Consider the following 57671-nt stretch of genomic DNA (forward strand, 5'->3'; position numbering starts at 1 on the left):
TCCGGTATGAAGTTCTTGCTTGGTCGCAGAACCAGATACCGGAGACCTCTTCAGTTATCGATCACCGCCACGCGTGACATCGATCAACCTAACCGAGTTCTAAAACACGCCTTAGAAGCCTATATTCCGGACTAATCAGGAGAACTTTCTGATTCATGACGAGTGGCCCCGCTGAGTGAGGATTCGCTCGCCTTCGGCGACTGCTTGGCTCAGCTGGTCGACGAGCTGGTGCAGGCTCGCGTCAAGGTCGGCGCGATCACTCGTCGCGGCGACGATCTCGTCGCGTAGGTCGTCGACGTAGGGCTGCCACGTGTCGAGTGCGTGCTGGGTGCATGCGTCGACGAGTTGCTGCCGTCGCTCGGCTGCCGCCCTGTCCTGGTTGACGCGGGCGCGATCCGCCCGGTAGTCGTCGAAAGTCTTCGCCGCGAACACGACGAGCGGAATCGCGGCCTCGACGGTGCCGACATGCCGTCCCAGTCCCGCGGCGGCCTTCGCCGTACGGGTCTTCTTGCCAGCGAGCGGTCCGGCCGCGTCGCTCATGGCCTTCAGCACACCGACCAGCATCGGTCCGACCGTCTCGACACGCCCGGCGAACCCTCCGGCCGAGGCGGTGGCGGTGGCGCCGGAGTCGAGTGTCGCCAGCAGGGAGGCGAAGTCGGCCCAGGCGGGGTGGGCGCGGTCGCGCTCGGTGGATTTGCGCAGCGACTGGCGCAACCGCTGGAGGCGTTGCTCGTGCTTCTCGAACCAGTCGGTCAGCGCGCGCTGGATCTCGGTCAGCTGATCGTCGGCGCCGGAGGCACGCAGCACCTCATCGATGAGGCCGTCGAGTCCGGCACGGGCGGCGCGGTCGATGGCGTCGAGTTCGCTCTCCGAGGCCCGCCGGCGATTGATGCCGCTGGTGGCGATCTCGGCACGGGCCGTGTAATCGGCCAGTTGTGTGCGCAGCTCGGTGACGGTCTCGTCGACGATCGCCGTCCAGTACCGTTGCCCGGCCGCGTGCCGCCATGCGGGCAGGTCCGACGGCGACACCGCGTCGAGGGCGTCCGCGAGGTCCCGCATACCGTCCCAGGCACGGTACGCGTCCCACGTCTCCGGGCCGAGATCGGTGTACGAGCCGGCCAGCCCGAACGGGTCCTGCGCGACGACGTACACCGGGGTCCGGTCGTTGATCGTGAGTTGTTGCCGCAGTTCGTCGATCTTGCGGGCGGTCAGTTCCCGGTACGGGGTGAGCCCGTACTCCGGGTTCACGCCCGCCTCGTCGAACCGGGAGATCACGATCCACAGCGTTCCGGCGGGCCATTCGCGGGTGATCAGCTGCTGTAGCCGGTCGTGATCGGCGGTCGCCAGCTGCGGGGTCATCACGAGGACGCCGACGTCGGTGAGATCGACCGCCGCCAGGGCCTCGCGGGTGTTGTTCTGCGCCCGGAGGTCGGACCCGCCGACCGAGAATCCGGGGGTGTCGCGGACGATGCATCCCCGGATCTCGACGCCGTTGACCTCGAAGGTCTCGTGACGGGCGCTGATGGTGAGCCAGGCGGGAGCCGTCCCGCCGGCGTCGGCGATCAACCGGCGCAGCAGCGAGCTCTTGCCGGTGTCGTAGGACCCGAAGAGCGTCACGACCGGCTTGTCCAGCTGCTGGAAGGCGTCCCAGGCCGCGCCGTACCGTCCGGCCAGCGATCCGCCCGGCAGCCGGTCCAGCCAGTCCCGCGCCGCGTCGATGTCGACCACTAGTCGTTCCTCCCCGTTGTTCCGGTCAGCTCGTCGGCGGCCGCGATCAGGGCCCCTGTCGCCCCGGCCCGCGTCGTCGCCGAGTCGATCTCCGCCCGGATCGCCGTCTCCCGATCGAGGTGCACGTCGAGCAGAGCCTCGAGTTCCTTGATCTGCTCTTCCAGGTATCCGACGGGCCCGTCGGCCTGGTCGCCCCGCATGATCTGCTCGACGAGCCCGGCGGCCCCCTCGTCGATGTCGCGGAGCACCGAGTTCTGCTGGTCCTTGTGTTTGCCGTCCTTACGTTTGTCGTTCGCCATCATCGCGGCGTCCGTCGCGGCGGCGACGGCCCCGAGCACGAATCCGGCGCGGGCGACCGTGGCAGCGCCGTTGACCGCACCCCACGGCTTGAAGTTGTGGCCGAAGAATTTACCGATGGCGTAGACGGCGTCCCGGCTACCCAGCGCTCCCGCCAGGGACGCCGCGGCTCCCGCCGCTTTGCCGGCGCCCGTGGTCGCGTTCTCGTACCAGGCGGTTCCCTTGGCTTCGAACTGTGCCGCCAGCTCGGGCGACACCTGGAGCTCGGCGGCGCGCATCTCGCGGCCGACCGCCGGCATGTGGTCGTTGTACCACTCGTCCAGCTGGTGTGCCGCGCCGGCGAGGTAGCGTTCGAGGTCCGCTTCGAACTCCGGGGCCTTCCACCAGGACTGGAGCAGGTCCTCCAGCTTCTTGGCGTCCTTGCGTTCGATCGTCACCACGGCGGACTTCGCCGCCACCAGGTGGCGGTCCACCATGCGCCGGGCGTCCTCGCGCAGCGAGCTCTCCAGAATCACGGCGTCCTTCACCGCGGCCCGGATGGTGGCGATCACCGGCTCCAAGCGGCGCAGTTCCGTCTCGCCGCCGGCCCGCACGCGGTCCAGGGCGTGCCGCCGCCGCTTGAGGCCGGTGACCGTCGCGTCGAACGCCGCCGTCGACGAGGCTTGAGACAGCTGACCGTCGGACAGCCCGGCCAACGTGCTCGTCAGCGCGGCGACACCGTCCCACATCCGGTTCTCGTCGAAGGCGGCAGCCCGCACCATGGGAACGGCCCCGACCAGGCCGAACGGATCACCGGACAGGCAGTGCATCCGGTCCATCCCGATCTCGACACCACGGGCGGCGAAAGCGGCGCGCAGTTCCTCACGTTTGCGGTTCTGCAGATTCCGGAACGCCTCGGGCTGGGCCAGCGGATCCATCCCCAGCTCGTCACACCGGTTGATGAGGAACACCATCCGGGCGCCCTTCGCGGCGACCATCCGTGCGCCGCGCGCGAGATCCTCCAGCATCGAGGTGTCACCGACCAGGAAATTGATCTGGACGACGACGAACACCAGCGCGGCCTCGACGATCGCCTCGTACGCGATGGTGTCGTGCTCGTCGTTCCCGCTCTGCAGGCCGGGGGTGTCCACCAGGTCGAACCCGGGAAGCGAGTACCGGGTCGTGGCCGCGGTCGCCGGGGTGGCCCGGATGTCGATCGCGGTGTGTGGTTCCCGGCCGCTGTCCACCAGGATCCGGCGGATCAGCGACGACTTGCCCGAGTTGTAGTCACCCAGAACGACGAAGGCCGGTCTCGCCCCGTCGACACGCCAGAAGGTCCGCAGGATGTCGAACAGGTCCGGGTCGTGGCGCGCGGTCTCCTCCAGGCCGGCCCGCCACGAGTCGACTGCCGCCGTCGACGGTGTGCTCCACGCGGTGGCCAGTGCGCCTGTGAGTCGTTGCTGGTCCTGTTCACGACGTTCGGCGTACCACGGCTGGAGGATGTGATCGTCCTGCGCCGGCCGGCGCAGATCCACGCCGGATTCCAGCCAGTCCTCGCCGAGGAACAGCCGGGTCACCTCGGCGGTGGATCCGCCCATGCGGCGCTGGGCCCGCTGCAGGATCCCGGCCACCGCCGGCGCGGGCTCGATCGCATCGGCGTGGGTCCGCAGGTCGTCGATCAGCCGGCCGGCCCTGGCGCGTGCCGTGCGAAGCTCCACCGCGGTGCGCAGCGAACCGGCGATTGCGGGAGCCAGCAGGGTCCACGCCGCTTTACGGCTCTCGGCCACGATGGAGTCCTCGTACCCGCCGAACGTCTCGTCCACCGCACGATGCGCGGTCACCGTGGCCTGCGATCGGGCCTCCCGCGCCCGCCCGGCCTCCTCGTCGCTCATCTTCTTGCCGAAGTACTGCTGAACCTGGCTCACGATCCCGACGCCCACGGCCGTCGCGCCGATCGCCCAGCCCACCGGGTTCGAGAGCAACATCGCGGCCAGTGGTACGGCGGCGGCGCCCGCCCCCAGCAGAATGCCCGACCCTTTGACGACGTCACCCAGCTTGCCGCTGCCCGCACCGCCGAGGATCGTCGCGGCGTGCGACACCGTCATCGCGTCTCCGGCGGACCCGGGATCCACCGCGACTTCGAGCTCACGCAGCAGAAACTCACCACGGTCCGCCCACACGGCAGCCACCGCGGCGCCGACGGCGTCCCGGTCGAACACCGCCTCGGCGAACTCCGACTCCTCGACCGCCCGTTTCTCCGCGAACGCCGTGCGGATCAGCTCGTCCGCGGCGGCCTTCGCCTTCCGGCGGCAGGCCCCCAGATGCGACGCGGCGAGATGCCTGACGAAGCGGTCCAGCGTCCCCTTGGGCGGTGAGGTGTACGGGACGCCCCGCGCCACCTCGGACACCTCGACCAGGTCCGCGCTGAGTGCCGCGTCGTGCAGCCACACGGCCCGTTCGGCGTCGTCCGGGTAGCCGAGCACGGCGAACAGCGACTCGGCGTGACGTTCGAGAGACTCCGCCTCCCGGTCGATCGTGGCCGCCAGGTCCTCGAGTTCGGCGATCCCCCGACGGCACCGTGACCGGACGTCCTGACGCAGCGCCGCCAGGCGTAGATCGGCGGCGCCCTCCTCGATCAGATGGGCGGTCAGCCGCTCCAGAGTCCCGAAATTCGACCAGCGTTCGAGATACTCGATGCCGAACGTGTGCCGTTCGAACTCCAGGCCGTCCGCGGCCACCCCTTGAAAGGGAGTCGTGGCGCGGGCGAACAGAGCCCGCTGACTGTGGATCGCGACGATCGGCGTGTCATGCAGCTTGATCAGCTCAAGATGGGTACGGATGTTGTCGGCGTGCTGGCGCACCTGCTCGGACAGGTTCCGGCGCAGAGCCGGGACAACCCGCGCCGGGTGGTGCCATTGCGCGTTCCGGGAGTTGAGGACCGCCACCACCGGCTTGCCGTATTCCTTGATCCAGTCGGCGATCTTCTCGAACTCCATCGCCTGCTGGGACTGCGAATCGAAGCACAGGAACACGACGTCGGCGATCTCGACCGCCCGCCGGGCCTTGGCCTCGAGACTCTCGCGGTTCTCGGTACGTCCCCAGCCGTTGATCCCCGGCGTGTCGTACAGGCGGCAGTCGCGCCACCCGACGGCGTGCACTTCCGTGGTGCAGTCGCTTTCACCCGGTGAGACGTACGATCCGTCGAGCCGGCCGAACACCGACAGCAGAGTGCTCTTACCGACGCCGGTACGCCCGAAGAACGCGATGTTGAACGATCCGAGCGACTCGCGCTCACGATCGAGGTGACGTCGCAGGCCCGCCGGGAACTCAGCCGCGAACTCGTCCAGCCGGGTGACCAGCGCCGACGACGACGGCTCACGCCGCTGTCCGCGCGCGAACGCCCGAACCAGCTCGCCGACCACCTCGTCCAGCCGGGCCAGCTCGGCACGCCCCTGCTCGACGGCCGATTCGACGGCTTCCTCGAACGGCACAACTTCCAAAGTCAACTCGCCATCACTCTCGTCGTCTTCGCCCGCTGATCCTAGGTCAGCGGCCGGCCGGCGAGGTCGGATGAACGGACGGTGTTCCGTGCGTGCGGTGCTACGGCCTGCTGAACAGCGATCGGGTGACGGCCCGCCCGGGGCCCTTCTGGTTGTCGTCGGCCTCGGTCAGGCCGTTACGGCGCCAGCCGTTCGTAGCGGGGTAGCACGGGTTCCGTGTGGAACCTTTCACAGACCAGCTTCGGCGGCATCGAGACGTCGACCTCGTAGGTGCGGAAATAGCAGGCGACCCGGAATGAGCCCTCGCCCGGGATGTTCCAGTCCGCGCCGGGCACCCACATCCACCGCTGGTTTCCTTCGGGATCCTTGTCGCGGCTGACCCGGACCGCACCCGACCACTCCAGATGTTGGGCCAGCCGTGGCCACCACTTGTTGACGGTCTCGTAGGCAGCGGTGGGAGGACGCGTACGATCCCGCCATCGTGATATTTCGACCTTGAATCGGTCCAGCTCCCAATCACCCCAGATGGCATATGTGTCCGGATCCTTGGGCACGCATCCCCCTTCACTGGTGGTCAGGACCTCCCGAGCGATGTGAGATTCGCTTCGGCAGCGGCACGTTCGGCCCGGTTGGGTCGTTCCGACTCGGAGTCGTCGGTCTCGTCGGGGCGGCGGAACCAGTCCGTCAGCCAGGCCCATTCGATTCGGCCGTCGTCGTCGCCCTTACGGGCGAGTTGCCACGGCAGCGACGCCTGCACCAACGTGCGCAGGTCGGCCGGCGACAAGGCGCCGTAGCGGACCACCACCTCGGTGATCGTGCCGAGTAGGGCGTTGTCGTCGATGGCAGGTGCGGGTTCGCCGGTGTCCGTGTCGGCGACGGTGACACTGCGGTCGGTGGCGTACAGCGGCTCGGCGTACAGGGGTTCGTCGGCCCATGCCAGGTGGTGGCCTTGGGCGAAGAACAGCAGCAGGTGCTTCTTGGCAACGGTCAGGCCGGGCCGGCGGAAGTCTATGGCGTTGATGACGGAGTTGACGCTTGTTGTCATCGGCGCAACGTAGGCCGGGCGAGAGATCGATGAAAGGCCCGCGGCGGGTGATGAACTCGGCACGAACCCCCGGCCGGTTGCCGGCACTCTGACGGAGGTGTCGGGGCCTGCCGTTGAACTCGCCACGTTACGAAAAGTATCGATGTCGCTACTCGTTTGGTGTCGGATCAGGGACTGATCGGGGTTGGTCGTCATTCCTCCATCTGCGAACTCGGTGGGGTTGTGATCAGGCAGGTTCCTCAGGGAGACGCCGACCGCAAGGCGAACGCCAACCCGGGCCATGTCGGTGACTTCTACCTAGGTGGTCCGGGGTAGGCGGAAGTAACCGATGTGGTGATCATGGCGGTGATGTCAGCCTGGGCGCCATCTGTGCGCCGGGAAAGGTCTGATGTGACGACAAGCCGAGCTGGTCAACTGAGGTCGCTGCTCGCGGCCCTGCTCGTGTTCCTCCTCTTCATAGTCGCCGGGGTGACGGCGGCGCCGGGCCGGGCCCACGCCGCGGACACCCGTGCCACACTCGTCTTCGACCTGGGGGAGGCGTCCACCGCCGGCGCCGTCCACACCCGGCTGACCACGCTCGCCACCCAGCACGGTGGGCTGGACCGGGCGGCGCGGGCCACCCTCGGCCACGGCTGGTACGCCGACATCGCCCCCGAGTTCCAGTACACCGATTTCGACACGGAGCTGTCGGTGTCCGGCAGCTTGTTGACGGTTGTCGTCAAGCAGCCGGAGGTGTCGGGCAATTGGAACTGGAACTGGTTGCTGGACTCGCTCATCACCATCACCGGGACGATCGTCGGTGAGCTGGCCACCACCGGATGCCTGGTCTACCTTCCCGGGCTGGTGCCGGTGTGCACGGGCTTGGGTGGTTTTCTCGGTGAGGCGGTCTCCGGGCTGCTGACCAAGTGGAAGGAGGGCGGGGACAGCGAGACGGGTTACCTCGACATCTTCGCCAAGAGTCTCACGATCGGCATCGCGACAGCGCTCGTCGGCTGGGCCGCCCCGGATCAGGCCGTGGCACTGCTCAAGGCGATCAACGCGAAGGCGGTGAAGGTCGTCCGGACGATCGGCTCGTACTTCTCCACCGGCGGGATCGCCGACAAGCTGGCCGCGGTTCTCGGCCGGTCCGTCGAGACGCTGCCTCAGCGGATGAACCAGTTGGGTTCCGCGTCGACCGCCTACTGTCGTGGGGCTTCCGAGCAGACCTGGACCGAGGTCGGCGCGGTCGCGAACCACCCGGCCGGGCTGCAGAGCCGATTCGTCTACCTGGACGACAACGGTGTCACCGATCGGGTGATCATCTCTGAGGGGCGGGTCTACGCGTGGCGGAACCTCGGCTGTGATCGCGGCAGCGGCGAGATGCTGTGGCAGCCCCTCGGCGATGTCGCGCCGTCGGCCGGCGTGGGTCTCACCACCACGCTCAGCGACGCCTATTTCGGTGACCTGGACGGCGACGACCGTGATGACTACATCCGGATCGCGTTCACGAACGGTGTCGCGTCGATGATGGTGTGGCGTAACGAGTCGTCCGGCGACCAGGTCCGCTGGGCGGCGCCGAAGACCGTGGCGAACAATCTGGGCTACGAGAACATCCAGTTCGCTGACCTCGACGGCGACGGTGACGACGACCTGATCACGCTGGACCGGATGAGCTTCGCGACGCTCTGGGAGAACAAGGCCGGCGCCCTGCCCTCACCGGGGGACTGGTCCAAGGTCGCCGGGTTCGGCTATCCGGCGAGCGGGCGGCAGGGGGTCACCTATTTCGCGGATGTGACCGGTGACAGGCGTGCCGACATCGTGCTCGTCGAATACCACACCGGTGACGTGGCCGCCTGGGAGAACACCGGCCGCCCGTGGACGCTGACCAAAGGCTGGAAGTCGCTGGGCACCATTCGTGAGGGTGAGGTGTTCCCCGGGTCGGCGGGCAGCTTCGCCGAGATCACCCCGAACACCGGAAGCATGTTCCTGGTCCTCGACGAGACCAGCGGGGTGGTTCGCGCCTGGGCCCTTCCCCGGTACGGTTCCGGCGATTCCGGCCCCGGTCAGGAGCACGGTGGTGGTGTTCCCGACCTGCCGGCCGGGACGCTGCCCGCCTATTCGGGTGGCCAGCCGTCTCCACAGGTGGACGGCCGGCTGCTGCAGAATTCGAACTTCACCGGGTCGTTCAAGCCGTGGTGGGTCAACGCCGGGATGGTGCCGTCGGTGAACGGCGGGGTGTTCTGTGTGACGGCTCCCGCGGCTGCGAACCCGTGGGACGTGATCGTCGGGCACAACAGCATCTATCTGCCGGGCAACAGCACGTTCACGCTGAAGTTCCGGGCCAGGACCTCGGTCGCCGCCAACCCGCTGGTGCAGCTCGCGCCGTTCGACAACCCCGGGAAGATCACCTATCTGAACAAGGGGCTCACGACCGGGACCGGCTGGAAGAACTTCTCCTACGAGATCAAGACCACCTATCCGGACAAGTACGTCTTGTCGCAGCTCCAGTTCCGTCTCGGTGGCGCCACCAAGGCCTACGAGTTCTGCATGGACGACGTCACGCTCAACGGCAACGAGTACGCCTACCAGGCCAGCCGTGGTCCGTCGATCAAGGTGAATCAGCACGGGTATCTGCCGCGGGGGCCGAAGCGGGCGACCGTGGTCACGTCGGCCACCAGCGGATTGTCCTGGCAGCTGCGGCCGGTCGGCGGTGCGGTGGCGATGTCCGGGACGACCAGGCCGGGCGGATTCGACGGCTCCGCCGGTGCGCCGGTGCACACTCTGGACTTCTCCGGGGTGACCACGCCCGGCACGTACTACCTGGTCGTCAACGGTGAATCCAGCAATACGTTCGCGATCAGCGCGTCCATCTACGACAGGTTGCAGACCGACTCGATGCGGTTCTTCTACACCAACCGCAGTGGTATCGCGATCAACGACGGCGCCTATTCGCGTCCGGCCGGGCACGTGGCGGGCACACCCGGGGAGGGTGACACCGCGGTGCCCTGCCAGTCGCCGAAGTCGTACGTCGACAACTGGACGTGTGACTACAAGCTGAATGTGACCGGCGGCTGGTATGACGCCGGCGACCACGGCAAGTATGTGGTCAACGGTGGTATCGCCACGTACCAGTTGCTGAATTCGTGGGAACGCGACAAGAAGCAGTGGGCCGACGGCACGCTGCGGATTCCGGAGAGCGGCAACGGGGTGCCGGACATTCTGGACGAGGCCCGCTGGAACCTCGAATTCATGCTGAAGATGCAGGTGCCGGACGGTAAACCGCTGGCCGGAATGGTGCACCACAAGGTGCACGACGAGTCGTGGACCGGCCCGCCGACCCTGCCCCACCAGGACAGGAAGCAGCGCGAACTGCACCGCCCGTCAACTGCGGCGACCCTCAACCTGGCGGCCGTCGCGGCCCAGGGCGCCCGGATCTTCCAGACGTACGACGCGGCGTTCGCGTCCCGGCTGCGGGCCACGGCGGTCAAGGCCTACAGTGCGGCAAAAGCCAACCCCGCGTTGTACGCGCCCCGAGCCGACCGTTCCGGTGGCGGCCCCTACAACGACGACGACGTCTCCGACGAGTTCTACTGGGCGGCCGTCGAATTGTTCCTGACGACCACGAGTACCGCGTACCGCAGTGATTTCCTCGCCAGCAGACACCACAGGGCGGGAGCCGCGTTCAGCCAGAACGGCTTCTACTGGGGTTCGGTGGCCGCGCTCGGCCAGATGGACCTGGCCCGGTTCAGCCCGGTGGCCGCCGACAGCCAGGTGCGCGCCTGGGTGACCGCCGCCGCCGACAAACTGATCTCCTTCCAGAAGGCGGAGAAGTTCGGGCAGACGTACACACCGTCGACCGGAAAGTACGACTGGGGTTCCAACGCGTCCATCCTCAACAACCAGGTGGTGCTGGCCACGGCTTATGACCTGACGGGTGCGGCCGGTTACGCCGATGCGGTGTTCGAGGGCTTCGACTACCTGCTGGGGCGTAACGCCCTGGGGCAGTCCTACATCACCGGTTACGGCACCAACCAGGCGAAGAACCAGCACAGCCGCTGGTACGCCAAGTCCCTCGACTCCACCCTGCCCAACCCGCCGGCCGGTTCGATCGCGGGCGGCCCCAACTCCAGCCTCCAGGACCCGCTGTCCGCGGCGTGGCTCAACGACTGCGCCCCGCAGCTCTGCTACGTCGACAACATCGAGGCCTGGTCGGTCAACGAGATCACCATCAACTGGAATTCGGCCCTGGCCTGGGTGACCGCCTTCGCCGCCGACGCCGCCACCAGGCGCTGACGTACGACAGTGTTCCCCTCGCGGTGAGAGCCGCGAGGGGAACGCACGTCCCCACGGCGGACCGTCAGGTCCGTTGGCTGGGGAGCCAGTCGGTCATGGCGGCGTCGAACTGTTCGGCAGTCAGGGCGGGCTGCGTGGGTGCGGGGGCGTCAGGGCTCAGGATCCCGGTGAGGACCAGCTCGAAGTAGCGTTCCCATGCGTCTGGGAAGCTCGTGCCGACCAGGTCACCGACCATTCCGATCATCATGAAGAGCATGGGTACGTCGGTGGGGGCCAGGCCGGGGCGCAGCGCTCCGGCGGTGTGGGCCCGTTCCACCAGGGCCGACATCGCGGGTTCGAGTGTGGCGCGGGTGCGCTGAATCGCCTCGGTGCCCTGTGAGAGCCCGATGACGACCTGCCGCAGGCCCCGGTCACCGGCCAGGTCGGCGCAGCTGGCCCGCAGGAACTCGATCAGGCCGAGGCGGGGGTCGGGGTTGTCCAGGCAGTCGTGAGCGACCTGGGCGATGTGCTCGATCCGTGTGGCGAACAGGGCTTCGACGATCGCGTCGCGGGTCCCGAAGCGCCGGTAGACCGTGCCGACACCGAGCCCGGCGTGCCGGGCGATCTCGTCCAGCGACACCGTGAGCCCGCGTTCGGCGAACAGTTGCGAGGCTGCTTCGAGGATGGCTCTCCGATTGCGCAGGGCATCGGCCCGCACCGGTTTCTCGTCATTCACAGCGCCCATCCTAACCAATAAACGGAGGTGTGGCCTCCGTTACATCCACTTGAAGCGGAGGCCATGTCTCCGCTTCACTATCGATGTGGAGGTCACGCCTCCACTTGGATGAAGGTGAGGAAGACATGACCGAGAACCGCTCCCGCCGGAAGGCCCTCGTCGTCGGCGCCGGGATCACCGGGCTGGCCACCGCGATCCGTCTGCGGCAGATCGGCTGGGAGCCCGTCCTGATCGAACGCGCACCCGAACGGCGTACCGGCGGCTACTTCATCATGCTCTTCGGCACCGGCGCGGCCGCCGCCCGCCGGCTGGGAGCCCTGGACGCGATCGGCACCCGCGGCGGCCCCGGCGTGACCACCTACGAGATCGATCGGCAGGGCCGGCGGCGTCCCGGGCTGAGCATCGTGGATCTGTCCGGCAGCCCTCGGCCCCTGCTGCGCGGTGACGTGGAGAACGGCCTGTTCCAGGCCCTGCCCGCGGACGTCGAGATCCGCTACTCGACGGTGCCTTCGGCCATCGAGCAGAACGACGACGAAGCACGCGTCGAACTGCACGACCTGGCCACCGGTACGCGTACCACCGAAAGCTTCGACCTGGTCGTCGGCGCGGACGGCCTGCGCTCCACCGTGCGCCGCCTGGCCTTCGGCGACGGCACCTTCGTCCACCCGCTGAACTACATGATCGCCGCGACCGTCCTCGACCGGCCGGTCGACGGCTTCGGCCAGTCCGAAGGCCTGGTGCTTGCCGAACCGGGCCGCTCGGCCGCCACCTTCGCCTTCGCCGACCACGCCCCGAGCCTGCTGTTCTCCTACCGCACCGCCGACGTCGACGCCGAGTTCCAGCGCGCCCCCATCGACTCCCTCCGCGCCGCCTTCGGCCCCGAACCGGCCGGTCCCGTCCTGGAAGAGCTCTTCCAGCGGTACGAGCAGGCGCCCGACGCCCTCTTCGACTCCGTCATGCAGGTGCGGATGCCCCGCTGGCACCGGGGACGGGTCGTGCTGGTGGGCGACGCCGCCTGGTGCCTGACCCTGTACTCCGGCATGGGCGCGTCCACCGGCATGGCCGGCGGAGACCTGCTCGGCACCCTCCTGCAGCAGCACCCCGACGACGTGCCCGGCGCGCTCGGCGCATGGGAGACCCGGCTGCGGCCCTTCATCACCGACCACCAGGCCGCAGCCCTCAACGAACGTCTCATCTTCGTCCCGCAGAACCGCCGCGAGCAGGTCATGCGCGCCGGCATGATCCGGATGATGCGCTCACCGGGGCTGCGCAACACCCTCGGGCGCCTCATGCCCGCGACCAACGCACTGATGGAAGCCAAGAACGTGGACATCGCCGCCTGATCTCGTGCCACGCGGGAACCAGCCCGCCGGGGCCTGTCAGCCCGAACGGGCCCCGGACGAGGACGGGCGGGCGCCCCCCGACGACCGCTGGAACCTGACCTCGCCCTGGTCGGGGACCCGGGGCAGGAAGTACGCGTTCTGGATCTCCGCATTGCTGTTGCTGCCGCGCAACTGTACGGACCAGATCAGCGATCGACCGGAGCTGGTGGTAGTCACCGGCGGACGGGTGGCCCTTGTGCCAGACGTCCAGCGAGGCGACGCCCAGCCGGCGAGCCCTGCGGGGACGTCGGCGGTAGTCGTACGAGGAGGCCGGCCAGAATCCAGTCGAGGCCGGTCTCGAACAGGTCCGCCATTGGCAGGGCGAAGAACTCCCGGCCGACTCGGGCGGCGGACGGGTGGGCGCCCGCGTCGACAGCGGACAGGCCGTTCAGGAAGGCCTCGGAGCGGTTCGGCTCCCGGTGGCGGAGCCGGACGTCGGCCGAGTCCTCGACGGCGATCCGGGTGAAGGTCCAGCTCATGATGGCGGCGGCGCCCCGGGCGACGGTGGCGTCGTCGAACCCGGCGCCGGCGAGTGGGGCCACCAGTTCCTCCAGCAGACGGTAGGCCTGCGGCCCGGCCGGCCCGTTGCTGATCAGCCAGGCCGCGACGCCCGGATACTGCCGCAGGACGTCACGCTGCGCCATCGCCCAGCAGCGGGCGCTGTCCTCCCAGGAGGCGCCGGGTGGGGCCGAGGGGCGGACGTACTGACCGACCCGGTCGGCGACCATCCGGATCAGGTCCTCGCGGCCGCCGACATGGCGGTACAGGGCCATCGCGGTGACGTCGAGTCGGGCGGCGACGGCGCGCATGGTCACCGCGGAGAGGCCGGCATCTCGGGTGATATCGACTGCCGCGTCGACGACGGCCTCTTGGCTCAGCATGTGATCTCCGCTTATCGAAGGTGACAACCGTTTTCATCTACTGGTATACGTAGTAAACCTACCGGCTGTGACGGTAGAAGATCGATGACTGAGAGTGATGGTGGAGATATGGTGCCGACTGCGGCACGAATGGTGACGGCGGCCGCGGTGGTGGGCGTGCTCCTCGCCGCGGCGGGTTGCGCCGGTGCGGACGAACCCGGCGCGGCGACGCCGACGACCCTGCGCGCGGCCTTCGCCGGTGGCGGTTCCAACGAGACACTCAACTACCTGACCGGCCCGACCGCACTCGACTTCGTCCGGGCGAAGCTGGTGCACGCCCCACTGTGCGAACTCGATCCCACCGCGCCGGACGGGGTGTCCTACGGCGTCGTCGAGTCGATCACCGCCTCCGACGACCTGAAGACCTACACGCTGCGTGTCCGCGACGGCGTGGCGTTCACCGACGGCAAGGCGCTGACCTCGGCCGACGTGCTGTACTCGCTGCGGGCGCCGGCCCTGCTGAAGGGCCTGCCCTTCAGCATGCTGATCGCCCGGAACTTCGACATGGCGAAGGCCACCGCCCCGGACGCGTCGACGGTGACCCTCCCCGCGCTGTCCCCGATCGCCGACGGACGCGAGGTGATCTGCCAGACCACCCTCGCCATCCCGGACGGGACCACCGAGTTCACCGCCGGCATGCCGTCCTCCGGACCGTTCACCATCGAATCCTTCGAACCGGGGCAGGCGACGCTACTCAAGCGCAACGCCTCCTACTACGGTCAGGCCCCCACGCTGGAGAAGATCGAACTGAGGTCCATCCCGGACGCCACGGCGCGGGTGAACGCCCTCCAGCAGGGCCAGGTCGACTTCATCAGCGGTGTCGGCCCCGCCCAGGCCCGGACGCTGGAGAGCGCCGACGGCATCGCGGTCACCACCAGCGAACTGCCCTTCGCCTCCTACCTGCAGTACACGATGAACATCAAGACCGAGCCGTTCGGCGACCCCCGGGTGCGGGAGGCGTTCCGGCTGGCGGTCGACCGGGACCGGATCGTACGCAACGTGTACTTCGGCCGGGCCTTCGCCGGCAACGACGTGCCCGCGCTGGGGTTCCCCTCGTACGACACCTCGCTCACCCAGCGTGCCGCGGACCCGGAACGGGCGAAGCGGTTGCTCGCCGAGGCCGGCGCCACCGGGATGAAGGTCGAACTGACCGCCGGACCGGAGATGCCGGGCATGGTGGAGACGGCGACCCTGATCGTCGAGGACCTCACGGCGATCGGCGTCGAGGCCACCCTGCGTGAACTGCCCGCCGGTCAGTTGTTCGCCGACTACCCGGCCTACCAGTCCTGGCCGTTCAAAGCCGGCTACAACCCGCCCGCGTACTTCGAGATCAACCACACCCCGGGAACCTTCCCCGACGTGGACGCCCTCGTGCTCGAAGCCCGCGGCGCGGCGACCGCACCGGAGCGGCTGGCCGCCTCCCACCAGGCACAGAAGCTGCTGTGGGAGAAGGGCAACCAGATCGCGCCGGTGTTCGTCCCGACCATCAACGCCGCCTCCGACCGGGTGAGCGGCGTTCGGGACCTCCAGTTCCCCGACCTGTCCCGCGCCACCGTCCGGAACTGAGGCGATGCGACCGGCCGGCTGGCTGACGGTGCGGGTGGCCGCCGCGGGGGCCACCCTCACCGTGCTGTCCGCCGTCGTCTTCTGGGCCACCGAGGTGCTGCCCGGCGACGCGGTGGGCACCACCTCGGGGCCGAACGCCACGGACGCCGAGCGGGCCGCGATCCGTGTCGCGCTCGGCCTCGACCGTCCCGCTCACGAGCGCTATCTCGACTGGATCGGTGACGCCGTCCGGGGGGACCTGGGAACCTCCCTGATCACCGGGCGCAGCGTCGGTGAGATCATCGCCGACCGGCTCTCCGCCAGTCTCGCGGTACTGGTCCCGGCCACGGCGCTGATCCTGGTGCTCGCGGTCGGGCTGGGCGTCGCCGCCGGGTTGAGGGTGGGCGGCCGGCTGGACCGGGTGCTGAGCGCGACCACCCTCGGGCTCGTCGGCTCGTCGGACTTCCTGCTGGCCACCGGCCTGCTCGTGGTGTTCACCGCGTGGTGGCCGGTGTTGCCCGCGGTCGCGCTGGTACCGGCCGGCGACACACTCTGGCAGCACCCCGAGCTGGTGGCGCTGCCCGCGATGGCTCTGGCGCTGGGCGGGTTCGGCGCCACCATGCGGCTGCTGCGGGCCTCCGTCGCACAGACCGCCGCCACCGGGTTCGCCGAGTTCGCCCGGCTCAACGGTGTCCGCGGCCCCCGCTACCTCTGGACGGTGGTGTCGAACGCGGCGGCACCGGCCCTGCACGGCCTGGCGGTGATGACCGCGGGCCTGCTCGGCGGCAGCGTCGTGGTGGAGACCCTGTTCAACGTCCCGGGCGTCGGGTTCGAACTGACCCAGGCGGTGGCCGGGCGGGACGTTCCGCTGGTGCAGGGCCTCAGCCTGGCCCTGGCTGCCGCGACACTGCTGATCCTGCTGCTCGGCGACCTGTCCGCCGCGCTTCTCGGCCGGCGCCGGGCACATCCGGCCGAAGGAGATCGATGACCGGCCGCCGGCTGACGATGCTGTTCGCGCCGGTGTGCGTGCTGGCCGTGGCCGTCGCCGGGCCCTGGCTGGCGGCCGGCAGCGCGACCGCACCGGTCGCCGGGCCGTTCGAGCCATGGTCCGGCGCCTACCCACTCGGTACCGACGTGCTCGGGCGGGACGTGCTGGCCCGGGTGCTGCACGGCGGGCGCGGCCTGATCCTCCAGGCCACCGTGGCCACGGTGCTGGGCAGTGTGGCCGGTCTCGGCGCCGGGATCTGGGCCGGCGTCACCCACCGGCGGCGGGCCGCCGGGATCACGGTCCGGGTCATCGACGCTCTCGCCGCCCTGCCCGGCATCCTGCTGCTGCTCGTCCTGGCCGCCGGCGCGCCCGGCGGCGGAGTCGCCGTGGTGGCCGCGAGCGTCCTGGTGAGCATCCCGTTCTCGGTACGGGTGATCCGGGAACGCTGCGCGGCCCTCGCCGCCACCGACTACGCCCGCGCCGCGCTGGCCCGGGGCGACACCACCGTCGTGATCCTGCGGCACGACATCCTTCCCGGCCTGCTCCCGGTCGCCCTGGCCGAGGCGGGGATCCGGTTCGTCGCCGCCACCCAACTGGCCGCCACCGCCGGATTCCTGGGCCTCGGGGCGAGTGCCCCGGCCGCGAACTGGGGGCGCATGGTCCAGGAGAACAGTGCCGGGATCACCGCCAACCCGCTGCCGGTGCTGGTCCCGGCGACGCTGCTGGTCGTGCTCGCCGTCGGCGTGACCGTCATCCTCGACCGCCTGGCCGGGCCGGTCCTCGGCGAGAACGAACGGGCAGGTGCGCCGCGATGACCGCTGTCGCCCGGGTGCGGGGCCTCACCATCAGTACGCCGGACGGTGTCCACCTGCTGGACGGGGTGGATCTGGAGCTGGCCGGAGGGCAGGTCACCGGCCTGGTCGGTGCCTCCGGCTCGGGCAAGACGACACTCGCGCTGTGTCTGCTCGGGCACCTCGGCCGGGGACTGCTCCGCACGGCGGGCACGGTCGAGGTGACCGGCGCCGACCCGTTCCTCCCCGCGGTCCGGCGGCGGCTGCGTGGCCGGGTCACCGGCTACCTCCCACAGGACCCGGCGAGCGCGCTGGACCCTCGCCGCCGCGTCCTGGCCCAGCTGCGCACCGCGGCACGGATCGCCTGCCCGGGGGAGGACCGGGCGGCCCGCACGGCGCGGATAGTGGACGCGGCCCGGGAAGCGGCCCTCGACCCGGACCTGCTGCGCCGGTTCCCCGGCCAGTTGTCCGGCGGCCAGGCCCAGCGTGCGGTGCTGGCCTGGACGATGGTGACCCGCCCGCGGCTGATCCTGCTCGACGAACCCACCAGCGGCCTCGACCCGGACACCGCGCTCCGGCTCAGCCGGCGGTTCGCCGCCCTGCCCTGGCGGCCGGCCGTCCTGCTGATCAGCCACGACCTCGGCCTGGTCGACCGGGTCGCCGGCCGGACCCTGACGATGGACCGTGGGCGGCTGTCCGATGCCCGCGCTCCGGTCCGGGCGCCGGCCGTCCCGCCCTTCCCGGCGGCCACCGCGACGAGCCTCACGACTCCGGCGCTGACCTGCACCGGGGTCACCGTCCGGCACGGCGCGTCGCCCGTACTCCAGGACGTCGCCGTGCAGATCGGCGCCGGCGAGATCGTCGGTGTCCGCGGGGCCTCCGGCAGTGGGAAGAGCACGCTGGCCCGAGCGCTGTGCGGCCTGCTCCGGCCGGCCGCCGGCGACCTGCTGGTGCACGGCGCGCGAATCGACTGGGACGCCGGTGCCCGCGCCCGGGCCGGGCAGCCCTACCTCGCCTACGCCGGCCAGGACGCCCGCGCCGCGCTCAACCCGCACGAGACCGTCCGCCAGGCGCTCACGCGTGCGCTCGACAGCGCGGCCCGACGGGGCCGTGCCACGGGCCGGACCCTGGCCGACATCACCGATCGGTTCGCCCTCGGACCCGAACTGCTCGACCGTACGCCCGACCGGCTCAGCGGCGGCCAACGGCATCGGGTCGCGCTGGCCCGCGCGGTCGCTGCCGCACCCGCGGTGCTGGTCTGCGACGAGAGCACCGCCTCCCTCGACCAGGACACCGAGGCCCGCGTCCTCGACACGCTCGACGGCCTGCGCCGCGACGGCACCGCCATCCTGCTCGTCACCCACTCCGACCGGGTCGCGGCCCGCGCCGACCGCGTGCTCACCCTCCACGAAGGACGACTCCGATGAATCAGCTCAGTCTGCTCCGCCCGGTGACGGGACGGCTGGCGACGGCCGCCGCCCTGCAGGCCATGGCCGGGACTCTGGCGATTCTTCCGTTGCTGGTGCTGGCGTGGTTCACCGGTGCCTGGGCCGAGGGGGAGTCGCCACCGGGCGCCGCGATCGTGATCACGGCCGTTGCCGGGACCGCCGGCGCCGCCCTGACCGCCGCGGCCGCCACCTGGATCACCCATCGGGCCGACGCCGACCTGAGCCTGCACCTGCGGCGCCGCCTGGCCGAGACCATCCGCCACGCACCCGTATCCGCCGTCCAGGGGCAGGGCGCGGCCCGGATCAAGAAGGTGGTGCAGGACGACACCGGCGCCCTGCACCACCTGGTCGCGCACACGCTGCTCGACCTGGTCGCGTTGGTGGTCACCCCACTCGCCGGGGTCGCCGCCCTGACCGTCTTCGACTGGCGGCTCGCCCTGCTGAGCCTCGTCCCGCTCGCGGCGGGCACGGCGTTCTACGTGCGCGCGATGCGGGGCTCGGGCGCCGGGTTCGCCGAGTACGCCGCCGCCCAGCGGCGCGTCAACGCCGCCGTCGTCGACTACGTCCGCGGACTGCCGGTGGCCAAGGTCTACGGCGGGCCGGGCGGTGCCCGGACCCGGTTCCAGACCGCCGCCACCGGCTTCCACGACTTCTTCCGCTCGTGGTCGTCCGGCACCTCCGCGGTCACCACCGCCTCCTGGCTGGTGGTCGCTCCCGGCCTGACCGCGGCCGGCCTGGCGGCCGTCGGCGTGTTCGGTGTCGACGCCGGGTGGCTGACTCCCGAGGCGATGGTCGCCGGGGTGCTGCTGGGGCCGGCGATCAGCGCTCCGGTCGCCGTGGCCGGCCCCCGGTTGCAGGCGATCCGTACCGGGCTGTCCGCGCTGTCCTCGATCGGTGCGTTCCTGGACCAGCCGGTGCTGCGGTTCGGACCGGGCCGGTCTGCGGAGGGAACCGTGCGCCTGGAGAACGTCAGCCACCGGTACGGCGACGACCGGCTCGCCCTCCACGACGTGACGCTGGAACTGCCGCCGGCCGGCCTGATCGCGGTGGTCGGGGCGTCCGGCAGTGGTAAGAGCACCCTGGTCGCCCTGCTCGCCCGGTTCACCGACCCCACCTCGGGGCGGATCCGGATCGGCGACACCGACCTCGCGGACCTGAGCGAGACCGCGCTCTACGAGCACACCGCCTTCGTGTTCCAGGACACCGGCCTGCGCCGGGCCAGCGTGCGCGACAACCTGACCGGCGGCCGGCCCGTCCCCGACGGGCAGCTGCACGCCGCCGCCCGGGCCGCGGCTGTCCACGACGAGATCACCGCACTGCCCGGCGGCTACGACACCGTTCTCGGCGCCGGCACCGAACTGTCCGGCGGCCAGGCCCAGCGGCTCTGCCTGGCCCGCGCACTGGTTCGGGCGCCCCGGCTGCTGGTGCTCGACGAGGCGCTCTCCGCCGTCGACGCGGCCACCCGGGCCACCCTGCTGGGCACCCTCCGCGAGCAGGCCGGGCACCGCACCGTCCTGCTGGTCACACACCAGCTCGACGTCGCCGCCGGCGCCGACCGGGTGCTGGTCCTCGCCGGCGGCCGCCTGGCCGGTCACGGCACCCCCACCGAGTTGCTGACCACCTGTCCGGACTACCGGGCCCTGATCACCGCGGGAGACCGCTGATGCTGCGTACGCTGTTCCGCCTGCTGCCCCGGCGGGAGTCCCGGCAGCTCGCCGTCCTGACCGGCTGGCTGACGCTGGCGGCCGTCCTGCACGGGGTGACGCTCGGGCTCACCGGCCTCACGATCGCCGCCCTCCTGGACTCCGGTGCCCCGGACGTACCGGGGCTGGTCGTCCTCATGCTCCTCGCCGTCGCGTTCGCGAGCGTGCAGTGGGCCGCGCAGATGATCGCGTTCCGGGTCGGCAGCGAGACCGCCCGCGCCCTGCACGCCCGGCTGGGGGAGCACCTCGCCGGGCTGCCGCTGGGCTGGTTCACACCGGCCCGGCAGGCGAAGGTCGTCGACCTCGCCACCGCCGGGGTGCCGCAGCTCATGTCGTATCCCGCCCTGCTGCTGCGCCCCACGGTCACCGCCCTGGTCACCCCGGTCGCCGCGGCCGGCGTCATCGCCGTATCGGACCGGCGGTACGGGCTCGCGGTGCTCGCCGCCACCGGCGTGGCCTGGTCGGTCAGCCGTTACAGCACCCGCCTGGCCCGGACGGTGGACGAGCGGCGGCACGCCGTCGAGGCCGAGGCGACCAGCCGGATCATGGAGTACGCCACCCGGCAGCCGACCATCCGCACCGACCAGCGTCCCGGCGACTCCGGTGATCTGAGCCGCGCTCTCGACGAGGCGGCCACCGCGTCCCGGAGGTCGGCCGGCACCGTGCTTCCCGGCCTGCTGCTGTTCGGCTTCACCCTGAACCTGCTCTTCGCCGCACTCAGCGGACTCGGCGTCGCCGCGCTGGCCGGGGCGGGACTCACCGCGGGCGCCGTCATCGGCGTGCTGGTGGTCATCGCGCGGCTGGCCGCGGTGGGGTCGGCCGGAGCCGAACTCGCCGCCGGGCTGCGCCTGCAACGGGCGACACTCGACCGCGTCGCCGAGGTCCTCGGCACCGCCCCACTACCGGCCGGGGAACCGAAACCGGCCGAGGGTTCGGGGATCAGGATGCACAACGTCACCTTCCGGTACGGCGATGCCGGCGCCCCGGTGCTCGACGACGTGTCGTTCGCCCTGCCCGAACGAGGCCTCACCGCGCTGGTCGGCCCGTCCGGATCCGGCAAGACCACCATCGTCCGGCTGCTCGCCCGTTTCTGGGACCCCACCTCCGGCCGCATCGAACTGGACGGCCACGACCTGCGCGACCTGCCGGCCGACCGGTGGTACGCGCAGCTCGCCACGGTCCTCCAGGACGACTATCTGCTGGACACCACGATCGGCGAGAACATCCGCGCCGCCCGGCCCGGCGCGACCGACGCGGAGGTCACCGAGGCGGTCCGGGCGGCAGGCCTGACGGAGACGGTCGCCGCGCTCGCCGGTGGTCTGGACCACCCGGTCGGACCGGGCGGCAGCGGACTCTCCGGGGGACAACGGCAACGGGTGTGTGTGGCCCGGGCCCTGCTGAAACGGGCCCGCCTGACACTTCTCGACGAGGCCACCTCCGCCCTCGACCCGGAGAACAGCCGGCTGGTCCTCGACGCCGCCCGCCGGCTGTCCGGGCACGGCAGCGTCGTCGTGATCGCCCACCGGCTGGAGACGATCACCAGCGCCGACCGGATCCTGGTCCTCGACGGCGGGCGGCTGGTCCAGCGGGGCACCCACGAGCAGCTCGCGAGTGCCCCGGGGACCTATCGTGATCTGATCACCGCCGGGGAACGAGGAAGCGTGACACGCTGAGCAGCTTCTCCCGGGTCTCCTCCAGCTCACGGGCCGGGTCGGACTGGGCGACGACGCCCGCCCCGGCCCGCAGCCAGGTCTGTCCACCGTGGCGGAAGACACTGCGCAGCACCAGCGCCGCGTCGAGCGTCCCGTCGGCGTCGGCGGTCAGGACCGCCCCGCTGTAGAGGCCTCGCCCGGACTCGACGGCGCGGATCAGATCGTAGGCGGGCCGCTTCGGGATGCCGGACGCCGTGATGGCCGGGAAGAGCTCCGACAGCGCGTCCCACGCGGTGGCGCCGTCGGCCAGCCGCCCGGTGACCTCGGAGGCCAGGTGCTGCACACTGCCGCGTTCCTTGACCGACATGAAGTCGCGTACCCCGACGGTGCCCGGAGCGCAGACCCGGGACATCTCGGTCGCGGCCAGGTGCACCGAGATGGCGTGCTCGAACACCTCCTTGGCGTCGCGGTAGAGCTCCTCCCGCCGGGCGGCGTCATGGATGGCACTGCCGTCCAGGGCCCGGGTGCCGGCCAGGGGCTGGGTGACGACGGTCCGGTCCGCGGTGACCCGGGCCACGATCTCCGGGCTGAACCCGGCGACCTCCCAGCCCCCGAGGCCGAGCAGGAAGGACCGGGCCGGGCGGTTGCCCCGCCGCCCGGCGAGATAGGTGGCCGGCAGGTCGATCTCCTCGCGCACCGGCACCACCCGGGACAGGATCACCTTGTCCAGAGCGCCGTCCCGGATGACCTCGATCGCCTCGGCGACCGCCTTGCGGTACAGGGCGGCCTCCTCCCCGGCCAGGTCGATGGCGACGCGGTCCTCGGTGACCGGCCCGGTCGTGGCGCCGGCCAGGGTCAGCCGCTCGTGCAACTCGTCGAGTCCGGTCTCGCTGGCGGCCAGCAACAGCGCGCAGCCGTTGTAGATCCGGATCTCCCGGCGTGGCGCCATCAGGTGGACGACCTCGCCGGCACCCGGATCACCGGTCAGTTCGAACGCGGCCCAGCCGTAGACGCGCCGGCCGCCACCGGGCAGCGCCCCGATCGCGCGGCGTACCCCGTCGAAGAGGGTGGGGCCGGGTGCGAACGTCTGCCGTACGCCGCCGGAGGTCAGGGTCGTCGTCCGGCCGGAGACGGTGATGCTCGACTGTTCCCCCTCCGCGAAACTCATCGACTCGGGGTGCTCGTACACCACATAGGGTTCCCGGGCGGTGGCCGCGAGCGCGGCCGCGGCGGCGATCCGGTCGCCGTCGAACAGGACCTGCCGGCTCAGTACGGTCGTGGATGTGGACACGCGGATGTTTCCTCCGGGGTGTTGACGGGTCACCGGGCGTGCAGCCGGACGGCGCCGGACGGGCACCACTCGGCGGCGGTACGCACCGCCTCGGCGTCCTCGTCCGTGATCTGTTCGGCGATCACCACCACCAGGCCCTCGGCGTCGGATTGATCGAAGACGGTGGGCGCGGCGAGCACACACTGCCCGGCGCCCACGCAGATGTCGGCACTCGCGGTCACCCGCATCGTCGGCTCCTCGGCGGCAGCTTAACGAAAATAGTTTCCATTTCCAACAAGGGGTGGATCACAGCAGCCCGGCCAGAGCCCTCTTGTCGATCTTGCCGACCGCGGTGAGCGGCATCGCCGGTGCCGCGACCACCCGGTCGGGATGCTTGTACGCGGCCACACCGCGGTCACGCAGAAAGGCGGCGAGAACGCGGACCGTCGGTGGGTCGCCGGCACAGACGAGGACGGCGACCGGCCGTTCGCCCAGGTCCCGGTCCGGCGCGCCGATCAGGGCCGCGGCCAGCACTCCCGGATACGCCGCGAGATGCCCCTCCACCTCGGTCGCGTCGATCTTCTCCCCGCCGCGGTTGATCTGATCCTTGATCCGCCCGACCACGCTCAGATGGCCGGACGGCAGGCGGCGCACCTGATCGCCGGTCCGGTAGAAGCCGTCCCCGGTGAAGCCGGACCGGTTGACCTCCCCGGCGCGGTAGTAACCACGGATCGTGTACGGGCCACGGGTCAGCAACTCGCCGACCTCGCCGGGCCCGACCTCGGCGCCGGTCTCGTCCACCACCCGGACCTCGTCGTCCGGGCAGACCGGCCGTCCCTGCGTGGAGCAGACGAGGTCGTCGGCGTCCTCGGCCCGGGTCAGGTTGAGCAGACCCTCCGCCATGCCGAACACCTGCTGCAGCCGGCAGCCCAGTTCCGGCTGGACCCGGCGGGCCAGGTCGTCGCTCAGTCGCGCGGCGCCCACCTGCAGCAGGCGCAGGCTGGACAGATCCGCCGCCACCTCGGCCCGCTCCTGGAGCCAGAGCGGGACCAGCGGCGGGTTGAGCGCGGTGATGGTGACCCGCTCCCGGTCGATCAGCCGGAAGGCGGTGGCGGGGCTGGGGTCGCGCGCCACCACCACGGTGCCGCCGGCCTGCAGCACGCCGAGGACGCCCGGGCAGCTCATGGTGAAGTTGAACGGCATCGGCAGGACGGCCAGATAGACGCTGTCCGGGCCCAGTCCGCACACCTCGGCGGCCAGCCGCGCGTTGCACGCGTAGTCGTCGTGGGTGCGCGGGATGAGTTTGGGGGTGCCCGTGGTGCCGCCGGAGAGCAGCAGCAGGGCCATGTCCCCGGCAGCCGGAGGATCGGGCCGCGGGATCGGCGCCGGATCCGCGGCGAGCAGTTCCGGCAGTGACCGGAAGCCGTCCCACCCGGCCACGTCCCCGTCGATGATCACGTGGGCCAGGTGCGGGAACGCGGCGGCCAGTTCGGCGGCGAGCCCGCGATGGTCGAACCGCGCGTGCCGGTCCGGCCCGAAGTAGGCGACCGCGCCCGACTGGGCGACCAGGTGGCTCAGCTCGGAGCGGCGGTGGCCGGGCATGGCGTGCACGGGCACCACGCCGAGGCGTACCAGGGCGAACCACAGCACCACGAACCGCGCCCGGTTGGGGAACTGGACCACGGCCCGGTCGCCGCGGCGCAGGCCCAGCGCGTACAGGGCGCCGGCGAGCCGGTGCGCGTTCTCGTCCAGCGCGGCGTACGTCATCCGCTCTTCGCCGTCGACGAGGGCGGTCCGCCCGCCGAACCTGCTCGCCATCCGGGACAACTGCTCGCCGAACGTCTCTCCACGCCACCAGCCCGCGGCGCGGTAGCGCTCCGCGGTCTCCGTGGGCCATCCCGGCCAGTCCGCGGCGCTCGATGTCATCGGTCCTCCTTTGTGTCACCCGAGGGTGGCGTTACAAGCGTTTCAACGTTTACAGTGGCGCCAGTTGAAGATGGTATTCATTTCCAGTAAATACGGGAAGGGTGAACCGGACCGTGCCTCAGGCACCACACCGCCGCACGACGCCCCCGACCGCCGATGAGATCCGCACCGCTGTCGCCACAGCGCTGGACGTCTCCCCGGACGAGATCGGCCCGGATGACGATCTCTTCGAACTCGGCCTCGACTCACTGATCCTGATCAGACTCACCGCCGGCTGGCGTGGACTCGGCACCGACGTCGGATTCGACACCCTCGCCGAGACACCGACCGTCACCGCCTGGCACGCAGCGCTCGCCGCCGGCGAGACCACACCACCGGCCACAGCGGACCCGGCACCACCGGCGGACGCCGGAGACCAGCGATTCCCCCTCGGCCTGATGCAGCACGCGTACTGGATCGGCCGCCAGGACGGCCAGCCGCTGGGCGGTGTCGGCGCACACTTCTACGTGGAGTTCGACGGCCACGCGGTGGACCCCGGCCGGCTGCGCACCGCGCTCACCCTGCTGCGGCAGCGTCACGCGATGCTGCGGACCCTGATCCTCGACGACGGCACCCAGCGGATCCGGCCCGCCACGACCGACGACCTGCTCGTGCACGACCTGAGCGCTCTCCACGGCGACGAACTGCGCGACCGGCTCGACCGGCTCCGCGACACCGGAACACACCGCCGCATGCGCGTGGAGGACGGCGAGGTGCTCCTCGTCGAACTGTCGATCCTGCCCGGTGGCGCCACCCGGCTGCACATCGATCTCGACATGATCGCCGCCGACGCGGCCAGCCTGCGGATCCTCATGAACGACCTACGGCACTACTACGACTCGCCGGATGTGGACCTGCCACCCGTCGTCGGCGGCTACGCCCGGTACCTGGCGCAGCGGACCGCCCGCAGAGCGGGGGAGCGGGCCACCGCCCAGGCCTGGTGGCGACAGCGACTGCCGGAACTGAGCCGGGCACCCGAACTGCCGACCCGCGTCGACGCGCTCCAACCGGAATCCGCCACCACCGCCTACCACCACACGACGCGATGGCACCACACCGTCTCCGCCGAAGGACGCCACCGGCTGGGCGAACTGGCCCGACAGCACTCGCTCACCCCGGCCGCCGTGCTGGCCACCGCGTTCGCCGAGGTGCTCGCCGCCTGGAGCGGGCAACAGCGCTTCCTGCTCAACCTGCCCCTGTTCGACCGCGACCTCGACATCCCCGGCGCCGCCGGGCTGGTCGGCGACTTCAGCAGCTCGGTACTGCTCGACGCCGACCTCACCGAGGCGCTCCCGTTCACCGGACAGGCCCGCCGCATCCAGAACACCCTGCGCCAGGCCATCACCCGGGGCGCGTACCCCGGCGTCGAAGTACTGCGCGACCTGTCCCGCCTCGGCGACGGCAGCCCGGTCCTCGCCCCCGTCGTCTACACCAGCGCGCTGGGACTGGGCGAGATCTACGACGACCGGGTCCAGAACCGGTTCGGCACACCGGTCTGGATCATCTCGCAGGGCCCGCAGGTCTGGCTCGACGCCCAGGTCACCGAACTCGACGGGGGACTGCTGCTCAACTGGGACGTACGCCGCGACGCCTTCGAGCCCGGTGTCGTCGAAGCGGCGTTCACCGCCTACACCACACTCGTCGACGACCTGCTGCGCGACCCGGCCACCTGGACCCGCCCGGTCGGCCGGCTCCTGCCCACCGGGCAACTCGACAGGCGAGCCCGGATCAACGACACCGGCGACCGGACACCACCCGGAACACTGCACACCCGCTTCTTCACCCTCGCCGAACGTGATCCCCACCGGATCGCCCTGCTCGGCGGGCCCGACGGCGACATGACGTACGGGCAACTCGCCACCGCCGCCCTCCGGGTCACCACCCTGCTGCGGCGCCACGGCGTGCACCCCGGCGACTCGGTCGCCATCACGCTGCCCAAGGGCGGCGCGCAGATCGTGGCGGTGCTCGGTGTCCTGGCCGCCGGCGCCACCTACGTCCCGGTCGGCGTCGACCACCCACCCGCTCGCCGCCAGCGGCTGCACACCCTCGCCATGGTCAGCGCGGTGCTCACCGACGACGCCCACCGGCCCGCCGACAGCGGCCTGCCGATCCTGACCGTCGGCGACGCGGCCGGCGAGACACCCGCCGACGTCACCGACGTCGACCCGGAGACCACCGCGTACGTCATCTTCACCTCGGGCTCCACCGGCGAGCCCAAGGGCGTCGAGGTGCCGCACCGCGCCGTCGTCAACACCCTCGACGCGGTCGCCGGCGTCTTCGAGGTCGGCCCGGACGACCGGACGATCGCACTGTCCTCGCTGGACTTCGACCTGTCCGCGTACGACATGTTCGCCTTTCTGGGCACCGGCGGATCGGTCGTCGTGGTGGACGAGCCGGCACGCCGAGACGCACACCGCTGGGCCGAACTGATCCGGGCCCACCGGGTCACCGTCGTCAGCTGCGTGCCCGCCCTGCTCGACATGCTGCTGACCGCGGCCTCCGGCGCAGGCCTGCCGGACAGCCTGCGCCTGGTGATGCTCGGCGGCGACTGGGTGGGCCTGGACCAGCCGGAACGGCTGCGAGCCCTGGTGCCCGGGGCCCGGTTCGCCGCGCTGGGCGGCATGACCGAGGCGGCGATCCACTCCACCGTCTTCGAGGTGGGCGCAGTCGACCCGGCATGGCGGTCCATCCCCTACGGCGCCCCACTGCGCAACATGCGCCTGCGGGTCGCCGACGACCGGGGCCGCGACCGCCCCGACTTCGTGCCCGGTGAGCTGTGGGTCAGCGGACCCGGCGTCGCGCACGGCTACCGCGGCGACCCCGGCCGTACGGCGGAGAAGTTCGTCGAGTACGACGGCCGCCGCTGGTACCGCACCGGCGACCGAGCCCGTTTCCACGGCGACGGGACGCTGGAATTCCTCGGCCGCGCCGACCACCAGGTCAAGATCCGGGGGCACCGCATCGAACTCGGCGAGGTCGAGGCCGCCGCCGACGCCCACCCCGCGGTGACACATGCCGTGGCGACCGTCGTCACCGGCGCCACCCGGCAGCTGGGCCTCTACGCCGCGACCGGCGGCGCCACACTCGATCCGGCGGAACTGCGGAGCTGGCTGGCCGACCGGCTGGCCGTCTACATGGTGCCGGAACATCTGATCGTGACCGGCCGGATGCCGCTCACCGCCAACGGCAAACTGGACCGGGCCGCGGTGGCCGCCGCGTTCACCGCCACGGCCGCGAGCCCCGCACCGGCCGAAGCACCCCACGACGGCCGGGAACGCCTCCTCGCCGACGCGTGGGCCGAACTGCTGGGTGTGGACACGATCGGCCGCGACGACTCGTTCTTCGCCCTGGGCGGGGACTCACTGCTGGCCACCCGCCTGGTGAGCCTGCTACGCGAGCGGGGCGTCGGCGGCGCGGGCATCGCGGCCCTGTTCACCTCCCCGGTACTGCGGGACTTCGCGGCCCGGCTCACCACCGGGCAACACACCACCGCCGGCCGGCTCGCCGCGGACACCGGCAACCGGCACCAGCCGTTCCCCGCCACCGACGTGCAGGCCGTCTACCTCATCGGCCGGGACGACCGGCTCGCGCTGGGCGGCGTCGGGACATACCACTACACCGAGTTCGACGGTACGGACGTCGACCTCGCCCGCTTCCAGAACGCCTGGCGAACGCTCATCACCCGGCACGAGATGCTGCGGGCGGTGTTCGGCGACGACGGCCGCCAGCGGATCCTGCCGGCCGTGCCCGACTTCACCGTGCCCGTGCTGGACGCGGCCGGTGACGGGACGGCCGAACTGGCGCGGCTCCACGACGAGATGTCACACCAGCGGCTCGACGTGACCCGCTGGCCGCTGTTCGACGTCCGCGCGGTCCGCTACCGGCAGGACGGACGGCTGCGCACCCGGATCGCGGTGGGCCTGGACTACGTCGTCTTCGACGCGTTGTCGATCATGCTGCTCTACCGGGAACTGGACACCCTCTACACCGACCCGGCCGCGACCCTGCCCGAGATCGGCGTGTCGTTCCGCGACTACGTGCTGGCCGCCGAACCCGGCCCGGAAGCGGTGGACCGCTCGCGGGAACACTGGTCCCAGCGGCTCGACACGCTGCCGCCGGCGCCCGCGCTGCCCCTGGTGAGCGACCCGGCCACGGTGCCGGCCCCGCGGTTCACCCGCCGCCGTCACCTGCTGGACCGCGATCGCTGGCGGGCCGTCCGCGACACCGCCCGACGGCACGGCCTCACCCCGTCGACCGTGCTGCTGGCCTGCTACACCGAAGTGCTGCGGGCCTGGAGCGGCCAGAACGCGGTCGCCGTCACCCTGACGCTGTTCCACCGGCTGCCCCTGCACCCGCACATCGACCGGGTGATCGGGGACTTCACCGCGCTGTCGCTGATCGGGCACGACCGCCGGCCCGGCGACTCGTTCGTGGATCTGGCGCGCCGGTTGCAGCACACCATGGGCGAGGACCTGGACCATCGGGCCGTGACGGCCGGCTGGCTGCTGCGCGAGCTGGCCCGGCGTACCGGATCGGCCGGGTCGGGTGTGCCGGTCGTCTTCACCAGTGCCGTCGGCGTCGGCGACGACGCCGCGACACTGCTGGCGCCGGCCTTCGGCGAGCAGGTGCGGGGAGTCTCCCAGTCACCGCAGGTGCTGCTGGACAACCAGGTCGTCGAGGCGGACGGCCGTCTGCAGATCTCCTGGGACGCTGTCGACGAGGTCTTCGCCCCCGGGGTGCTCGACGCGATGTTCGCCGCCTACACGGAGACGGTCGGCCGGCTGGCCGACACGGACTGGGAACGACCGCCGATCCCGCTCCTGCCCGCCGGGCAGGCCGCCGTCCGCCGTGCGGCCAACGAGACCGCGGGCCCGATGCCGGACAGCCTGCTGCACGACCGGTTCTTCACACTCGCCGCACGGGACCCCGACGCCGAGGCGCTGCTGTGGCGCGGCGGCAGCCGCACCCGGGGCGAACTGGCCGACGACGCCCTGCGCATCGCCGCGGCCCTGACCGGCCACGGCGTCCGGCCCGGGGACACGGTCGGGGTCAGCCTGCCCAAGGGACCCGACCAGATCGCCGCCGTCCTGGGTGTGCTCGCCGCCGGCGGTGTCTACGTGCCGATCGGTGTCGACCAGCCCGCCATCCGCCGGGACCGGATGCACCGCGTCGCGGGCCTGCGCGCCGTCCTCGGCGGCGACCTCGACATCGACATGGCCCGGGCCCACCACCCGTTGCCCCGGCCGGTCCGCCGGTCACCCGGCGACCCGGCCTACCTGATCTTCACCTCGGGCTCGACCGGGGAACCCAAAGCGGTGGAGATCACCCACCGGTCCGCGCTGAACACCGTCACCGACGTCAACAGCCGATGGCGGGTCGGGCCGGCCGACCGGGTCCTCGCCGTCTCCGCACTCGACTTCGACCTGTCCGTCTACGACATCTTCGGGCTGCTCGGCGCGGGCGGCGCCCTCGTGCTGCCGGCCGACACCGACCGCCGGGACCCCACGGCCTGGCTGGAACTGGCCGCCGAGCACCCGATCACCCTGTGGAACTCCGCGCCGGTACTGCTGGACATGCTGCTCACCGCCGCCGGCCAGCCGGGCACGCCGGACAAGGGCATCACCGGACTGCGGGCCGTACTGGTGTCCGGCGACTGGGTCGGCCTCGATCTGCCCGGCCGCCTCCGCACCCACGCGCCCACCTGCCGGTTCACCGCACTGGGCGGCGCCACCGAGGCGTCCATCTGGTCCAACCTATGCGACGTGGACCGGGTGCCGGCGCACTGGACGTCGATCCCGTACGGGCGGCCGCTGACCAACCAGCGGTACCGCGTCGTCGACGACTTCGGACAGGACTGCCCCGATCTGGTCCCCGGCGAACTGTGGATCGGCGGCGCCGGTGTGGCGACCGGCTACCACGGCGACCCGGAACGCACCGCGCAACGGTTCGTCACCGCCGGCGGCACGCGCTGGTACCGCACCGGCGACCGGGGACGCTACTGGAGCGACGGCACCATCGAGTTCCTCGGCCGCGCCGACCACCAGGTGAAAATCGGCGGGCACCGGGTGGAACTGGGCGAGATCGAGGCGGCCTTCCAGGCGTACGAGGCGGTGGCCGACGTGGTCGTGCTGGCGCCCGGCGGCCGGGGCACCCGCCGGTTGCACGCCTTCGTCGTCGCCGACGGGCCTCTCGACGGACTCGCGGCCCACCTGGCCGACCGGCTGCCCGCCCACGCCGTCCCGCACCGGATCGTCCCGGTCGACGCGATGCCACTGACCGCCAACGGCAAGGTCGACCGGTCCGCGCTGGCCGCCCGGGCCGCCGCCGAAACCGAACCGGTACGCCCACCGGCCGGCCCGGTCGAGACCGAGATCGCCCGGCTCTGGGCCGACCAGGTCGGCACCCCGGTGACCGACCGCACCGCCAACTTCTTCACCGGCGGCGGCGACAGCCTGCTGGCCCTGCGCCTGGTCGCGGCGGTCAACGACACCTTCGCCGTCGACATCCCGGTCCGTACGTTCCTGAGCGCCCCGACGACGGCCGACCTGGCCGCCCACGTCACGGCCGCCCGCACCGACACCCCTCTGGAGAGCGGAACCATATGAACCCCGGCACCCTCATCGCCGACCTCGCCACGAACGGCATCAGGCTCTGGGAGGAGGACGGTCAACTGCGCTTCCGTGCGGCGCGGGGCGCGCTGACCGACGAACGGCGGGCACTGCTGCGTACCCACAAGGAAGCGGTCCTGACCGAACTGCGCGCCCAGCAGGACCGGTCCGTGCTGACCCCCGATCCGCAGAACCGGCACGCGCCGTTCCCGCTGACCGACATCCAGGGCGCGTACCTGATCGGCCGTACCGGCGCGTACCCGTACGGCAACGTGCCCTGCCAGACGTACGTCGAACTGGCCTTCCCGGCCGGCACCGACGCCGGCCGGCTCGCCGCCGCCTGGCACACGGTGGTACGGCGCCACGACATGCTGCGCGCCGTCGTCCACTCCGACGGCCATCAGCAGGTCCTCGCCGACCCGCCGGCCCCGCCCGTCCCGGTCACCGACCTGCGGGGACAGGACGGCGACCGGATCGCCGCCGCACTCGACCGGACACGCCGCGAGCTGAGCGGTCACGTCGCGGTCCCCGATCGCTGGCCCCTGCACGAGGTACGCGTCACCGTCACCGACACCGAACTGCTCCTGCACCTGTCGGTCGACCTGCTCGTGGTCGACTACGCCAGCCTCCAGCGGGTCCTGGCCGAGGTGGAGGATCTGTACCACGGCGAAGCCCTGCCGGACCTCGACGTGACCTTCCGCGACTACGTGCTGGCCCGCCGCGGGCAACGGCAGACTCCCGGGTACGCCCGGGACCGCGACTACTGGCTGCGCCGCGTCGACACCCTGCCCGCAGCCCCCGACCTGCCGGTGACCGGCGACCCGTACGCCCCGGCCGTCTTCACCCACCTGGCCGCGAGCATCGAGCCCGGCGTCTGGGCGGCGGTGCGACGGCAGGCCGCCGCGCACGGGGTGTCGACGTCGTCGGCGGTGCTGACCGCGTACGCCGAGGTGATCGGCCGGTGGAGCCGCAGCCCACGCTTCCTGCTGAACGTGCCGGTGTTCGACCGGCTGCCCCTGCACCCGGACGTGGACCGGATCGTCGGCGACTTCACCGCCGTCGAACTGCTGGCGGTCGACCTGACCGTGGCCCGCCCGTTCGCCGACCGGGTCCGCGACATCAGCGGCACCCTGCTGGAGGACCTCGCCCACCCGCTGTTCTCCGGCAGCGAGGTGCTGGCCGAGCTGACCCGGCGCAGCGACGACGACACGGTGCTGATGCCGGTGGTGTTCACCAGCACCCTGGGCTCCGCCACCACCCGGCAGACCGGTGCCGAGATCCGGCAGGCGATCAGCCGGACCCCGCAGGTATGGCTCGACTGCCAGGTGATGGAACGGGCCCGAGCGCTGTCGCTGAGCTGGGACGTCCGCGACGGCGTCCTGCCCGGGGACACCGCCGCCGACATGTTCGAGGCGTTCGTGGCCCTGGTCGCCGCCCTCGCCGACGAGGCGACCTGGGCGAACCCGGCCGCCGTCCCGCTGCCGGACCGTACCGCCCGGGTGCGTGCCCGGGTCAACGCCACCACCGCGCCCGTCCCGCGCGGGCTGCTCACCGACGCGGTGGTGGCGACCGCGGCCCGCACCCCGGACGCCGTCGCCGTACGCTCCGGCGGCGAATCGCTCACCTACCGGGAGCTGCTGGACCGGGCCGCCGTGGTGGCCCGGACCTTGCAGGGGCACGCCCTGCGCCCCGGTGAACTGGTCGCGGTGACCATGGAGAAGGGCTGGGAACAGGTCGCCGGGGTGCTCGGGGTGCTGCTGGCCGGTGGGGCGTACCTCCCGGTGGACCTGACCCAGCCGCCGTTGCGCCGGCAGACCATCCTGCGCGACGCGTCGGTGCGGCTGATGCTGACCCAGTCGTGGCTCATCGCCGAACTGGAGACACCCACCGCGGTGCCACCGATCGCGGTGGACACGCTCGCGGCGAACGGGGCCGCGATCCCCGTCCCGGCCACCGACCCGGCCGATCTGGCGTACGTCATCTACACCTCCGGCTCCACCGGGGTCCCGAAGGGCGTGATGATCAGTCACCGCGCCGCGCTCAACACCATCACCGACATCAATCAACGGTACGGCGTGGGGCCGGACGACCGGGTCCTCGCGCTGGCCCAACTGGGTTTCGACCTGTCCGTGTACGACATCTTCGGCCTGCTCGCGGCGGGCGGCACGGTCGTGCTGCCGGACCCGGCCCGCCGTGGCGACCCGTCCGCGTGGGCCCAGGCGGTGGCGGCCGAGGGCGTCACGATCTGGAACTCGGTGCCCGGCCAGTTACAGATGCTGCACGACTACCTGAGCACCACTGCGGACCGGCTTGCGAGCCTGCGACTGGCGATGCTGTCCGGTGACTGGATCCCACTCCAGTTGCCCGGCCAGATCCGCACCCTGCTGCCGGATCTGACCGTGCACTCGCTGGGCGGCGCCACCGAGGCGTCGATCTGGTCCATCCACTTCCCGGTCGGCGCGGTCGACCCGGACTGGACCGGCATCCCGTACGGCACACCACTGCTCAACCAGACCTTCGACGTCCTGGACGGCGATCTGCGGCCCTGCCCCGACCACGTCACCGGTGAGCTTTACATCGGCGGGATCGGACTGGCCGACGGCTATCTCGGTGACCGGCGGCGCACCGCCGAACGGTTCCCGACCCATCCGGACGGCCGGCGGCTCTACCGCACCGGTGACCTCGGCCGGTACCGGCCCGACGGGGTCATCGAATTCCTCGGCCGGGCCGATCACCAGGTCAAGATCCGCGGCTACCGGATCGAACTGGGCGAGATCCAGGCGGTGCTCGACACCGCCCCGGGTGTCGGCGCGAGCGCGGTGGTGGTCGAGGGCGAGTCCGGCGCGACCGCCCAGGCGGCGCTGCGCCGCCTGGCCGCCTTCGTCGAACCGGCACGGACCGTGCCGCAGCCGGTTCCGGATCCGGTCACCGCCGCGCTGCGGCTGCCGGTGACCGGCGACGAACGCCTCACCGCGTTCTTCACCGCCTTCCACCGGGCCGCGCTGGCGTCGATCGCCCGGCTCGTGGCCGCCCGCACCGGTTCGGCCGACCAGCTCGCCGACGAACTGGGCGTCCACGAACGGCATCGCCGGCTGGTACGCCGCTGGGCCGCCGCCGTCCCGGCCGGAACCGCGCCCACCGACGACGAGGTCACCGCGGCCTGGGACCGGGCGGAGACCCTGGAGCGGGAGTACGGCTGGAGCCGCGAGATGTTCACCGCCGTCCGCTCCTGCGCCGAACAGCTGCTACCGCTGCTGCGTGCCGAGATCGAGGTCGGCGCCCTGCTGACACCCGAGGCGCTGACGGACGCCTACCGCGGCAACGCGGTCTCCCGGGCACTGCACGACACCCTGATCGACACCGTGCGCGCGGTGGCCACCGGGCATCCCGGCACGCTGCGCATCGTCGAGGTGGGCACCCGCGGCGGCGGCGCGGCGGCCGGTCTGCTGCCCGCTCTGGCCGGACACGACGTCGACTACCTGTGCACCGACAGCTCACCCCTGCGGCTGGCCGCCGCCCGCGACCGGCTGACGGACCGGGAGGCCCGGTTCGCCGTCCTCGACCTCGACCGGGAGCTACGCGCCCAGGGTCTCCCGCCCAACTCCGCCGACGTCGTGGTCTGCGCGTCGGTGCTCAACAACAGCGCCGACACCGGCGCGGCACTGGCCCGGCTGCGGGAGCTGGTGGCGCCGGGCGGCTGGCTGCTGATCCTGGAGAACACCGACGACACCTCGCCACCGGTACGGATCTCCACCGAGTTCCTGGCCGAACACGCCGGGCCGTTCACCGACGCGCGTGCCACCGATGACCGGTCCTTCCTCGGCCCGGCGGAGTGGATCGACGCGATCGGTGCGGCAGGCGGTGAGGTGGTCGCCCAGCTGCCGGCCGACGACGCCCCGATCGCGGTCGCCGGTCAGCGGCTGTTCGCCGTCCGGTTCAAAGCCGACCGGGCCCCGGTCCGGATCGATGAGATCGCCCGGCACGCCGCGGCACACCTGCCCGAATACATGGTGCCGGCCACGTGGCAGGTGGTGGACGCCCTGCCCGCCACCGCCAACGGCAAACTCGACCGGACCACCCTGGCGTCCTGGCTGAGCCCGGCCGACACCACCGCACAACCGGACGAGGAACCGGTGGACGAACTGGAGAACCGGCTCGCCCACCTGTGGCAGGAGATGCTCGGCGTCGAACGCGTCGGCCGGCACGACGACCTGTTCGCCCTGGGCGGCGACTCACTGCTGGTCGCCCGGCTCGTCGGGCGGCTGCGAGACGGCCTCGACGGCCTTCCCGGCGAATGGGACCTGGAGTGGGAGATCGTCCTGCGCCACCTGCTGCGCACCCCGACCGTGGCCGGGCTGGCCGCCTACCTCCGCGACAACCCGGCGAGCGGGCCGGGCGGCGGCCAGGACACGGTGTCACCGGTGGTCCGGCTGATCGACGACCTGACCGGTCCGGTCACCGTCCTGGTCCACGCGGGCACCGGAACCATGTTGCCGTACCGCCCGCTGATCACCGAGATCCGCCGGGCCGGCGGCCGCAACGGGCTGGTCGGGCTGGAGATCCCGGCACTCGACGAATTCCTCAACGCCGACCCGGAGGGCCTGGTCGACCGGCTGGCCGCACAGTACGCGACGGCACTGCTCGACACCGGCGCCCGCGAGTTCGACGTGGTCGGCTACTGCGTCGGCGGCATCATCGCCACCGAGGTGGCCCGGGGGCTGACCGAGGCCGGGGCGGTGGTACGCAGCCTGACGGTGATCTCCAGCCACAGCCCGACCTTCCGCATCGACGACGACCTGCTGTCGGAGTACTCCTTCGCCCTGATGATGGGCATGGATCTGGCCACCATCGGCTTCCCCGCCGACGAGCAGCGGGTGGGCGCCGCGGCCGGCGCGGTGCTGGCCGCGTCACCGGACGCCATCGCCAACGGCTCGCTGGCCGACCTGGAGGGCGAGTTCGCCGACGTGGCCGACGCCTTCGCCGCGCTGGAGAGCATCCCCCGCATGCGGCGGGTCGCGCGGATGATCGAGGCACTGCCGCCGGATCTGGCCGGATCGTACGAGCCGGAGGGCCTGCTGCGCACCCTGCGCACGTACCAGCAGAGCATCTTCGCGCTCAGCCGGCACAGCACCGAACCGTACGCCGGGGACATCACCTTCCTGCGGCACAACGGCGTCTACCCGTTCCCGGGCAGCGCGGACACCATCACCGACCACTGGGCGAAGCTGTGCCTGGGCGACCTGTCCAGCCGGGACATCCCGGGCCAGCACTTCACGTGCATGACCGGCGCGCACGTCGCGACGGTCTTCGGTCACCTGACCCGGCTGGTGGACGGGCTGGACCGCGCATGATCGGGGTGCTGGGTGCGTCCGGTGCGGTGGGCCGCCACGCGGTCCGGGCGTTGCGGGACAGCGGGTGCGGCCCGCTGCGGCTGGGCGCCCGCCGTACGGCAGCGCTGTCCACCGGCGACGGGCAGGTGTCAGCGGTCGACGTGACCGACGCCCGGTCCCTGACGGACTTCTGCGCCGGGCTGACCGTGCTGCTCAACTGTGCCGGTCCGACGTACGCGCTCCAGGAACGGATGGCGGTGGCGGCGCTGGCGGCCGGGGCGCACTACGTGGACGTCGGCGGTGACGACCCGGTCCACGAGAAGCTCACCGCCTCCGGGGCCGCCGCCGGCGACCGGGCGGTGGTGCTGTCGGCGGGCACCCTGCCCGGACTGTCCGCCCTGGTGCCGCGCCGGCTCGCGAGCCGGTGGCCGGAGTGCGGACGGCTGGAGTCCTACGCCGGGGGCCTGGAGCCGGCCACCGCGACGGTGGCCGAGGACTTCCTGCTGTCGCTGAGTGTGGGCGGGGCACACGGAGAACCCTTCGGCACGCCGCTGGCCGCCTGGCGTCACGGCCGGCGGGCGCTGCGGGCGTTGCGGGTCGTCGAGGACGCCGCCGTGCCGTCCTTCCCCGACCGGGGCACACTGCAGCCGATCCTGACCGCCGAGGCCGAGCGGCTGGCCGCCACGCTCGGGCTGGCGGAACTCGACAACTACAACGTGCACCCGGGGGAGCGGGTCCGGTCGCTGTTCGCGAGGCTGCCCACGCTGGCCGCCGAGGGCCGGAACGACCTGGCCGGGCGCATCATCACGGCCGCGGACGTGGACCTGGCCGGCCGGGACCCGTACTACCGGATGCGGTTCGTGCTCAGTGGTGCCGACGCCGAGCACACGGCGGTGGTCACGGCCCGCTCCAGTTACCGGCTGACCGCCGCGGTGGGCGTGCTGGCCGTTCGGGCGATCCTCGACGGCACGGTTCCGGCCGGCCCGCACTTCGCCGGTGACGTCCTCGATCCGGGCTGGGTGATCGACGAGATCAACCGGTCCGGGGCGGCCGACATCGCCGTCCTCGACGACCTGGACGAGGGTGTCCTGTGACGCCGCTACGGACAGTGGTGTGTGGCACCAACTTCGGCCGGTTCTACGCGCGGGCCGTCCAGGAGCACCCCCGCTTCGCCCTCGCCGGTGTCCTGTCCACCGGCAGCGCGTACTCGCTGGACCATGCGCGTTCGCTGGGTGTGCCGTCGTTCACCAGCATCGACCAGATCCCCGACGACGTACAGGTGGCGTGCGTGGTCGTGTCCGGGGCGGTGGGCGGCGGGCCGGGAACCGAGCTGGCACAGCGGTTCCTGGCCCGGGGTGTGCACGTGGTGCAGGAACATCCGGTGCACCCCGACGAGGTGGCGGACTGCCTGCGGGCGGCCCGGGCCGCGGGCGTGCAGTACCGGGTCAACACCCACTACCGGCATCTGGCGCCGGTCCGGACGTTCCTGGACGCGGCCGCCCGTCTCCGGGCCCAGCGCCCCCTGCTGTTCGCCGACGTCGCCTCGGCCGTGCACGTCCTGCAACCGCTGGCCGACATCCTGGTCCGCGCCGTCGGCGGGGTCCGCCCCCGCCGGCTGTCACCGGCCTCCGACTCCGCGCCGTTGCGCACCCTGCACGGTGAGCTGGCGGGCGTCCCGCTGACCCTTCGGGTGCAGAACCAGATCGATCCGGCCGACCGCGACAACCACGCCCTGTTCTGGCACCGGATCGCGCTCGGCACCGACGCCGGCGTGCTGGCCCTGGCCGACACGCATGGACCGGTGCTGTGGAGCCCCCGGCTGCACGCGCCCCGCGATGCCCACCGCCGGCTGGCGGTGACCGATCCGGCGCTGGGCCTGGCCACCACATCGGTGCTCGGGGACAGTGCGCAGCCCACCTACACGCGGGCCTTCGACCGGCTCTGGCCGGAGGCGATCGGTGCGGCTCTCACCGAGCTGGCGCAGGCGATCGAGAGCGGTGCGGATCCGCTGCGCGGCGGGCAACCGGATCTGGCCATGGCAGGCTGGTGGCGGGACCTGATGGCCCGGCTCGGCCCACCCGAACTGATCAGCCCGGCCACCCCGGCGCCGCTGCGGGCGGACCAGATCGGCGACCCGGGCCCGGCCGCGCCGGACTACACCGGGTCGGGCTACACCACGCCGGACTACACCGGGTCGGGCTACACCGCGTCGGCGGAGTTCTTCGACCTGGCCGCGCGTGAGCACGCCGAGCGCAGCGGCCCGGCCGTGGTCGCGGCCCTGGCCGGCACCGACCCGGACGACGGCCCGATCCTCGAGATCGGCGCCGGGACCGGGCTGATCACCCGGGCCGTGGCGCTGGCCTTCCCCGCCGCCGCGGTGGTCGCGACCGAACCGGACCCGGCCATGCGCGCCGTGCTGACCAGCCGCATCGACGACGTGCCCGGCCTGCGGGAGCGGGTGACGGTGCTCGCGGACAGCGCCGAGAAACTGCCGCTGCCGTCCCGGATCTCGGCGGTGGTGCTGTGCGGCGTGCTCGGGCATCTCGACGCCGGCGCGCGGCGTGAGCTGCTGCTGTCACTCGCCGAACGACTGCCGCCGGGCGGGCCGATCGTGGTGGAGTTGATGGGCCTGACCAGGCCGGTGACGATGGCGCCGGTCCGGCTGGCCGCCCGCACCCTCGGCGCACAGCGCTACGAGTGGTGGATGTCGGGTGAACCCGCCGGTCCCGGCCTGATGCGGTTGAGCACGGCCTGGCGGGTCTTCCAGGACGGTGAGCCGCGGCGTGAGGTCCGGGACGCGTACCTGTGGCACACCGTGACCGTCGAGCGGGTCGCCGCGGAGGCCGGGCTGGCCTGCGAGCCGCTCGACGGCCTGCCCTACGCCGCGGTGCTGCGTGTCCCGTTCACCACGTGACCGGCACCCGGTCCGGGCCGTACGCGATCCCGTCGTGTTTGAAGACCAGATCGGACGGATCCACGTCCAGGCGCATTCCGGGAATACGGTCGATCAGGGTGCCCAGCGCGATCTGGAGTTCGATCCGGGCGAGATTCTGCCCGACGCACTGGTGCACCCCGTATCCGAATCCGACATGAGTTCGCCCGGCTCGGCGGAAATCGATGACCGACGGGTCGGCGAAGACCGCGGGATCGTGATTGGCCCCGGCCAGCAACGGGATCACCCCGTCGCCGGCCGGGATCACGACGCCACCGACTTCGATGTCCTCGGTGGCGGTGCGCAGCGCGATCGAGTCGCCGACCGACAGCGCCCGCAACAGCTCCTCGACGGCGGCCGGGATCAGTGTGGGATCGGCGTCGAGCTGCTTCCACAGCCGCCGGTCGTCGTCCAGCAGCGCCAGCACACCGAGCCCGATCATGCTGGTGGTGGTCTCCCGGCCGGCGACGACGGTGATCGCGACCGTCGCCAGCAGATCGTCGCGGGTGACGGCGCCGGTGTGCAGCTGGTCGGCGATCAGCCGGCTGAGCAGGTCGTCACCCAGGTCACCTTCCCGGTCGGTGACCAGGGCGTCGAACACGTCGAACAGCGCGTCCAGCCCCTCGGTGGCGGTGCCGGCGTCACTGGCGCCACCACCGATCTGCTGGGAGCCGAGCACGCCGGTGATGCGGCGGAAGAACGGATCGGTGCGCCGCACCCCGATCATCTCGCACATCACGGTGCTGGAGACCGCGTGGGCGTACTGGGTGAGCAGGTCGACCGGCGGGCCGTGACGCAGCAGCTCGTCCACCCGCTCGTCGACGATGCGCTGCACCGGCCGGCGCATCGCCCGGGCCTTGCGCACGGTCATCTCCGGCAGCAGCATCCGCCGGTGCGCGGTGTGCTCCGGCGGATCGGTGCGGATGAACGGCCGGGTCCGCGAACCGACCTCCTGCTCGCCGTCGGCCAGCGCGGGGAAGTTGGCGTGCCGCACGTCGGCGCTGAGCCGCCGATCGGCCAGCAGCGCGCGCACGTCGGCGTACCCGGTCACCACCCACGCCTGCCGTCCGGTCGGCAGCATGACCCGCGACACGCCACCCCCGGCCCGCATATCCGCATATTCAACGGGCGCCGAAAAAGGGCAGGACCGGGGCATCGGAAAGGCTCTCACCTCTTCCATGAATGTATCAAACCTTCCCTCCTGGAGGCGTGAAAATACCACTTCGAATTGACGATAGCACCCTTGAGAAAATGGCCTACATGGCAATTTCATGCTGCCCAGAAATGGAAATCCGATGCACCAGATAATCTGCTTTCCGCACGCTGGTGGAAGCGCGAGCGCATTCCGCTCGTGGCGTGCCGTCGTGCCACCGCACGTGGCACTGCGCGTGATGCAGTACCCGGGACGGGAGACCCGGTTCGGTGAGCCGATGATCGACCGGATGCCGGAACTGGTCCGGTTGCTCACCGATGAGCTGATGGCCGCTGGACTCCGCGGGCCGTACGTGCTGCTAGGGCACAGCATGGGCGCCGCGGTGGCCTACGAGGTGGCACAGGAACTGCGCCGGCGCGGTCAGCCGGGCCCGGCGTTGCTGGTGCCCTGCGCGCGCCAGGCGCCGACCGATCCACGCCCGGGAGAGGTGCACCGCGGCGATGACGAGACGCTGATCGCCGAGCTGCGGCGTCTGGGTGGCACGCCGGCGGAGGTGCTGGCCGACCCGGATCTGCTGCGCACCGTGCTCGCCGTCGTCCGCAACGACTACCGGCTGTCGGAGACCTACGTGGCCCGACCGGCGCCACCGCTGGACTGCCCGGTCACCGTGCTGGTCGGCGACCACGACCCGGATTGCAGCGCCGAGGACGGCGCCGGATGGGCCACCGTGACCACCGGGCCCGCCGACGTGTCGGTTCTCCCCGGCGATCACTTCTTCCTCACCCCGCGCCGCCGCGAGATCCTCGCTCTCGTCCTGTCCCGCCTCGGCCTGCCGGCGACCGCCGCCTGGCCCAGCACCCCGTGACCCGATCAAGGAGCAACCGATGGCCACCGACTTCTACAGCACCTCGGCGGAGTTCTACGAGATGGTCGCGCAGCGACACGTCCGGACCAGCTCCGGCCCGTTGACGACTGCCCTGCGCATGGTCGACCCGGCGCAGGGGCCGGTGGTCGAGATCGGGGCCGGCACCGGCCGGCTCACCGAGCTGATCGCCGGCCGTCTGCGCACCGCCGACATCCTCGCCGTCGAGCCGTCCACCCCGATGCGTGCCGTCCTGACCAGCCGGGTGTTCGGCGACCCCGACCTGCGTCGCCGGGTGACCGTCGTCGCGGACCAGGCGCCGGAGCTGCGGCTTCCCGCCCGGATCAGCGCCGTCGTGGTGTTCGGCGTCCTCGGGCATCTGGACGCCGCCGATCGGGGCCGGTTGTGGGAGCTGCTGCACTCACGTCTGCCGCCGGGGGCGCCGGTGGCCGTCGAGCTGATGGGTGGACACGAGGCGCGGTCGCTGCCGCCGATCCGGATGCTGCGCGAGACGATCGGCGCGCAGACCTACGAGTGGTGGACGTCGGCCGAGGCCGTCGAGCCGAAGCTGATGCGCTGGCGGACGACGTGGAAGGTACTGCGCGGCGAGGACGTCGTGCGAACCGTGGACGACACCTATGACTGGGCGACCCTCAGCCTGGAGGAACTGGCGGCGGAGTCGGGTATGACCGCCCGGCCGCTGGGCGGGACCGGCGTGCCCGGTTCCCCCGAGATCGGTGTCCTGATCCGGTGACATCCGCAGGCGGTGCTCCCGGCCGGGAGCACCGCCGCCCGTGCCCTCCACGCGCACAACGGCATCTGACCGTGCGGGCGAAGGGCCTTCCCGCCCGCCCGGTCGAGGCAGGCTCCAGGTGGTGGAGTCGCAGAAGCAGACCCTGACGACCGCGGTCGCGGTGCCGGACCTCGGCGCGATCGGCGAGGAGATCGAGTTCGTCATGAAGGGGGCCGGCACCTTCGTCGCGGAGACCGGGAAACGGACCGCCGCGAACTTCCCGGCCGGCACCGCGGACGCCACGCTGAGGTGGAGCGCCCCGCCGCGTCGCTGATGCGGGTGAACTCGTAGCGCGAGTTGCGGTCGGGGTCGCCGCGGAAGAAGAACAGGATCGCCGGTGGGGCGTCCAGGTCGGCGAACAGGCCGCCGCCCCACCGGCGAGGCAGATCCAATTGCAGGCGTACGGTGTCCGGCTGGTTGTCGCCGTCGATGGGGTTGGGGGCGATGTGCCATCGTCCGGAGCCGCCGACTCGCTGGCCCTCGTAATTCGAGTGGACGGCGTCGCCCAGGAGATCGGACGCCTCTACGGTGCCGTTCTCCGCGAAGTGGAACCGGCCGCCGTCGGGGCTGGTCCACGTGCCGACCACCTGGTTCGGCTGGATGCTTGCCGGTGCGGCGGATGGTGTGCACCCGGTGAGCGCCAGTGCCGCCACGAGCCCGGCCCGCCAGAAGATGTTCATCGTCGACCCCCCGCTTCGCATTCTGCCGGCCGGGGCGGCTACATCGAGGACCGCGACATCACCTGATCGGCTGTCTATGCGGTGGCCGGGCGGGCGGTCAGGTGGATGCGCTGGGGAGCACCGGCGAAGGCGGCCGCGCTCAGCCCGGCCACCGCCAGCCCGGCCGCCAGCGTCGCGATCGCCGCCGGGACGCTGGTTTGCAGGGCGTACGCCCCGATCGCGGTCGTCACCACCCCGCAGGCGCCGTACGCGACAGCGGCATACCAGGAGGTCGCCCGTCCCTGCCGGCCGGCCCGCAGTCCGAAGGTGACGGTGGCCAGGCCCAGGCTGTACGCCGGGCCCTGGCCCAGCCCGCCGATCACCGCGCCGGCCAGCAGCAACCACCATCGGCCCTGGTCGAGCGCCACCGCGATCAGGGCCATGCCGACGACCAGCGGCACCGACAGCTGCCAGGCGCGCAGCTGGAGGATCCGGCTGCGGCAGGCGGCCTGTGCCGCCCAGGCCGACGCCAGGAACACCCCGCCCGGCAGGACCGCCTCCAGCAGCGAGACGCCGGGCAGCACCGTCCGCAGGCTGGTGGGCACCAGCGCCAGCACCACCCCGGCCGTGCTCCACGACATCGCGCCGAGGAGCAGGGCCGCCCGCCGGTGCCGGGGACGATAGCCGTACCGGCCGTCGGTCTCCGGTTCGGCGGCGGCCGGTGCGGCGGCCGGGGTCCGGCCGGCCGGCAGCAGGCCCGCGACGACGGTCAGCGCCACCACCAGATGGACGGCGAAGACGGTGCTGGACGGGGCCGGCAACAGCACACCCAGCAGGCCGCCGCCGAGGTTGCCGGCCAGCGAACCGATCACCGCCCCGGAGGCGACGACGGTCCGGGCCCGCTCGCCGAGGGCGGCCAGCGCCAGCGTCGCCGCCGATCCGGTGGCCAGCCCGACGCTGACCCCGGCCGCCAGCCGGCCGGCGACCAGCCCGGCGAACATCTGCGACCCCCACACCATCAGCAGGTCGGTCACGGCCGACAGGGCCAGGGCGACGATCAGGGTGGTACGCGGGGACAGCCGGGGACTCGGCCGCCGGATCACCGTCACCAGCGTCGCGACCAGCGCCAGCAGGTACAGGCTGAACAGCACGGACTGCGCCAGCGGGGTCAGGTCGTACCGCTCGGTGTAGAGCGGCACCAGCGGGTTGGGCAGGTTCACCCCCACGATCACCACCACGAAACCGGCTACCGCCAGCGCTCCCACGTTCTCTCCCCTCGGTGCTCATTCAGCGGGGCCGAGTGTGATCAACTGCTACAGAACAAGCAATCGAACGCCGGGAACTTGATCGTTGTGTTCAATCCGGGTGCCGCGACAGGTGTTCCGGTGAACATCCCGACCATCCCTCGACCTCTGGGAGACGCCGGTGAACGACACCGAGGCGCGCATCCTCCGCCTGCTCGACGAGGTGCCCCGGGCGACCGTGCAGTACGTGGCGGACAGTCTGGGGATCGCCCGGGGCACCGCCCACGCGTACATGAACCGGATCTTCGAGGACGGGCGGCTGGCCCCGGTCACCGCCCGGCTCAGCCCCGGCCGGGTGGGCCGGCCACTACGGGCCCTGGTGACCGCGGAGGTCGACCAGGCCAACTTCGACGGCCTGCTGGAGGCGCTGGCCCGGATCCCGGAGGTGGTCGAATGCCTGGCCATCTCCGGGCCCAGCGACCTGCAGATCGAGATCCTCGCCGCGGACGCCGACGACGTCTACCAGATCACCCAGCGGATCATGGAGTGCCGCGGCATCCGGCGCACCGCCACCAGCCTGGTACTGCGCGAACTCCTGCCCCGGCGGATGGCGCAATTGCTGGAGACCTGACCAGGTTCAGAGGATCCGGCGCCGGACCCGCCACACCACCACACCGATCAGGAGCGCCGCGGCGATGACGAACAGGGCCGTCTCGATGAACTGGAACGTCCAGAACCGGTCGGCCGGATGGTGGACGGTGAACCGCTGGATGCCCTGCGCGTGCAGGAACTGGTTGAGGTTGGCACCGGCCCGATCGGCGGCGTCCTCCAGCTCGTAGTACTCGGCCGGGCTCAGTCTGCGCCCGGTGGCGTCCGCGTAACCGTTTTCGATCACCCAGTCGTCTGCCACACCGTCGGCGGGAATCGGCTGTGTGGTGGTGAGTGGCGTGGCGTACGCGGGACGGGCCAGTAGCGCCACCGACATCCGGGCGGCGAGGAACGCCCCGAACGCGACGCCGAACGCGGGCAGACCGCGCCGCAGGATCGCCCCGGCGGTGGTGGCGACGGCGAACGCGAACAGCGCGTACGCCACCGGGACCAGCCCTTCCAGGTCGAAGGCGTCGTACTGGAATCGCCCCTCCCACGCGTCGAACGGCTGACGGAACCAGGTGAGCACCGCGGTGAACAGCCCGGTGAGCCCGACCGTGACACCGGCCAGAGCCGTGAGCTTGGCCGCCAGCCACCGCATCCGCGGCACGCCCTGCGTCCAGGCGAGCTGCCAGGTGCCGTCCTCCAGTTCGCGGGCGAGCAGTGGCGCGCCGAGGAACGCGCCGATGACGACGGGCATCAGATAGAAGGCGGCCAGAAGGTTCTCGACCCACCCGTACTCCTCGTCGAGCCGGCGGAAGGAGGCCGCGCAGGTCTCGATGGCGCCGGGCTCTCCCGCGCACCGGCCGGGGCCGCCGGGGAACAGGTCGTGGGCCTGGGCCCCGAGCACGAGCAGGGCGATGCCGAACACCCCGACGAGCAGACCCAGGACACCGGCTTCGGTACGGTGCTGGCGCCAGATCAGCCAGGTCATGCCATCGCCCCCGACGTGCCGGCCGGCCGGCGCAGGTAGGCCAGCACCAGTTCCTCCAGCGCGACCGGTCTCGCCTGCCAGCCGGGCGCGGCCGGGAGCCCGCCGTCGCGGACCAGCAGGGTGGTGTGCCGGTCGCTGTGCACGGCCTCCACGACGGTGCCGGACCGGTCGAGGTCGGTGGCCGTGCGCGGGCCGACGAGCAGCCGGTGCTCGGTGAGCAGGGCGTCGATGTCGCCGGTGAGGGTGACCCGGCCGTCGTTGAGCACGATCAGGTGGTCGCAGACGCGTTCCAGCTCGTGGACGACGTGGGAGGAGAACAGGACGGTCACCCCGCCGTCGGCGACCGCGCCCATCAGCACCTGCAGGAACTCGTGCCGGGCCAGCGGATCGAGGCTGGCCACCGGCTCGTCGAGGACCAGCAGGTCGGGGCGTTTCGCCAGGGCCAGGGCCAGCGCGACCTGGGCCTGCTGCCCGCCGGAGAGGGCGCCGGCCCGGCGGTCGAGTGGGATGCCCAGCTTCGCCAGCCGGCGCTCGGCCAGCCCCTGATCGAACCGCTGGTTGCAGGCCCGGCCGAAGCGGAGCATCTCGGCGACGGTGAACCGCTTGTACAGCGGGTGGTCCTGGGCCAGGAACCCGACCCGCGACAGCGTCCGTGCGGTGCCGGCGGTGACGTCGTGGCCGAGCACCTCCACCGTGCCGGTGCTCGGTGCCAGCAGGCCGACGATCAGGCGCAACAGGGTGGTCTTGCCCGCGCCGTTCGGCCCGACCAGGGCGATCACGCCGCCCGCCGGCAGGGCCAGGGTGCAGTCGCGCAGCGCCCAGCCCTTCCGGTACCGCTTGCCCACACCGTCGGTGCGCAGCGCGAACCCGGTCGCTGTCACGCCACGTCCTCGTTCCTGGTCTGCTGGTGCACGGAGGTGAACAGCGCGGTGACCGCCTGCTCGTCGAGTCCGGCCGCGTAGGCCCGGCGCAGCCAGGCCGACAGCCCGCGTTGCAGCGAGGTGTAGGTCGACGCCGACAGGGCGGGCGACTGCTGTTCGTTGACGAACGTGCCCTGCCCGGGCCGGCCGGTGACCAGGTCCTCCTGCTCCATCTGCCGGTACGCCTTGGCGACGGTGTTCGGATTGATCGCCAGCTCCTCGACCACCTCGCGGATGAGCGGGAGACGGTCACCGGGTCGCAGGAAGCCCAGCAGCACCGCCTGGCGGACCTGCTGCACGAGCTGGAGGTACGGCGGCACGCCGGAGTGCGTGTCGAGCCGGAAGACGAACACTGTGACTCCTCACTGCTTTACTAGGAAGATAGTAAAGCAGGATGCCGGCGGTCATGACAGCCCGTCGCGAGTGCACGGCCGAAGATCGATCTCTAGTAGGCTCCCGGTCGCCAGTGGACGGTGGCGGGGGAGAGACGTCGACATGATCAAGGCGCTGCGGCCGGGTGACCCGGGCACGGTCGGGGACTATCGGGTGGTCGGGCGGCTCGGTTCGGGTGGGATGGGGTCGGTGTTCCTCGGGCAGGCCGCCGACGGCCGCCGGGTGGCGATCAAGGTGGGCCGGCCGGAGCACATGGACGAGGCCGAGTTCCGTGGGCGGTTCCGCAGCGAGGTGACCCGGTCCCGGCAGGTTCCGCCGCGGGCGACCGCGGCGGTGCTGGACGCGGATCCCGACCACGACCCGCCCTACCTGGTCGTCGAGTACGTCGACGGGCCCAACCTGGCCGCCCTGATCCGCGAGCGGGGGCCGCTCGATACGACTGGACTGCACCGGGCCGCCGTCGGCCTGGCCGGCGCACTGACCGCGATCCACGGCGCCGGGGTGATCCACCGCGATCTGAAGCCGGACAACGTGCTGGTCGCGGCGGACGGGATCAAGGTGATCGACTTCGGGATCGCGCAGGCGTTCGAGGCGACCAGCCGGCACACCAAGCCCGATCGTCTGGTCGGCACGATCACGTACATGGCGCCGGAACGCTTCGACCCGGCGGGCGCGCGCCCACTGACCGCGGCCGCCGACGTGTTCGCCTGGGGTGCGGTGGTGGCGTTCGCGGCGACCGGGCGAACCCCGTTCGCCGGGGACTCGGCGTCGGCGATCGCCACGCGCATCCTCTCCGGCACCCCGGACCTCGCCGGGCTGCCCGGGTGGGTGCGGCCGTTGATCGGGCGGGCCCTCGTCCGGGACCCGTCGCGGCGGCCCACCGCCCGGGAACTGTTCGACGCGCTGCAGGCGGACGGCGTACCGAAGAGGAAGTGGAAGTGGAGTCTCCTCGGGCGGCGCTGACCCCGGAATTTGATCTTCAGGTTTTTACCGTCGTGTGATCGTCGCGTCAGGACGGGAGCGGCAGTCGATCATGATGGTGACATGAAGTGGATCCCGTTCACCGCCGTCGCCGCCGCTCTGGCAGTGGCGGGCGGCGCCGGCACGATGATGTTCACGCTGGCCGCCGGCCCCGGACCGTGGTGGCGGGGATACGTCAGCGAGGCCGGAACCGACGGCCAGCCCTACGCGATCACCTATCGCTGGGGACTGATCACCCTCGCCCTCGGCGTCGCACTGCTGGGCGCGGCCCGGTCGGCGATGCCCGGCCGCACCGGGCACCCGGCCTGGACCCGGCGTCTGGCGGGACTGGCCTGGTCACCGAGACTGCTCGACGGCACGGTGGCGGTGTGGGCTCTCGCGGTCGCCGCCGTCCTCGCCGCGGTCTCGGGAGCGGTGCCGTGCACGGGCGGGTGCCCGCTGCCGCCCTACGAGCCGACGACCGTCGCCGACGTCGTCCACGCGGCGGCCAGCGTCGTCGGCATGGTGGTGCTGGCGGCGGCGATGGCGACGATGTGGCTGTCGGCCTCGTCCCGCGCCGTCCGATGGCTCTCGGCCGCGGCGGTCCTCCCGATGGTGCCGCTCGGAGTGGTCCTGGGCGTGATCATGCTGGCCGTCGGGCGAGTGACGGCCGGTGCCGTCGTGGAACGCCTGGTCCTGCTGATCGCCGTGGCCTGGCTGATCAGTGTGGCCCTGCTGACCGCCCGCGCGGCGGCGAAGACCTGACCCGAAACACCGCCGCGTGCCGCGACGCGGCGCAAACCCCTGCCGACCGCCCGCGCGGCGGCGAGGACCGGGCGCGCGGCGGCGAGGACCGGGCGCGCTTTTCGTGGCCGAGGTCAAACCGTGTGCCATTTCGCGGCTCGAATCGAGCCGCGAAATGGCACACGAACCGCGGCCCGGACGCGGCGACGGGACCGAGTGGCAGTGAGGCCCGACGAGCCGGCTCCGTGACCGAGGATGATCAGGGGCAGGGGCGTTCGAAGTCCAGGCCGGGGGCGTACGCCGCCCACTCCTGCTCCGTCAGGCCGCCGGCCTGGTCGCACGCCGCCGGCAGCGGGTCCCGCAGCACCTTCCGGATCGGTTCCAGGTCCCAGAGGGACACCCCGGCCGGATCGGCGGTCACCAGCAGCGCCTGCCGGGAGCTGAACGCCGACCCGGTGGTCCGCCCGCCCAGCACCGCGAGCAGCACCGGATCGCTGGCGAAACCGACACTCCAGAGCTCGGTGGAACCGCCCGAGGTGACCGCCAGCAGCGACCCGTCGACGGACAGCACGAGCGAGTCGGGCCGGCCGAAGTCGGTGCGCCGCGCGGTGCGTACCGACCGGTCCTTGCCGTCCTTGTTGTTCCAGACCGTCAGATCCTGACCGACCGTGACGGTGAACGCGGCTCCGGCGGCCAGCGCGGCGGGCCCGACACTGTTCACCGCGAACGTCCCGGTCCGCACCGGTGTCGCCGGGTCGACGAGATCCCACACGGTGACGTTGCTGCTGCCGCTCTGCTGCCCGGTGCTGTCGGCGACGGCCAGGGTGTTCCCGGCGAGGCCGAACCGGGCGGTGAAGGCGTTCGCGGCCGGGATGGTGGCGAGCACCGGCGTCTCGGTGCCGTTCAGCAGGTGGATCCGGATCTGCTCACGCGGGCCGCTGACCAGCACCGCGACCAGGCCGCGGACCGGGTCGAGGTCGAGCACGGACCCGGCGGCGAGGTCCGGGAAGACGTTGCGCGGCCCGGCGCCGGTCAGCGCGTACAGGCTGCCGCTGGTGTAGTAGAAGGTCGTGCCGTGCACCGCGTACGTGCTGCTCACCGCTGGTGTGCCGGCCGCCGGGCTGAGTTTCGCGGTGCCGGCCGGCCGTGGATTGCCGACGTTGAGGACATCCCAGTAGTCGAGGTGCTCGGCGGATCCGGCGGCGACCGTGTCCTCGGCCGACACCGCCACGGTCCGGGACGGGATCACGGTGCCGCCCTTGAGGGTGGCCCGGAGCCGCGGCGCGAACTCGTCGATCTGCCACAGCGTCGCCGACCTGGTCAGGCGCGGTCCGGGCGTCAGGATCCGGGAGCCGTCCGGGCTGAAGTCGATCGAGGTGATCCACCCGCCGGTCCGGGTCATCACCTTGGTCTGTACGGGGGAGTCCGGATCGGCGACGTTCCACACCTCGACGGTGCCGTCGGTACGGCCCAGCGCGAGGGACGTACCGGAAGGATCGAATTCGGCCGTCGCCAGACGATCACCGGAGACGGTGATGGTGCCGCGGCGCTGGGGTCCGGCCGGTTCGGTCAGGTCGTAGAAGTGGATCGCCCGCTCGCCGTCCTGAACCGCCAGGATCCGGCCGTTCAGGGCGACCGGGATGCCGGTCGCGACACCGGTGACGATGCGTGATCCGGACGTGCGCCAGAGCGTCAGCCGGCCGTCGTCACCGGTGCCGGCCAGCAGCGTGCCGTCCGCGCTCATCACGGCCGGGGTCGCGGCGACCGGGCCGTTCCAGAGCGCGCGCGGCCGGCCCGCGTCCCGGACGTCCCAGAGGGTGGCCCGGTCCGCGACGGTGAACAGCCGCCGGCCGTCCGGCGTGAACCGCGCGTCGGTCACCGCCGATCCGAGGTTGCGGCTGGTCAGCGGGCGTGGCGCGGCCGGGTCGGCGACGTTCCACAGGGTGAGCCGGTCGGCGGCGACGGCCAGGACCCGGCCGTCCGGACTGAAGGCCACCTCGTTCACGTTCCCCAGACCGGAGGGCAGTTCGCCGGTACGGGTGGGTCCCGTCCACAACTCGACAGTGCCCTCACCACCGACCGCGATCACCCGGCCGTCCGGCCGGAACGCCGCACTGACCACCGGCGACCCGGTGGTCAGCTCACCGGCGTACCCGGTGGCCAGGGCCGCCATCACCGCCGCGGCACTGCGCGCCGACCGGTCCATCCCGTGGGCGCTGACCGCCAGCCGCGACGCCAGCCCCGGATCGGCGGTCAAGGCCGCTGCCGAGCGGGCCAGCAGATCCTGCTGCACCAGCACCCGCTCCTGCTGTCTGGCCTGGTCGGAGGCGCGTTCGGCGTCGGCGCGGGCCCGCACCGCGGCGAACCCGGCCCCGCCCAGCAGCACGGCCACCACGGCCGCGGTCAGCACCCGGCGCGGCCATTTGCGCAGCCGGGCGCGGGCCCGGGCGGCGAGGGCGGCCTCCCGCAGCTCCGGGGTGACATTCCCGGAGACGTCGGCGGTGCCCATGCTGAGCAGCGAGTCGAGCAGCTCCCGGGCGGTCGGGCGGGCCGCCGGATCCTTCTCCAGAGTGGTGGCGACCAGGTCACGCAACGAATCCGGGATACCGCTCAGGTCGGGTGGCTGAGTGAGCATCCGGCCGATCGTCGCCATCGGAGAGTCACCACGGAACGGGGTCCGGCCGGTCGCCGCGTAACCGATCAGCACACCCCAGGCGAACACGTCAGCGGCCGGCCCGGCCTTCCCGGTGCCGTCCAGACTCTCCGGGGCGACGTAGCCGACGGTGCCCATCACCTGATCAGGACCGGTCAACTCGGCGCTGAGCTCGGCACCCCGGGCGATCCCGAAGTCGATCACCTTGGGCAGGCCGACGGCGAGCAGCACGTTGGCCGGTTTCAGGTCACGGTGCACGACCCCGGCGCCGTGGATGGCGACGAGCGCGGTGGCCACGCCGACGGCTACCCCGTACACCTCGGAGGGTTTGAGGGGTCCGCGATCGCGGACGACGTCGGCGAGGCTCGGCCCGTCCACGAACTCGACGACCAGGTAGGGCGGATCCCGCTCGACGTCGGCGTCCAGGACGGCGGCCGTGCAGAACGGCGGAACCTCCCGGGCCCGTTTCACCTCGCTGCGGAACCGGGCCAGGAACGCGGGGTCGGCCGACCACTCGGGCCGGATCGCCTTGACCGCGACCCGCTGCCCGTCCGGCCCGGTGCCGAGGAAGACCGTCCCCATCCCACCGGCGCCGAGGCGTCCCACCAGCTCGTAGCGCCCGAGCCGGGCCGGATCCCCGGGCAGCAGCGGCGTCATCGTCACAGCGCTGCCACCCATCGAACTCGGCCGTTACAGATCTTCCGGCCGAATATAGAGCATCCGGGAACCGGCCGCCCTCAGCGGAGGAAGTCGGTCAGCGCGGTGGCCAGGACACTCGCGGGCACCGAGTGCCACGCGCCGGGCAGGCCACGGAGCACGGCGTGCGGGATCCGGCCGGCGGCGAGTTCCGCCATCCGGGTCAGGTCGGTGGTGCTGGCCGCACTGTGCAGGACCAGCGTCGGCACCGGGACCCGTCGCAGCAGGTCCTCGTCGACGGATTCGCTGAGCATGCTGTCGTACGCCAGTGTGGGAGCGACCGAGACCACGGCGGACCAGTACGGCGTGTCCCGCATGGCCGTGATCATCTCCTCGGGCACGCCGATGCCGGCCATGAAGAACTCCACCGCGTCCGCGCCGGTCAGAGCGCGCAGCCGGGCGGTGAACTCCCGTTGCCCGGGGTCGTCGCGGGTGGTGTCGATCGGTGGTTCGAGCAGGGCGAGCCGGCGGACCGGCAGACCGGCCGCCGCCGCGTGCAGGGCGACCAGGCAGCCGGAGGAGTAGCCGTAGAGCGCGGCCGGGCCGCCGACGGCGCCGATCAGCGCGGCCAGGTCGCCGACTCCACGATCCGGTGTGTACGGCGCGGTGTCCGTGCTGTCGCCGCGACCGCGCCGGTCGTACCGGACGACGGTGAAGTCACCGGCCAGCAGCCCGGCGAGTTCGTCCAGAGGGCTGTTGGCGCGGAAGTGCCCGGCGGCGTCGACGAGGACGAGCGGGGGACCGGAACCCCGCTGCTCGTACGCGATCCGGGTGCCGTCCGGCGAGAAGACTTCCATGAACTGAACGGTACAGTACAGTTCGGGGATGCGGAAAGAACGCAAACGCCAGGAGATCCTGGACGCCGCCCTGACCGAATTCCTGGAGCAGGGCTACCGGGGCGCCGGCATGGATCGGATCGCCGCCCGGGCAGCGGCCTCGAAGGTGACCGTGTACGCGCACTTCGCCGACAAACAGGCCCTCTTCGAAGCCGTCTTCACCCGGGCGATCGCCGAAGCGGAACGATCGAACGCGGCGCTGACCGCGACCCTCGCCGAATCCGGCGACCTGCGCCGGGACCTGACCGCGTTCGCCCGCTCGCACATCAGCGCCGTCACGCAGCCCCATCTGGTCAGCCTGCGGCGGCTGATCATCGGTGAGGCCGGACGGTTCCCCGGCCTGGCCCGGGCCTGGCATCGCGCTGCACCCGACCGCGGCCACGCGACGCTGGCCGCGGCGATCACCCGGCTCGGCGAGCGCGGGCTGGTCGGCGCGCCGGACCCGCTGCTCGCCGCCCAGCACCTGAACCATCTGATCCTGTCGATCCCGCTCAACGAGGCGATGTTCGCCGTCCGTGAGCGGCACGACCCCGCCGACCTGCACCGCTGGGCCGACGAGGCCGTCCGGGTCTGGCTCGCCGCCTACGGCACCGGCGCCCCGGCCTGACCGGGAATGGATCATGACGGTTGCCGGTCACCCGGCACCGGAGCAGGTCGACGCCCGGTCGATCACCGTTCACAGGGTGCAGGACGCGCCCTCGGCGGGAGTCTTCAGGTCGATGAGGTAGTCGGCCGCCGCCTTGTTGACGCAGGCGTTCGTGCCGGCCGTGACGATGGTGTGGCTCTCGCCGTGCACGGTGAGCAGGGCGCCGCCCAGCGTCCCGGCGAGGCGTTCGGCGCCACTGTGCGGGGTGGTCGGGTCGCCGGTGATCGAGACGACCAGCGTACGAGGAAGGCCCTCGATGTCCTCGGCGTAGGGGAAACCGAGAGTCGGCTCGGCCGGCCAGTGCTCACATCCGTCGCGCGCGCCGGTCAGGGCGACACCCGGATCCATGAACGGCGCCGCCTCGAAGATCGCCGCCCGCAGTTCGTTGCCCTGCTCCTCGGTCAGCCGCTGCTCGTCCATGCAGTTGATGGCGTAGTTGGCCTCGGCGAAGTTCGTCCACGCGCCCTTGGCGTCGCGGCCGGCGAAGTCGAAACCGAGCTGCGCCAGCTCGTCGCCGCGGCCCTCCCGCAGCTGGGTGAGGCCCTTGATGATGCGCGGCCACGCGGACTGCGTGTACAGCCCGGAGATCACCCCACCGACGGCGCCGTCGAAGTCGAGTTCACCGCCCAGCGCCGGGACGGGTTTCGCGTACAACGGCCGCACGATCTTCTGGAATTCCGTGGTGGTCCGCCGCGGATCCCGGCCGAGCGGGCAGTCGTCCTGCCGCGCGCAGGCCGCCGCCATCTTGTCGAACGCCGCCTGGAAACCGGAGAACGCGAACACCCGCCGCTCGACGGTGCCCTGCCGGGAGTCGATCGCGCCGTCCAGCAGCATCGCCCGGACGTTGCGCGGGAACTGCTCGGCGTAGACGGCGCCCAGCCGGGTGCCGTAACTCTGCCCCAGGAAGGACAGCTTCTCGTCGCCGAGCACCGCGCGCAGCACGTCCATGTCGCGGGCCACGTCCCTGGTGCCCAGATGGGCCAGCGCGTCCGCGCCGCCGGAGCCCCGCGCGCAGCGTTCCACCACGGCGCGGGTGTCCTCCCCGGTCCACTGCACGGTGGTGCCCTGCGTGGTCAGCGGCACGTCACCGCGGTCGGCCTCGGCATCGGTGTGACAGTCGACGGCCGGTTCGGTGGAACCCACCCCGCGCGGGTCGAACCCGATCAGATCGAACCGGTCCAGCAGCGGGCTCCTCGCCTCGGTCAGGCCCAGGACGGTGGTAGCGGCACCGAACACGCCGGACCCGCCCGGACCGCCCGGGTTGGTCAGCAGCGAGCCGATGCGCTCACCCTTCGCGGCGTGCCGGGCGACGGCCACCTGGATGGTCCGCCCGTCCGGGTCGCCGTAGTCGAGAGGCGCCGTCATCCGGGTGCATTCCAGGCCGGGGACCAGGCCCATGATGGTGCGCTCGGTCTCGGTGGCGGTGTAGTCGCCGCATCCGGTCCACTCCAGTGTCTGCTGGTGGAACCGGTCGAGCCCGGCCTGATCCTCCGGCTCTTCGGCCTTCTCGGCGCAGGCGGCCAGCGGTACGGCGAGTGCGATGGCGGCCAACCCCGCCACCATCCGGGACAGTCTTCCCTTGGTCAGCTCAGACATGCCTCCAGCACACCAACCGGACATCGATGTCATCAGGTCCGCCGTGTCATCGCCATTGATGACGTGACGTCACTGGCGGATCGTCCGGCGTGGATCGCCGGTTGACCCTGTTCCGGGAACACACTGTTGAATGGCGAGATGGAACCGAACACCGGGGACTGGCCCCGGCTGCGCGTCGCCGACTGGAGTGCCACCCGGGACACGCTGCACATGTGGACGCAGATCGTGGGCAAGATCCGGATGGCGTACGCGCCGGTGGTCAACCACTGGTGGCACGTCACGCTGTACCCGAGCGCCCGTGGACTCGGCACGCCGGGTATCCCGTACGGCAACGGGGTCTTCGACATGGAATTCGATTTCGTCGACCACCGGCTGCGGATCCGCACGAGCGACGGGGATTCCCGCGAGGTGGTGCTGGAACCGAAACCGGTCGCCGTGTTCTACCGGGAGACTCTGGACGCGCTGGCCGATCTGGGGCTGCGGCCGGCCATTCATCCGGTGCCCAACGAGGTCGAGCTCGCGATTCCGTTCGCCGAGGATCAACGCCATCGCTCGTACGACTCCGGCGCCGTTCGCCTGTTCTGGCGCCAGCTGTCGCAGGCCGATCGGGTGCTGAACCGGTTCCGGTCCGAGTTCGTGGGCAAGGCGAGCCCGGTCCACTTCTTCTGGGGTGCGATGGACCTGGCCTACACCCGGTTCTCCGGCCGGACCGCCCCGCGGCATCCGGGCGGTGCGCCGAACTGCCCGCCGTGGGTGATGCACGAGGGCTATTCCCACGAATTGGCGAGCTTCGGTTTCTGGCCGGGCGGGGGAGAGGAGGGCGCCTTCTACGCGTACGCCTATCCGGAACCGCCGGGATATCCGGAACGCACCGCCGAGTTCTACGACAAGACGCTGCGGGAATGCGTGCTGCCGTATGAGGTGGTGGCCGCGTCGGCCGACCCGGACGCGACGCTCACCGCGTTCCTGGAATCGACGTTCGCCGCCGCCGCCGACCTCGCCGATTGGAAGTCCGCCGGTGCGAATTAGGTTATGGCTGGCCGTCACGGCGCTGGCCGTTCCGGTCCTGACCGTCACCCCCGCCCAGGCGGCCGGCACCGCGGAGAGCCGCACGGTCGACGCGGTGCCGACCCCGCGGGTGGCCTGGTCGGCGTGTTTCGAGACCGCCGAGTGCGCCACGGTGAAGCTGCCGCTGGACTACGACCGGCCGCGCGGCGCCACCACCGACGTCGGCCTGCTGCGGATCAAGGCCCGGGATCAGGCCAACCGGATCGGCAGCCTGTTCCTCAACCCGGGCGGTCCCGGTGTGTCGGCCACCTACGTCGCCCGGCTCGCGCCCACGTTCCTGAGTGACGAGCTGCTCGACCGGTTCGACATCGTCGGCGTGGACCCGCGCGGCATCGGCACCAGCAGCAACGTCCGCTGTTTCGCCACCACCGAGGAGCAGGCCCCGGCCCTGGCCGGTCTCGGCGAGCTGTCCCCGGTGACCCCGGCGGAGATCCGGGCGTACGTCGAAGCCTCCGGGCAGTACGGCCGGGCCTGCTCCACCACCGGCCGCCCGCTGTCCGGCTCGATGTCCACCACCCAGGTGGCCCGCGACCACGACGTGCTGCGCCGGGCGCTCGGCGACGACAAGCTCACCTTCCTCGGCCTCAGCTACGGCAGCGTGCTCGGCCAGTACTACGCCAACATGTTCCCGGACCGGTTCCGGGCCCTGGCCATCGACGGTGTGCTGGACGCCCGCGCCTGGGTCGGCAACGACCGGCAGATCCTCGACGAGCGGATCGACTCGTCCGGTGGCGCGGCGCGGGCGCTGGCCGAGATCCTGCGGCGCTGCGACCGGGCCGGTGAGCAGGCGTGCGCC

The 57671-nt window shown here is 71.8% G+C and carries 39 protein-coding genes (1 of these 39 running past the window's edge); 21 read left to right on the plus strand and 18 right to left on the minus strand.

The window, feature by feature from the left end:
• Positions 1 to 153: 153 nt before the first annotated feature.
• The 4 genes from ACQ0O7_RS25730 to ACQ0O7_RS25745 all read right to left on the minus strand — a co-directional run bounded on the left by ACQ0O7_RS25730 (position 154) and on the right by ACQ0O7_RS25745 (position 6549).
• On the minus strand, positions 154 to 1728 hold the full coding sequence (locus tag ACQ0O7_RS25730; protein ID WP_430785108.1) for a GTPase domain-containing protein: 1575 nt from the start codon (positions 1726 to 1728) through the stop codon (positions 154 to 156).
• Positions 1728 to 5510, minus strand: a complete 3783-nt coding sequence (locus tag ACQ0O7_RS25735) for a GTPase (RefSeq protein ID WP_430785110.1) — start codon at positions 5508 to 5510, stop codon at positions 1728 to 1730. The genes ACQ0O7_RS25730 and ACQ0O7_RS25735 overlap by 1 nt, the downstream gene beginning before the upstream one ends.
• A gap of 170 nt (positions 5511 to 5680) precedes the next feature.
• Positions 5681 to 6058, minus strand: a complete 378-nt coding sequence (locus ACQ0O7_RS25740; protein ID WP_430785112.1) for a hypothetical protein — start codon at positions 6056 to 6058, stop codon at positions 5681 to 5683.
• Between the two features lie 20 nt (positions 6059 to 6078).
• Positions 6079 to 6549: a hypothetical protein gene (locus ACQ0O7_RS25745; protein ID WP_430785114.1), complete on the minus strand. Its 471-nt coding sequence runs from the start codon at positions 6547 to 6549 to the stop codon at positions 6079 to 6081.
• Positions 6550 to 6939: 390 nt separating this feature from the next.
• On the opposite strand from ACQ0O7_RS25745, the gene ACQ0O7_RS25750 reads away from it, so the two are divergent.
• Positions 6940 to 10821 (plus strand): glycoside hydrolase family 9 protein, encoded by a 3882-nt coding sequence (locus ACQ0O7_RS25750; RefSeq protein WP_430785116.1) that lies wholly within the window; start codon positions 6940 to 6942, stop codon positions 10819 to 10821.
• A gap of 64 nt (positions 10822 to 10885) precedes the next feature.
• Here the strand turns inward: ACQ0O7_RS25750 and ACQ0O7_RS25755 are convergent, their stop codons facing one another.
• Entirely contained in the window at positions 10886 to 11536 is a 651-nt protein-coding gene (locus ACQ0O7_RS25755) for a TetR/AcrR family transcriptional regulator (protein WP_430785118.1), read from the minus strand.
• A 125-nt stretch (positions 11537 to 11661) separates the two neighbouring features.
• Between ACQ0O7_RS25755 and ACQ0O7_RS25760 the strand changes: the two genes are divergently transcribed.
• A complete protein-coding gene (locus tag ACQ0O7_RS25760) occupies positions 11662 to 12879 on the plus strand; it encodes an FAD-dependent monooxygenase (protein ID WP_430785120.1) in 1218 nt (405 codons plus the stop codon).
• A gap of 36 nt (positions 12880 to 12915) precedes the next feature.
• On the opposite strand, the gene ACQ0O7_RS25765 is transcribed toward ACQ0O7_RS25760, so the two are convergent.
• Both ACQ0O7_RS25765 and ACQ0O7_RS25770 read right to left on the minus strand, forming a co-directional pair.
• Entirely contained in the window at positions 12916 to 13095 is a 180-nt protein-coding gene (locus ACQ0O7_RS25765) for a hypothetical protein (RefSeq protein ID WP_430785122.1), read from the minus strand.
• Positions 13092 to 13799 (minus strand): TetR/AcrR family transcriptional regulator, encoded by a 708-nt coding sequence (locus tag ACQ0O7_RS25770; RefSeq protein WP_430785124.1) that lies wholly within the window; start codon positions 13797 to 13799, stop codon positions 13092 to 13094. The genes ACQ0O7_RS25765 and ACQ0O7_RS25770 overlap by 4 nt, the downstream gene beginning before the upstream one ends.
• A gap of 108 nt (positions 13800 to 13907) precedes the next feature.
• Between ACQ0O7_RS25770 and ACQ0O7_RS25775 the strand changes: the two genes are divergently transcribed.
• The 6 genes from ACQ0O7_RS25775 to ACQ0O7_RS25800 are packed head-to-tail and all read left to right on the plus strand — an operon-like array spanning position 13908 to position 21986.
• Positions 13908 to 15404, plus strand: a complete 1497-nt coding sequence (locus ACQ0O7_RS25775; protein ID WP_430785126.1) for an ABC transporter substrate-binding protein — start codon at positions 13908 to 13910, stop codon at positions 15402 to 15404.
• Positions 15405 to 15408: 4 nt separating this feature from the next.
• Positions 15409 to 16371 carry an ABC transporter permease gene (locus tag ACQ0O7_RS25780; RefSeq protein WP_430785128.1) on the plus strand — a complete coding sequence of 321 codons (963 nt, stop codon included), beginning with the start codon at positions 15409 to 15411 and terminating at the stop codon, positions 16369 to 16371.
• Positions 16368 to 17186 carry an ABC transporter permease gene (locus tag ACQ0O7_RS25785; RefSeq protein WP_430785130.1) on the plus strand — a complete coding sequence of 273 codons (819 nt, stop codon included), beginning with the start codon at positions 16368 to 16370 and terminating at the stop codon, positions 17184 to 17186. The genes ACQ0O7_RS25780 and ACQ0O7_RS25785 overlap by 4 nt, the downstream gene beginning before the upstream one ends.
• Positions 17183 to 18589, plus strand: a complete 1407-nt coding sequence (locus ACQ0O7_RS25790) for an ABC transporter ATP-binding protein (RefSeq protein WP_430785132.1) — start codon at positions 17183 to 17185, stop codon at positions 18587 to 18589. The genes ACQ0O7_RS25785 and ACQ0O7_RS25790 overlap by 4 nt, the downstream gene beginning before the upstream one ends.
• Complete coding sequence (locus ACQ0O7_RS25795; protein WP_430785134.1) at positions 18586 to 20274, plus strand: ABC transporter ATP-binding protein; 1689 nt, start codon at positions 18586 to 18588, stop codon at positions 20272 to 20274. Before ACQ0O7_RS25790 ends, ACQ0O7_RS25795 begins: the two co-directional genes overlap by 4 nt.
• Positions 20274 to 21986 carry an ABC transporter ATP-binding protein gene (locus ACQ0O7_RS25800; RefSeq protein ID WP_430785136.1) on the plus strand — a complete coding sequence of 571 codons (1713 nt, stop codon included), beginning with the start codon at positions 20274 to 20276 and terminating at the stop codon, positions 21984 to 21986. The genes ACQ0O7_RS25795 and ACQ0O7_RS25800 overlap by 1 nt, the downstream gene beginning before the upstream one ends.
• Here the strand turns inward: ACQ0O7_RS25800 and ACQ0O7_RS25805 are convergent.
• The 3 genes from ACQ0O7_RS25805 to ACQ0O7_RS25815 are packed head-to-tail and all read right to left on the minus strand — an operon-like array spanning position 21952 to position 25161.
• Positions 21952 to 23256, minus strand: a complete 1305-nt coding sequence (locus ACQ0O7_RS25805; RefSeq protein WP_430785138.1) for a salicylate synthase — start codon at positions 23254 to 23256, stop codon at positions 21952 to 21954. The genes ACQ0O7_RS25800 and ACQ0O7_RS25805 overlap by 35 nt on opposite strands.
• A 29-nt stretch (positions 23257 to 23285) precedes the next feature.
• Entirely contained in the window at positions 23286 to 23483 is a 198-nt protein-coding gene (locus ACQ0O7_RS25810; RefSeq protein WP_430785140.1) for a ferredoxin, read from the minus strand.
• A 58-nt stretch (positions 23484 to 23541) separates the two neighbouring features.
• A complete protein-coding gene (locus ACQ0O7_RS25815; RefSeq protein ID WP_430785142.1) occupies positions 23542 to 25161 on the minus strand; it encodes a (2,3-dihydroxybenzoyl)adenylate synthase in 1620 nt (539 codons plus the stop codon).
• Positions 25162 to 25274: 113 nt separating this feature from the next.
• On the opposite strand from ACQ0O7_RS25815, the gene ACQ0O7_RS25820 reads away from it, so the two are divergent.
• Genes ACQ0O7_RS25820 through ACQ0O7_RS25835 form a run of 4 tightly spaced genes read left to right on the plus strand, consistent with a single transcriptional unit; the run spans position 25275 to position 40052 of the window.
• Positions 25275 to 31805 (plus strand): amino acid adenylation domain-containing protein, encoded by a 6531-nt coding sequence (locus ACQ0O7_RS25820; protein ID WP_430785144.1) that lies wholly within the window; start codon positions 25275 to 25277, stop codon positions 31803 to 31805.
• Positions 31802 to 37159, plus strand: a complete 5358-nt coding sequence (locus ACQ0O7_RS25825) for an amino acid adenylation domain-containing protein (RefSeq protein WP_430785146.1) — start codon at positions 31802 to 31804, stop codon at positions 37157 to 37159. Before ACQ0O7_RS25820 ends, ACQ0O7_RS25825 begins: the two co-directional genes overlap by 4 nt.
• Positions 37156 to 38232, plus strand: coding sequence for an NAD-dependent epimerase/dehydratase family protein (locus ACQ0O7_RS25830; RefSeq protein WP_430785148.1), 1077 nt, complete (start codon positions 37156 to 37158; stop codon positions 38230 to 38232). The genes ACQ0O7_RS25825 and ACQ0O7_RS25830 overlap by 4 nt, the downstream gene beginning before the upstream one ends.
• Positions 38229 to 40052: a Gfo/Idh/MocA family oxidoreductase gene (locus ACQ0O7_RS25835; protein WP_430785150.1), complete on the plus strand. Its 1824-nt coding sequence runs from the start codon at positions 38229 to 38231 to the stop codon at positions 40050 to 40052. Before ACQ0O7_RS25830 ends, ACQ0O7_RS25835 begins: the two co-directional genes overlap by 4 nt.
• Here the strand turns inward: ACQ0O7_RS25835 and ACQ0O7_RS25840 are convergent.
• Positions 40042 to 41181, minus strand: coding sequence for a cytochrome P450 (locus ACQ0O7_RS25840; RefSeq protein ID WP_430785152.1), 1140 nt, complete (start codon positions 41179 to 41181; stop codon positions 40042 to 40044). The two genes, ACQ0O7_RS25835 and ACQ0O7_RS25840, sit on opposite strands and share 11 nt — an antisense overlap.
• A gap of 184 nt (positions 41182 to 41365) precedes the next feature.
• Between ACQ0O7_RS25840 and ACQ0O7_RS25845 the strand changes: the two genes are divergently transcribed.
• From ACQ0O7_RS25845 to ACQ0O7_RS25855, 3 genes are all read left to right on the plus strand, one after another.
• On the plus strand, positions 41366 to 42088 hold the full coding sequence (locus ACQ0O7_RS25845; RefSeq protein ID WP_430785154.1) for a thioesterase II family protein: 723 nt from the start codon (positions 41366 to 41368) through the stop codon (positions 42086 to 42088).
• Positions 42089 to 42107: 19 nt separating this feature from the next.
• The gene (locus tag ACQ0O7_RS25850) at positions 42108 to 42839 is read left to right on the plus strand and encodes a class I SAM-dependent methyltransferase (RefSeq protein WP_430785156.1); all 732 of its coding nucleotides are present in this window, start codon (positions 42108 to 42110) and stop codon (positions 42837 to 42839) included.
• A 121-nt stretch (positions 42840 to 42960) separates the two neighbouring features.
• Entirely contained in the window at positions 42961 to 43152 is a 192-nt protein-coding gene (locus tag ACQ0O7_RS25855) for a hypothetical protein (protein WP_430785158.1), read from the plus strand.
• A gap of 480 nt (positions 43153 to 43632) precedes the next feature.
• On the opposite strand, the gene ACQ0O7_RS25860 is transcribed toward ACQ0O7_RS25855, so the two are convergent.
• Complete coding sequence (locus tag ACQ0O7_RS25860; RefSeq protein ID WP_430785160.1) at positions 43633 to 44802, minus strand: MFS transporter; 1170 nt, start codon at positions 44800 to 44802, stop codon at positions 43633 to 43635.
• Positions 44803 to 44962: 160 nt separating this feature from the next.
• On the opposite strand from ACQ0O7_RS25860, the gene ACQ0O7_RS25865 reads away from it, so the two are divergent.
• On the plus strand, positions 44963 to 45412 hold the full coding sequence (locus ACQ0O7_RS25865; protein WP_430785162.1) for an Lrp/AsnC family transcriptional regulator: 450 nt from the start codon (positions 44963 to 44965) through the stop codon (positions 45410 to 45412).
• A gap of 6 nt (positions 45413 to 45418) precedes the next feature.
• On the opposite strand, the gene ACQ0O7_RS25870 is transcribed toward ACQ0O7_RS25865, so the two are convergent.
• The 3 genes from ACQ0O7_RS25870 to ACQ0O7_RS25880 are packed head-to-tail and all read right to left on the minus strand — an operon-like array spanning position 45419 to position 47636.
• A complete protein-coding gene (locus tag ACQ0O7_RS25870; protein WP_430785164.1) occupies positions 45419 to 46363 on the minus strand; it encodes an ABC transporter permease subunit in 945 nt (314 codons plus the stop codon).
• Complete coding sequence (locus tag ACQ0O7_RS25875) at positions 46360 to 47244, minus strand: ABC transporter ATP-binding protein (RefSeq protein WP_430785166.1); 885 nt, start codon at positions 47242 to 47244, stop codon at positions 46360 to 46362. Before ACQ0O7_RS25875 ends, ACQ0O7_RS25870 begins: the two co-directional genes overlap by 4 nt.
• Complete coding sequence (locus ACQ0O7_RS25880) at positions 47241 to 47636, minus strand: GntR family transcriptional regulator (RefSeq protein WP_430785168.1); 396 nt, start codon at positions 47634 to 47636, stop codon at positions 47241 to 47243. The genes ACQ0O7_RS25875 and ACQ0O7_RS25880 overlap by 4 nt, the downstream gene beginning before the upstream one ends.
• A 142-nt stretch (positions 47637 to 47778) precedes the next feature.
• Between ACQ0O7_RS25880 and ACQ0O7_RS25885 the strand changes: the two genes are divergently transcribed.
• Entirely contained in the window at positions 47779 to 48639 is an 861-nt protein-coding gene (locus tag ACQ0O7_RS25885; RefSeq protein WP_430785170.1) for a serine/threonine-protein kinase, read from the plus strand.
• Between the two features lie 81 nt (positions 48640 to 48720).
• Positions 48721 to 49401 carry a DUF998 domain-containing protein gene (locus tag ACQ0O7_RS25890; RefSeq protein ID WP_430785172.1) on the plus strand — a complete coding sequence of 227 codons (681 nt, stop codon included), beginning with the start codon at positions 48721 to 48723 and terminating at the stop codon, positions 49399 to 49401.
• Between the two features lie 238 nt (positions 49402 to 49639).
• On the opposite strand, the gene ACQ0O7_RS25895 is transcribed toward ACQ0O7_RS25890, so the two are convergent.
• Complete coding sequence (locus ACQ0O7_RS25895) at positions 49640 to 52690, minus strand: protein kinase domain-containing protein (protein WP_430785639.1); 3051 nt, start codon at positions 52688 to 52690, stop codon at positions 49640 to 49642.
• 80 nt (positions 52691 to 52770) lie between these two features.
• A complete protein-coding gene (locus ACQ0O7_RS25900) occupies positions 52771 to 53526 on the minus strand; it encodes an alpha/beta fold hydrolase (protein WP_430785174.1) in 756 nt (251 codons plus the stop codon).
• Positions 53527 to 53554: 28 nt separating this feature from the next.
• Here ACQ0O7_RS25900 and ACQ0O7_RS25905 point away from each other — a divergent pair, with 28 nt between their 5' ends.
• Positions 53555 to 54172, plus strand: coding sequence for a TetR/AcrR family transcriptional regulator (locus ACQ0O7_RS25905; protein ID WP_430785176.1), 618 nt, complete (start codon positions 53555 to 53557; stop codon positions 54170 to 54172).
• 69 nt (positions 54173 to 54241) lie between these two features.
• On the opposite strand, the gene ACQ0O7_RS25910 is transcribed toward ACQ0O7_RS25905, so the two are convergent.
• Positions 54242 to 55807 (minus strand): alpha/beta hydrolase, encoded by a 1566-nt coding sequence (locus ACQ0O7_RS25910; protein WP_430785177.1) that lies wholly within the window; start codon positions 55805 to 55807, stop codon positions 54242 to 54244.
• 138 nt (positions 55808 to 55945) lie between these two features.
• Here ACQ0O7_RS25910 and ACQ0O7_RS25915 point away from each other — a divergent pair, with 138 nt between their 5' ends.
• Together ACQ0O7_RS25915 and ACQ0O7_RS25920 are read left to right on the plus strand one after the other, a co-directional pair.
• Positions 55946 to 56836: a DUF5996 family protein gene (locus ACQ0O7_RS25915; protein WP_430785179.1), complete on the plus strand. Its 891-nt coding sequence runs from the start codon at positions 55946 to 55948 to the stop codon at positions 56834 to 56836.
• On the plus strand, positions 56826 to 57671 hold the 5' portion of the coding sequence (locus tag ACQ0O7_RS25920) for an alpha/beta hydrolase (protein WP_430785181.1). 732 nt of this gene lie beyond the right edge of the window; only the first 846 of its 1578 coding nucleotides appear in the window; it begins with the start codon at positions 56826 to 56828; the stop codon falls past the right edge of the window. Before ACQ0O7_RS25915 ends, ACQ0O7_RS25920 begins: the two co-directional genes overlap by 11 nt.

The organism is Actinoplanes sp. G11-F43, from assembly GCF_050589265.1.
In the GTDB taxonomy this organism is placed as follows: domain Bacteria; phylum Actinomycetota; class Actinomycetes; order Mycobacteriales; family Micromonosporaceae; genus Actinoplanes.

Bases quoted from the DNA above. Each gene is read 5' to 3' on its own strand.
- ACQ0O7_RS25745 (WP_430785114.1), bottom strand. From the start codon at position 6,549: ATGACAACAAGCGTCAACTCCGTCATCAACGCCATAGACTTCCGCCGG.
- ACQ0O7_RS25760 (WP_430785120.1), top strand. From the start codon at position 11,662: ATGACCGAGAACCGCTCCCGCCGGAAGGCCCTCGTCGTCGGCGCCGGG.
- ACQ0O7_RS25770 (WP_430785124.1), bottom strand. From the start codon at position 13,799: ATGCTGAGCCAAGAGGCCGTCGTCGACGCGGCAGTCGATATCACCCGA.
- ACQ0O7_RS25775 (WP_430785126.1), top strand. From the start codon at position 13,908: ATGGTGCCGACTGCGGCACGAATGGTGACGGCGGCCGCGGTGGTGGGC.
- ACQ0O7_RS25780 (WP_430785128.1), top strand. From the start codon at position 15,409: ATGCGACCGGCCGGCTGGCTGACGGTGCGGGTGGCCGCCGCGGGGGCC.
- ACQ0O7_RS25785 (WP_430785130.1), top strand. From the start codon at position 16,368: ATGACCGGCCGCCGGCTGACGATGCTGTTCGCGCCGGTGTGCGTGCTG.
- ACQ0O7_RS25790 (WP_430785132.1), top strand. From the start codon at position 17,183: ATGACCGCTGTCGCCCGGGTGCGGGGCCTCACCATCAGTACGCCGGAC.
- ACQ0O7_RS25795 (WP_430785134.1), top strand. From the start codon at position 18,586: ATGAATCAGCTCAGTCTGCTCCGCCCGGTGACGGGACGGCTGGCGACG.
- ACQ0O7_RS25800 (WP_430785136.1), top strand. From the start codon at position 20,274: ATGCTGCGTACGCTGTTCCGCCTGCTGCCCCGGCGGGAGTCCCGGCAG.
- ACQ0O7_RS25810 (WP_430785140.1), bottom strand. From the start codon at position 23,483: ATGCGGGTGACCGCGAGTGCCGACATCTGCGTGGGCGCCGGGCAGTGT.
- ACQ0O7_RS25815 (WP_430785142.1), bottom strand. From the start codon at position 25,161: ATGACATCGAGCGCCGCGGACTGGCCGGGATGGCCCACGGAGACCGCG.
- ACQ0O7_RS25825 (WP_430785146.1), top strand. From the start codon at position 31,802: ATGAACCCCGGCACCCTCATCGCCGACCTCGCCACGAACGGCATCAGG.
- ACQ0O7_RS25830 (WP_430785148.1), top strand. From the start codon at position 37,156: ATGATCGGGGTGCTGGGTGCGTCCGGTGCGGTGGGCCGCCACGCGGTC.
- ACQ0O7_RS25840 (WP_430785152.1), bottom strand. From the start codon at position 41,181: ATGCGGGCCGGGGGTGGCGTGTCGCGGGTCATGCTGCCGACCGGACGG.
- ACQ0O7_RS25845 (WP_430785154.1), top strand. From the start codon at position 41,366: ATGCACCAGATAATCTGCTTTCCGCACGCTGGTGGAAGCGCGAGCGCA.
- ACQ0O7_RS25850 (WP_430785156.1), top strand. From the start codon at position 42,108: ATGGCCACCGACTTCTACAGCACCTCGGCGGAGTTCTACGAGATGGTC.
- ACQ0O7_RS25870 (WP_430785164.1), bottom strand. From the start codon at position 46,363: ATGACCTGGCTGATCTGGCGCCAGCACCGTACCGAAGCCGGTGTCCTG.
- ACQ0O7_RS25885 (WP_430785170.1), top strand. From the start codon at position 47,779: ATGATCAAGGCGCTGCGGCCGGGTGACCCGGGCACGGTCGGGGACTAT.
- ACQ0O7_RS25890 (WP_430785172.1), top strand. From the start codon at position 48,721: ATGAAGTGGATCCCGTTCACCGCCGTCGCCGCCGCTCTGGCAGTGGCG.
- ACQ0O7_RS25895 (WP_430785639.1), bottom strand. From the start codon at position 52,690: ATGACGCCGCTGCTGCCCGGGGATCCGGCCCGGCTCGGGCGCTACGAG.
- ACQ0O7_RS25900 (WP_430785174.1), bottom strand. From the start codon at position 53,526: ATGGAAGTCTTCTCGCCGGACGGCACCCGGATCGCGTACGAGCAGCGG.
- ACQ0O7_RS25905 (WP_430785176.1), top strand. From the start codon at position 53,555: ATGCGGAAAGAACGCAAACGCCAGGAGATCCTGGACGCCGCCCTGACC.
- ACQ0O7_RS25910 (WP_430785177.1), bottom strand. From the start codon at position 55,807: ATGTCTGAGCTGACCAAGGGAAGACTGTCCCGGATGGTGGCGGGGTTG.
- ACQ0O7_RS25915 (WP_430785179.1), top strand. From the start codon at position 55,946: ATGGAACCGAACACCGGGGACTGGCCCCGGCTGCGCGTCGCCGACTGG.